The organism is Elusimicrobiota bacterium, assembly GCA_016218575.1.
Classification (GTDB): domain Bacteria; phylum Elusimicrobiota; class Elusimicrobia; order UBA1565; family UBA9628; genus JACRDN01.
Map to the genome: position 1 here is coordinate 287,358 of JACRDN010000016.1, position 40,520 is coordinate 327,877.

38 protein-coding genes, 1 rRNA gene and 1 pseudogene (1 of these 40 only partly in view) are annotated in these 40,520 nt (G+C 61.1%); 32 read left to right on the forward strand and 8 right to left on the reverse strand.

The genetic code is table 11. The features are described from left to right. Both HY921_06350 and HY921_06355 read left to right on the forward strand, forming a co-directional pair. A protein-coding gene (locus tag HY921_06350) for an SGNH/GDSL hydrolase family protein (protein MBI5630488.1) crosses the window boundary here: on the forward strand, window positions 1–1,031 show its 3' portion. 124 nt of this gene lie to the left of the window's left edge; 1,031 of the gene's 1,155 nt are visible here — the last part of the coding sequence; its start codon lies beyond the left edge, outside the window; it ends in the stop codon at window positions 1,029–1,031. Further along, window positions 1,021–2,637 (forward strand): glycosyltransferase family 39 protein, encoded by a 1,617-nt coding sequence (locus tag HY921_06355; protein ID MBI5630489.1) that lies wholly within the window; start codon window positions 1,021–1,023, stop codon window positions 2,635–2,637. Before HY921_06350 ends, HY921_06355 begins: the two co-directional genes overlap by 11 nt. Here HY921_06355 and HY921_06360 read toward each other — a convergent pair. Next, window positions 2,624–4,993 (reverse strand): ATP-grasp domain-containing protein, encoded by a 2,370-nt coding sequence (locus HY921_06360; GenBank protein MBI5630490.1) that lies wholly within the window; start codon window positions 4,991–4,993, stop codon window positions 2,624–2,626. The genes HY921_06355 and HY921_06360 overlap by 14 nt on opposite strands. Before the next feature lie 130 nt (window positions 4,994–5,123). Here HY921_06360 and HY921_06365 point away from each other — a divergent pair, with 130 nt between their 5' ends. The 8 genes from HY921_06365 to HY921_06400 all read left to right on the forward strand — a co-directional run bounded on the left by HY921_06365 (window position 5,124) and on the right by HY921_06400 (window position 15,367). Next, the gene (locus HY921_06365) at window positions 5,124–6,215 is read left to right on the forward strand and encodes a hypothetical protein (protein MBI5630491.1); all 1,092 of its coding nucleotides are present in this window, start codon (window positions 5,124–5,126) and stop codon (window positions 6,213–6,215) included. Between the two features lie 138 nt (window positions 6,216–6,353). Continuing rightward, window positions 6,354–8,834: an ATP-dependent Clp protease ATP-binding subunit gene (locus tag HY921_06370; GenBank protein ID MBI5630492.1), complete on the forward strand. Its 2,481-nt coding sequence runs from the start codon at window positions 6,354–6,356 to the stop codon at window positions 8,832–8,834. A gap of 94 nt (window positions 8,835–8,928) precedes the next feature. Further along, a complete protein-coding gene (locus tag HY921_06375; GenBank protein ID MBI5630493.1) occupies window positions 8,929–10,020 on the forward strand; it encodes a serine hydrolase in 1,092 nt (363 codons plus the stop codon). Between the two features lie 233 nt (window positions 10,021–10,253). After that, complete coding sequence (locus HY921_06380) at window positions 10,254–10,496, forward strand: hypothetical protein (protein ID MBI5630494.1); 243 nt, start codon at window positions 10,254–10,256, stop codon at window positions 10,494–10,496. A gap of 60 nt (window positions 10,497–10,556) precedes the next feature. Beyond that, on the forward strand, window positions 10,557–11,621 hold the full coding sequence (gene recA / locus HY921_06385) for a recombinase RecA (protein ID MBI5630495.1): 1,065 nt from the start codon (window positions 10,557–10,559) through the stop codon (window positions 11,619–11,621). After that, window positions 11,622–12,515: a tyrosine recombinase XerD gene (locus HY921_06390; GenBank protein MBI5630496.1), complete on the forward strand. Its 894-nt coding sequence runs from the start codon at window positions 11,622–11,624 to the stop codon at window positions 12,513–12,515. A gap of 1 nt (window position 12,516) precedes the next feature. After that, window positions 12,517–13,116: a hypothetical protein gene (locus tag HY921_06395; GenBank protein ID MBI5630497.1), complete on the forward strand. Its 600-nt coding sequence runs from the start codon at window positions 12,517–12,519 to the stop codon at window positions 13,114–13,116. Window positions 13,117–13,201: 85 nt separating this feature from the next. Further along, a complete protein-coding gene (locus HY921_06400; protein MBI5630498.1) occupies window positions 13,202–15,367 on the forward strand; it encodes a hypothetical protein in 2,166 nt (721 codons plus the stop codon). 77 nt (window positions 15,368–15,444) lie between these two features. Here HY921_06400 and HY921_06405 read toward each other — a convergent pair whose 3' ends face one another. Beyond that, window positions 15,445–16,785, reverse strand: a complete 1,341-nt coding sequence (locus HY921_06405) for a thiolase family protein (protein MBI5630499.1) — start codon at window positions 16,783–16,785, stop codon at window positions 15,445–15,447. 103 nt (window positions 16,786–16,888) lie between these two features. On the opposite strand from HY921_06405, the gene HY921_06410 reads away from it, so the two are divergent. The 5 genes and pseudogenes from HY921_06410 to HY921_06430 all read left to right on the forward strand — a co-directional run bounded on the left by HY921_06410 (window position 16,889) and on the right by HY921_06430 (window position 22,163). Then, window positions 16,889–18,202 carry a glycosyltransferase family 4 protein gene (locus HY921_06410; protein ID MBI5630500.1) on the forward strand — a complete coding sequence of 438 codons (1,314 nt, stop codon included), beginning with the start codon at window positions 16,889–16,891 and terminating at the stop codon, window positions 18,200–18,202. Beyond that, window positions 18,186–18,578 (forward strand): thioesterase, encoded by a 393-nt coding sequence (locus tag HY921_06415; protein MBI5630501.1) that lies wholly within the window; start codon window positions 18,186–18,188, stop codon window positions 18,576–18,578. Before HY921_06410 ends, HY921_06415 begins: the two co-directional genes overlap by 17 nt. A gap of 1 nt (window position 18,579) precedes the next feature. Then, window positions 18,580–19,785, forward strand: a complete 1,206-nt coding sequence (locus HY921_06420) for an acetyl-CoA C-acyltransferase (protein MBI5630502.1) — start codon at window positions 18,580–18,582, stop codon at window positions 19,783–19,785. A 651-nt stretch (window positions 19,786–20,436) separates the two neighbouring features. After that, entirely contained in the window at window positions 20,437–21,486 is a 1,050-nt protein-coding gene (locus HY921_06425; GenBank protein MBI5630503.1) for a beta-lactamase family protein, read from the forward strand. Window positions 21,487–22,037: 551 nt separating this feature from the next. Beyond that, window positions 22,038–22,163 (forward strand): annotated as a pseudogene (locus HY921_06430) (hypothetical protein). A 56-nt stretch (window positions 22,164–22,219) separates the two neighbouring features. Here HY921_06430 and HY921_06435 read toward each other — a convergent pair. Beyond that, window positions 22,220–23,161 carry a response regulator gene (locus HY921_06435; GenBank protein MBI5630504.1) on the reverse strand — a complete coding sequence of 314 codons (942 nt, stop codon included), beginning with the start codon at window positions 23,159–23,161 and terminating at the stop codon, window positions 22,220–22,222. Window positions 23,162–23,594: 433 nt separating this feature from the next. On the opposite strand from HY921_06435, the gene HY921_06440 reads away from it, so the two are divergent. The 13 genes from HY921_06440 to HY921_06500 all read left to right on the forward strand — a co-directional run bounded on the left by HY921_06440 (window position 23,595) and on the right by HY921_06500 (window position 32,505). After that, window positions 23,595–23,831: an AtpZ/AtpI family protein gene (locus HY921_06440; protein ID MBI5630505.1), complete on the forward strand. Its 237-nt coding sequence runs from the start codon at window positions 23,595–23,597 to the stop codon at window positions 23,829–23,831. Window positions 23,832–23,838: 7 nt separating this feature from the next. Further along, entirely contained in the window at window positions 23,839–24,174 is a 336-nt protein-coding gene (locus HY921_06445) for a hypothetical protein (GenBank protein ID MBI5630506.1), read from the forward strand. Continuing rightward, complete coding sequence (atpB, locus tag HY921_06450; GenBank protein ID MBI5630507.1) at window positions 24,171–24,908, forward strand: F0F1 ATP synthase subunit A; 738 nt, start codon at window positions 24,171–24,173, stop codon at window positions 24,906–24,908. Before HY921_06445 ends, atpB begins: the two co-directional genes overlap by 4 nt. A 73-nt stretch (window positions 24,909–24,981) precedes the next feature. Further along, on the forward strand, window positions 24,982–25,272 hold the full coding sequence (gene atpE / locus HY921_06455) for an ATP synthase F0 subunit C (protein ID MBI5630508.1): 291 nt from the start codon (window positions 24,982–24,984) through the stop codon (window positions 25,270–25,272). A 96-nt stretch (window positions 25,273–25,368) separates the two neighbouring features. Further along, complete coding sequence (atpF, locus tag HY921_06460; GenBank protein MBI5630509.1) at window positions 25,369–25,875, forward strand: F0F1 ATP synthase subunit B; 507 nt, start codon at window positions 25,369–25,371, stop codon at window positions 25,873–25,875. Then, window positions 25,876–26,412, forward strand: a complete 537-nt coding sequence (gene atpH / locus HY921_06465; protein MBI5630510.1) for an ATP synthase F1 subunit delta — start codon at window positions 25,876–25,878, stop codon at window positions 26,410–26,412. Beyond that, window positions 26,402–27,925: a F0F1 ATP synthase subunit alpha gene (locus HY921_06470; GenBank protein ID MBI5630511.1), complete on the forward strand. Its 1,524-nt coding sequence runs from the start codon at window positions 26,402–26,404 to the stop codon at window positions 27,923–27,925. Before atpH ends, HY921_06470 begins: the two co-directional genes overlap by 11 nt. Beyond that, entirely contained in the window at window positions 27,925–28,383 is a 459-nt protein-coding gene (locus tag HY921_06475) for a hypothetical protein (GenBank protein MBI5630512.1), read from the forward strand. Before HY921_06470 ends, HY921_06475 begins: the two co-directional genes overlap by 1 nt. Then, window positions 28,380–29,303 carry an NAD-dependent epimerase/dehydratase family protein gene (locus HY921_06480; protein ID MBI5630513.1) on the forward strand — a complete coding sequence of 308 codons (924 nt, stop codon included), beginning with the start codon at window positions 28,380–28,382 and terminating at the stop codon, window positions 29,301–29,303. The genes HY921_06475 and HY921_06480 overlap by 4 nt, the downstream gene beginning before the upstream one ends. A gap of 1 nt (window position 29,304) precedes the next feature. After that, window positions 29,305–30,177, forward strand: coding sequence for an ATP synthase F1 subunit gamma (gene atpG / locus HY921_06485; GenBank protein ID MBI5630514.1), 873 nt, complete (start codon window positions 29,305–29,307; stop codon window positions 30,175–30,177). A gap of 62 nt (window positions 30,178–30,239) precedes the next feature. Beyond that, the gene (locus tag HY921_06490; GenBank protein MBI5630515.1) at window positions 30,240–30,608 is read left to right on the forward strand and encodes a PilZ domain-containing protein; all 369 of its coding nucleotides are present in this window, start codon (window positions 30,240–30,242) and stop codon (window positions 30,606–30,608) included. 63 nt (window positions 30,609–30,671) lie between these two features. Next, window positions 30,672–32,081 (forward strand): F0F1 ATP synthase subunit beta, encoded by a 1,410-nt coding sequence (gene atpD / locus HY921_06495; GenBank protein MBI5630516.1) that lies wholly within the window; start codon window positions 30,672–30,674, stop codon window positions 32,079–32,081. 1 nt (window position 32,082) lies between these two features. Further along, window positions 32,083–32,505 carry a F0F1 ATP synthase subunit epsilon gene (locus HY921_06500; GenBank protein ID MBI5630517.1) on the forward strand — a complete coding sequence of 141 codons (423 nt, stop codon included), beginning with the start codon at window positions 32,083–32,085 and terminating at the stop codon, window positions 32,503–32,505. Window positions 32,506–32,530: 25 nt separating this feature from the next. Here HY921_06500 and HY921_06505 read toward each other — a convergent pair whose 3' ends face one another. The 5 genes from HY921_06505 to HY921_06525 all read right to left on the reverse strand — a co-directional run bounded on the left by HY921_06505 (window position 32,531) and on the right by HY921_06525 (window position 36,404). Next, the gene (locus tag HY921_06505; protein ID MBI5630518.1) at window positions 32,531–33,682 is read right to left on the reverse strand and encodes a hypothetical protein; all 1,152 of its coding nucleotides are present in this window, start codon (window positions 33,680–33,682) and stop codon (window positions 32,531–32,533) included. A 106-nt stretch (window positions 33,683–33,788) separates the two neighbouring features. Continuing rightward, the gene (locus tag HY921_06510; protein ID MBI5630519.1) at window positions 33,789–34,079 is read right to left on the reverse strand and encodes a hypothetical protein; all 291 of its coding nucleotides are present in this window, start codon (window positions 34,077–34,079) and stop codon (window positions 33,789–33,791) included. A 13-nt stretch (window positions 34,080–34,092) separates the two neighbouring features. Further along, entirely contained in the window at window positions 34,093–34,452 is a 360-nt protein-coding gene (locus tag HY921_06515) for a hypothetical protein (GenBank protein ID MBI5630520.1), read from the reverse strand. Further along, entirely contained in the window at window positions 34,445–35,482 is a 1,038-nt protein-coding gene (locus HY921_06520; protein ID MBI5630521.1) for a hypothetical protein, read from the reverse strand. The genes HY921_06515 and HY921_06520 overlap by 8 nt, the downstream gene beginning before the upstream one ends. 325 nt (window positions 35,483–35,807) lie before the next feature. Continuing rightward, the gene (locus HY921_06525; GenBank protein ID MBI5630522.1) at window positions 35,808–36,404 is read right to left on the reverse strand and encodes a hypothetical protein; all 597 of its coding nucleotides are present in this window, start codon (window positions 36,402–36,404) and stop codon (window positions 35,808–35,810) included. Between the two features lie 154 nt (window positions 36,405–36,558). Between HY921_06525 and HY921_06530 the strand changes: the two genes are divergently transcribed. The 4 genes from HY921_06530 to HY921_06545 form a co-directional block, all read left to right on the forward strand. Next, window positions 36,559–38,445, forward strand: coding sequence for a hypothetical protein (locus tag HY921_06530; GenBank protein ID MBI5630523.1), 1,887 nt, complete (start codon window positions 36,559–36,561; stop codon window positions 38,443–38,445). A 67-nt stretch (window positions 38,446–38,512) separates the two neighbouring features. Next, window positions 38,513–38,881, forward strand: coding sequence for a sulfurtransferase (locus HY921_06535; protein MBI5630524.1), 369 nt, complete (start codon window positions 38,513–38,515; stop codon window positions 38,879–38,881). Continuing rightward, entirely contained in the window at window positions 38,878–39,432 is a 555-nt protein-coding gene (locus tag HY921_06540; GenBank protein MBI5630525.1) for a hypothetical protein, read from the forward strand. Before HY921_06535 ends, HY921_06540 begins: the two co-directional genes overlap by 4 nt. Window positions 39,433–39,785: 353 nt before the next feature. Continuing rightward, window positions 39,786–40,520, forward strand: a 16S ribosomal RNA gene (locus HY921_06545); the annotation flags it as partial.

The following is a 40,520-nucleotide window of genomic DNA, read 5'->3' on the forward strand; positions in this document are numbered from 1 at the left end:
TGCCGAGCGGCAGGGAAGTCCCTCCGTACTTCAACAATCCCGGGGTCGTGACCTCGCCCCGGGCCCTCGCCCTCCACATAGAGTATCGCATCAATAGTCTGGGCCTGCGCGGTCCGGAGATTCCCCTCAGAAAGCCGGCGGGCCGACGGCGCGTCCTGTTGTTGGGGGACTCCGTGGTCTTCGGGGCCTTGGTGCCGGAGGCGGAAACGCTCTCGGCCAGGCTTGAGGCGTTCCTGCGCCGGGGGGGGGATGCCTCTTGGGAGGTCTTGAACGGAGGCGCGCGCGGCTACGACATCTGGGACTACGAGGCCTTCCTGCGCCTCAAGGGCCTGGCCTTGGAGCCCGACATAGTGGCGGTGGGGCTGTTCATGAACGACCACGTGGGGCGCAAGGAATACCAGACCCATGCGGACAAGAAATCCTCGCCGAGGCGGCCGCTTTTCTCTTGGCTGAGGGACGTGGCCTTCAAGAGCGAGCTTGCCAGGGCCTGCAATTACTTCATCCAGCGGCATCAGAGGCCCAAGAGGCCGCTTTTCTCCGTGCCCAAGCCATTGACCCAAGCCGACCGCGCGGCGTTGGCCGCGTATTTCCCGGCAGACCCCTCCACGGCCCGCGCGGCCGAGCGCTATCTGGAGGAGTACCGCTACGACCCGGGCCTGCTCAAGGACGCCCTCCCCTGGATGCTCGACGCCCAGGCCTGGGAAAAAATACGCGCGCCGCTGTCGCGAATGAAGGCGCTTTGCGCCCGGAGAGGCATTCGTCTCCTCGTGATTGTTTTCCCGACGCAGTACGAGGTGTTCCCCGGCTACGGCTGGCCGCAGCCGCATCGCCGTATCGCCCGCATAGTGGGCGAGCTCCACTTGCCCATGCTGGATTTAAAGCCGGTGTTCGCGGACGGAGGGGGAGACGAGCTCTACGAGATGCGCTACGATTACGACCACCCCAATGGGCGAGCCTATGAGCTCGCGGCGCGCGCCCTGGAAAAGTATTTGGAGAAATTAGGTTGGATTGGCGATAAGCATGGAGCTTAGTCGGAGAAGGGGCGCGATCCTTTTGGGGCTTCTTGCTTTCCTCTATTTTTCTTCCGAGACATACTTCCATATTTATCAGTGGAATACCGAGGGCATCCACGTGGTCGGCGCCGTCGAGGTGTTGAACGGCGCCGTCCCATTTCGGGACTTCGCGGAATGGCCCACCCCCGGCTCTTTCTACTTCCTGGCCCTGGTCTTCAAGATTTTCGGCAAGTCCTTGTTCGCGGCGCGCTTCTTCATGACCTGCATGCCGAAATGGCTGATCGTGATCCTGCTCTACCGCGCCGCCAAGCGCATCGGATTAGGAGAGGCCGCGGCCTTGGCGGGATGCGCTTTGGCGACCTTAGGCCTCGGCACCGGGACCTTCGCCGGAAACGACCCGGCCGGCGTGCACTCCACGGTTCCCGCGACCTTGACCGCTCTCGCCTCCTCCTGCTGCCTGATAGAATTCCTGTTCACGAGGCGCCGAGGCTGGCTTGTCCTGGGGGGCGCCAACGTCGGTCTGACGTTTCTCATGCGTTATGACATGGGTCTGTACGCCCTGCTTGCCCAGCTGGCGAGCGCCGCGCTGTCGTCATCGCCGAAGGCGGGCGGGGATGCCTCCAAATCTTCCTTGACCGAGAAATTCGGTCTTCTAGCCGTCGGAATTATTCTTGCGATATCTCCCCTGGCCGGCTACTTGCTATGGAACGTCCCCCAGGCGGCATTAAAGCTGAGCTTCGTGGATTACCCCAGGGCTTACCTTGAGCACGTCACGACATTGAGCTTCCAGAGCTTTTTTCCACATCCCTTCCCGAGCTTCCTCCTGAATCCGGAAGCTCGGGTTCATCTGCGCCTGCGGGCCTGGCTTCTTTATGACGCCTACCGCGACGCCGTGTTCCTGGCCTTCCTGGCTTCCTGGTTCTGGTGGCTCAAACGAATGGCGGCGGATTCTCTCATGGACCGCCGCGAACAGGCGGCGTCGGCCCTGCTGTTTCTCGGGACCTGCCTCTGGGGCTATTTCATCAAGAGCGGGAATCTCTTTTCCTTCTCCGCCCCGTTCTTCATCCTGGCCGCGTTTCTGATTTCGCGGGGAATGGAAAGCCGGAAGCCGGGTCCGCGGAGGCTCTCCCGACTTGCGGCGGCGCTGGCGGGGGGGCTGGGGCTTCTCATGTTCTTGTGCAAACCCATTCTCCCCCGGCCCTATCACAGGCTCGTGAGCCTGCCCCCGGCCAAGGGCCTCCTGATCCCGCAGGAGGAGGCGGAGGCCCTTGAGGGCTTGCAGAAGTTCGTCGGCAGGCACGTGCCTGCCGATGGAAGGATATTCATCTACCATCGGCGATTCGACATGGGCAACGAAACCCCTCTCCTCCTTTACTTCCTACTTGACCGCCGTCCGGGGGCCTCGGTTTACGACTTCTTCCCGGGGATCACGACAAGGCCAGACATCCAGAGGAGGATCGCCGAAGAGCTGGAGGTCCACCGGGTCTCCTGCGTCATAGTCCCGAACTGGCCGAGGATGATACGGCCGCAGAAGGCCACGGGGACGATTTTGGAAAACTACATAAAGACACACTTCAGGGCCGAAGCGAGCTTCGGCCCTTATCTGATCCTCACAAGGTCGTGAGCGCGCTTTGAAGGTGGTAGTAGGGCGGCCGGGAGCGGTGGCGCAGGATCGCCTCCTTTAATATCTCCTCGATGAAGTCCTCGTAGCCGAGGCCGATCATCTCCGCGCAGGCCGGGACGCAGTCTCCGGCGTTTATTGATGGGTTGGGGTTGATCTCCAATATGTAGGGATTGCCGAGTTTGTCCACCCGCACCTCGATGCGCGCGTAGTCGTGGCAGTCGAAGATGTTGTAAGCGTCTAGGCATATCTCCGATATGAGCGCTGTGAGCTTCTGAGAGTAATTGGCCGGCCGTTCCACCCGGATCTTTTCGTAGACGGAGTTCGCGCTCCATTTAGCCTGGAAGGGATAGATGTGCCAGGTGCCAGGCGGAAGGTCGTCGAAGATGGGGCGCGAGAGGGGCAGGACCTTTACCCGGTCCTCGTTGCCCATGATGCTCACATCGAGCTCGTCTCCCTCTATGTACTCCTCGATGAGCACGGGCCGGTTGGATTTCTCCAGGAGATGGTGGGCCTGCTCCTTCAGGGCCTTGAGACTTGTCACCACGGATTGGTTGGAGATCCCGATGGAGTTGTCCGTGTTGGCGAGCTTGACCATGAGCGGGTAGCGCAGGTCCTCGCGGATCTTCTCGTCCTTGTGGAAGATGTAGTCGAACTTGGGCGTGGGAAGCCCATGGTACTCGAGCAGCTTCTTCACCTTGATCTTGTCTATGCACAGGGCCAGGGTCTGCGGGTTGGAGCCGGTGTAGGGCAGGCCCAGACAGTCGAGGATGGCGGCGGCGTGGGGCTCCAGGAGGCTTGAGTTGTTGATCCTCTCGCAGACGTTGAAGACCAGGTCCACGTTGGCTTCGGCGATCTTCTCGAACGGCAGGGGGGTTTCGTTCATGTCGAAGAAGGTCGCTCGGTGCCCCTTTTTCTCGAGGGCCTTTCGGATGTTGAGCCCCACGGAGGTCAGGTCCTGGTGCACCGCGGCCTCGCTTTCTCCGCCGGGCTCTGAGGCGCCCTCGTAGACGTTGCAGAGAATCCCCACGTGGAGTTCCTTGGTCGAGCGCGAGCCGAACCCTCGGATCTTCTCCATGCGCGCCGATTGAAGTATGCGGCGCCTGGCTACTTGCGCCGCATTGAAGCGGTTTTTCCTGCGGGTCTTGCCTATGGAGGAGGTCGAGTCGTAGCGCGCGATGTTGACGGAGATGGTGCGCAGGGCCTCGTCCAGGTTCTCCTCCGCCTCTGCGTAGGTGTTGCCCCGACCCACGATCCAGCCGACGGTCTCGAAGCCCTCTGGCGGAACCAGCACGGCGTCCCCCAATTCCTTTAGAAGAGTGAGATCGCGTATTTTCTGGGGGTCGAAATTATCCGGCCTGGCCAGACCGCAGATCACGCCGGAGTGCGCCGGGATCAAGTATTTGCCCACCAGATGCGCCTTGGCCTCCGGCGGGGTTCTCGGGGCGCAGGGCAGTCCCGCCGCGATGCGGGTTGCCTCCTCGATGAGGTCCACCTCCCAGACCGTCTTGATCCAGTCGTAGAGGTAGTCCCCGCCCATGCGGGCGTTGACCTCGATGAGGCGCGGCCCCGCGGCGTCCATCTTGGCCTCGAGATGAAGGGCCCCGTTCTTGAGCCCCAGGGCCGGGAGGATTTCCCGGGCCATGGAAAGGACTTTCGCCAGATCCGAGGACTCGTGGCGGGAGGGCATGGCGTCCCCGGTCTCTACGAAGAACGGCTCCTTGGTGGGGAAATTGTCCGTGAATGCGTGAAACCGTATTTCCCCGTCCTGCACCAGGAGATCGACGTCTATCTCCGCGCCGTCGAGGAAGCCCTCGGCGACGATCTCGGTGCCCTGGGAGTAGATCGGGTCGAAAATCGGGGTCATGTTGGCCTTGATGTATTCGAAGGCGTTCTTGACCTCCGAGATGTTGTCCAATCGCACCACGAACTGGCTTTGCTCGCCCCAGGCGGGCTTCAAGACGAGAGGAAATCCGATTCTTTTCGATTCTCTCTCCAAGTCCCGAACGCTCTTCACCTCCGCCCAGGCCGGGGAGTAGCGCGAGAGTCCGGCCGCCTCCAAGGCCTTGCGGGTCAGGATTTTGCTGCGGGCGTTGAGCGCCGCCTTCAGGGGATGGCCCGCCCAACCGAAACGTTCGCACAGGGCCGCGCAGAGCGGGACCGCGTTTTCCGAGAAGGTCAAAGCCCCGTCCACTTTCCCGTCTTTGAGATAGTCCTCGACCTTGGCGAAGGCCTGCTGCTGGTCGGAGGCTTCCAGCTCGATTGTCAGCACGCCGAGGGTCTTGAGCTTCTGGAGGATGAATTTCTTGGCGGAAGGCGGCGGACCGACCAAAATGAGCGTTTTGGACTGTAGTGACATGCGTCAATAGTATCCCAAGCCCCGTTAGAAGTCAAATTTCGTGATCATCGGCGCGGCCAGCGGCGCCGGCGAATGTTCTGCTAGCTCCTCAGGCAGCGGAACTGCTATAAAAGTAATGCTTATGGTTCGAATGATGTTCCTCGCAGGGGCATTGGTCCTCTCTTTTCGCTCCGCCCGGGCCAATGATGGCTTTTTCTGGGGGGCCGGCGACACTTTAAGGCCAGTCAACAATAGGCATTTAAGAGTGGAGAGGGAAGAGTTGGTCCTCGGCCCCGTAAAGAAGGCCGTCTGCTATGAAGTCCTTTTCCGCGGCAAGCCGCAGCTGCCTCCGGATGAGTATGATTATGCCACAGGCGAACACGAGTTCGCCACCATTGGGAAGGTTCGGGAGTGTTCTTCCTTGGCGAAGGCTTGGGCGAGATTTTCCCCCTCGTGGACGGCGGACGCGGTCTATCGGATTGAAACCTTTGATGACGCGGCGGATGTCCAGTTCGGCTTCCCGGTGCACGATTGGATGGCTGATTTTATCGACAGCGAGGGCCTGGATGGCGTCCAAGCTCCGGGAGTGTCCTCGTTTAAAACCTTTATTGATGGCGAAGAGATTCTTCCCCTGGCGCTTAAATGGCTCGACGGCTTTGGAGTCTCAACCAGGACGATAACCTTGGGTTATGTTTGGAAAGCTTCGTTTAGGAAGGGCCGCAAGCATGTTTTGCGTACTTCTTACGAGTTCGGGGTTTATGACAGCGGGAGCTTCTACGTCGGCCGAGAGTATCCGGTAGGTGAGAAGCCGTGGTTCGTGGACAAGACGTGGTTTCAAAAGGGAGGGACGCCATGGGCCGCGAAACGTTTGATTTATTACTTAACGCCGCTCAATCAATGGGCCCTTCCTCCTCCATCTGAGATCGCGATCAAGGTGGAGCTGCCCGCGGGTCTATCGCCCCTGTTTGTCGTGCCTTTAGAAACAAAGCCTTCATGCGTGGACGAGCGCGGCTTGTTTTTCCATTTCAAGGACAAGTTCCCGGACCGCGAGCTTGAGATCTCATACCCCGCTGGCCGCTCTTTCAACAAGCCGCTTGAAAGCTCCGGTGATTTGGAAGCCTGGTTCAAAACCGTGGGGCCGCGCGCGGACTTGTCGTGCGCTCTGCTGTCTCGACTTAAGAAGGAATCTTCGCCGGCCGTGCAAGAGCTCCTCAAATTCCGGGCCTGCCGCAAGAAGTGCTGAACCCCTGTCGCGGATACTTCTCGACGACACCCCGCTTTAAAATTTGTAAAATAATTCGCGGCGATTCGAAGCCTTGCATTTTTAACAAAATCGAAACATACTAGTAGTAGGATTGAATCGCGGTTCCTAGGAGATAACATGTCCAACCGATTCACGGAAAGGGCGCAGAGAGTGATTCTCATCGCGCAGGAAGAAGCCAAGCGCCTCAACCACGATTACGTCGGGACCGAGCACATCCTGCTGGGGCTCATCGCTCTCGGGGAGGGCGTGGCGGCTCAGGTCTTGGCCAATCTAGGGGTGGACTTGAGGCGCGTGCGCTCGGAGATCGAGAAAATCGTGGGGACGGGCGACAACGTGATGCTTTTGGGCGAGATTCCCTTCACCCCCCGCGCCAAGAAAGTCCTCGAGTACGCGGTCGAGGAGGCCCAGCACATGGGGCACTCCTACGTCGGCACCGAGCACCTCCTCCTGGGGCTCATCCGCGAGGAGGAGGGCGTGGCCGCGAGGGTGCTCGAGAACCTAGGCCTGCGCCTGGACGTGGTCCGCGAGGAGGTTTTGAACCTCCTGGGCGAGGGCCAGGCCCAGCACGGGCAGGGCGGAAGCTCCCAGACCCCGGCCACCCCCACCCGGACCAAGTCCAAGACCCCCACCTTGGACGAGTTCGGCCGCGATCTCACCGCCATGGCGCGAGAGGGCAAGCTGGACCCGGTGATCGGGCGCGCCGACGAGATCGAGCGCATGATCCAGATTCTGGCCCGGCGCACCAAGAACAATCCCGTCCTTATTGGCGACCCCGGCGTGGGCAAGACCGCCATCGTCGAGGGCCTGGCCCAGAAGATTTCCTCGGGAGACATCCCCGAGATCCTGGCCTCCAAGAGGGTCCTCACCTTGGACCTGGCCCTGGTCGTGGCCGGCACCAAGTACCGCGGGGAATTCGAGCAGAGGCTCAAGAATATCATCGAGGAGATCCGGCGCTCGAAGAACGCCGTCATCCTTTTCATCGACGAGCTCCATACCGTGATCGGGGCCGGAGCCGCCGAGGGGGCGATAGACGCCTCCAATATGATAAAACCAGCGCTGTCCCGCGGCGAGCTCCAATGCATCGGAGCCACGACCCTGGACGAGTACCGCAAGTACATCGAGCATGACGCGGCCTTGGAGCGCCGCTTCCAGCCCATCGTGGTCGATCCCCCGAGCGTTGAGGAGACGATCGAGATATTGAAGGGCTTGAAGGACAAGTATGAGGCCCACCACAAGGTGAAGTACGACGACGCCGCCTTGAGGGCGGCCGCCGAGCTCGCGGACCGCTACATCAGCGAGCGCTTCCTGCCGGACAAGGCCATTGACCTCATCGACGAGGCCGGCTCCCGGGCGCGCCTGCAGACCTCTCAGACCCCTCCCCAATTCAAGGAGAAGGAGGTGGAGATAGAGAAGGTGGTCAAGGACAAATCCTCCTCCATCGCCAACCAGGAGTACGAGAAGGCGGCGCGCCTGCGCGACAAGGAGAAGGAATTGCGCAAGGCTCTGGAGGAAGCCAAGAAGAAGTGGCGCGAGAAGCGGGACCAGGCCACTCCGACGATCGTCTCAGAGGACATCGCGGTCGTGGTTTCCAAGTGGACCGGAGTTCCGGCCACGAGCCTCACCGAGTCCGAGACGGAGAAGCTCATGCACATGGAGGATAATCTCCATAAGCGGGTGATCGGGCAGGAGGAGGCGATCAAGATCATTTCCCAGGCCATTCGCCGCTCCCGGGCGGGACTCAAGGACGCCAAGAAGCCCATCGGCTCCTTCCTGTTTCTCGGCCCCACGGGCGTGGGCAAGACCGAGCTCGCCCGGGCCGTGGCGGAGTTCCTTTTCGGCAATGAGGAGGCCATGGTCCGCATCGACATGTCCGAGTACATGGAAAAGTTCGCGGTGAGCCGCCTCATCGGGGCGCCCCCTGGCTACGTCGGCTACGAGGAGGGCGGCCAGCTTACCGAGGCGGTGCGCCGCAAGCCTTACTCGGTGGTTCTGCTCGACGAGATCGAGAAGGCCCATCCTGACATATTCAACATCCTCCTGCAGGTCATGGACGACGGCATCTTGAACGACAATCTGGGGCACAAGGTGAGCTTCAAGAACACCGTCTTCATCATGACCTCCAACGTAGGCGCGCGGCTTATCTCTCGGGGGAAGTCCCTGGGGTTCGTGGCCGCCGACGACACGGCGGAGCGCGACTACAAGAAAATGAAAGATACGGTCATGGAGGAGGTGCGGCGGGTCTTCAACCCGGAGTTCATCAACCGCATCAACGAGATCCTCGTCTTCAGGCCCTTGAGCGAGGAGGAGATGGCCCAGATACTTAAGCTCATGCTGGGCCGCGTCCGGGCCAAGATAGAGACCCAGGGCTTCAAGATCGAGTTCTCGGAGGAGACGGAGAAGTTCCTCATTAAGAACGGCTTCGACCCCAATTACGGGGCCCGCCCCTTGGCTCGGACCATCCAGAGGGCGATCGAGGATCCCCTGGCCGAGGAGATTCTCATGAAGAAATTCGAGGCGGGGGCCACCATCTACGTGGACCTGGACGGCTCCGGGGAAAAGCTCACTTTCGGGTCAAGCCCGGCGGCTAAGGTTAAGTAAGCAGGCGCCGCGCTACGAGCGCCTGCTGCTTTTGCGGCGTCCGACTCTAGGCGAGAGCCTTGCGTATTCCGGTTTTTACTGTTATCCTTACACCATGATTTCTCCCTCGGGAAACCCGGGAAAAAGGCTCGACCGCGTGGATTTGCTGTTGATCGGCGCCTTGGCTCTGGCCGGCGCCTCGTACGCCGCGGCTAATTGGCGCCAGGGCCCGGAGGGAGGTCCGGCGCAGGGAGTGCCCCGCGTCTTCTCCGCCGTGGCCAGCAAGCTGAATTTCTCCGGAGAGGCCGCTGTCCCGACCCCGGCCGCGCCGCCCTCCATTCTAAAGGAGCAGGAATGGGGGGAGATGACCGGGGAGCTTGCCCGCCTGTCCACGAGGTACTCCGGACGCGTGGCCATTTACTTGCGAGACCTTCGCAGCGGCAAGACCTGGTCCTACCATGAGAGCGATCTCTTCCCCTCGGCCAGCCTCATCAAGGTGCCCATCATGGTCTGCGTCTTTTACAGGATACAAGAGGGCAAGATGTCCTTGAGCGACAAGCTGGCCTTGCGTCGGCCCTTGCGCCGGGGGGGCTCCGGCTCGCTTAAATGGCAGCCGGACGGCTCGCGCTTTACGGTCTGGGAGCTGGTCGGGCGAATGATCAACGAGTCGGACAACACGGCCACGGCCATGCTTCTCGACTCCATGGGCCTGGGCTACGTCCAACAGCAGTTCCCGCGCATGGGCCTGGTGTACACCGGAATTTACGAAGAGGGCATGAGCATCCGGGGCGGGAAGGTGGCCCACGAGAATTACACCACGGCCCAGGAGATGACCATGCTCCTTGAGAAAATATACCGGGGCGAGCTGGTGGACAGGAATTCGAGCCAGCTCATGCTGGATTTTCTGAGGCGCAAGAAGGCCATCGCCTCGCGCCTCGCCAAGGGGCTGCCCTTGGGCTGGAGCATAGCCCACAAGACCGGGCTCCTGCGCCAGGCCTGCCATGACTCCGCGATTTTCCTGACCCCCAACGGGGACTACGCCCTCACGGTCCTGACCGGCCAGAACGCCAGCTACAAGATCGCCAAGGATTTCATCACGCGCCTGGGGCGCATCACCTTCAAGCATTACAACGGCGAAAAGCGCTACTACGCCAAGGCCGTGCGGCGCGCCTGGCCGTATGGTAAGGGGCCAGGTGCTGCAAGGTAGCAGTCTCCAGCGTCATGGGGCGAGCGCTGTTTCTGTTCCTCAGCCTTTTTAATTCCCCGGCCATTGCGCTCTCCCATGAAGCTGTCATATCTAGGACATGGGACCACCTTTCTCTCGGGGACGGCCTCGAGCAAATCCAAATAATCTACCGCCCCAGCCGTGATTGGCCCTCCTACATGGAACCAAAATGGGGGGTCAGTCGTATAAGATTGGAGAGGAGCTCGGTCAAGGCCATGCCCCGACCCATAGAAGTCCTGTGGCTGGGGATGAAAAAAGGCAGACTCGTTCGCCTAGAGGTGATGTATGAAGAGGGGGCGGTGCCTTTGGGCAAGTTGGTGGACAGGCTGTCCTCGGACTACGGGCCTCCTCGGCGGGAAGAGGGCGATTATTGGTGGAGCGACGGGCAAACCGCCTTGCGAGTGTTCGCCGTCAAGGGCAGGACGAGCGCGGAGCTCATGAATGTTGAGCAAATGTGATAAAATCACGGAACTCGGCTCGGGCGGCTCGTAAGCCCGCGGCGAGAGGGGGTAAGGGGCATGGATAGCGCGAAAGGCAAGGCCTTGGAGCTGGCTTTGACGCAGATCGAGAAGGCTTACGGCCGCGAGGCCATCATGAAGCTGGGGGAGCGCGCCGCCAAGATCAAGGTGGATACGATTCCCACGGGAGTCCTGTCCTTGGATTTGGCCCTGGGAGTCGGCGGATTCCCCCGCGGGCGCATCATCGAGATTTACGGCCCGGAGTCCTCCGGCAAGACCACCTTGGCTTTGCAGGCCGTGGCCATGGCCCAGAAGGCCGGGGGCTCGGCCGCCTACATAGACGCCGAGCACGCCATGGATCCGGCCTACGCCAAGCAATTGGGCGTGGAAATCGAGAACCTCCTCATCGCCCAGCCTGACTCGGGGGAGGAGGCCCTTGAGATCACCGAGAAGCTGGTGCGCTCTAGCGCCTTGGACATCATCGTGGTGGACTCGGTCGCGGCCTTGGTCCCCAAGGCCGAGATAGAGGGAGAGATGGGCGACAGCCACATGGGCCTGCAGGCCCGCCTCATGAGCCAGGCCTTAAGAAAGCTTACGGCCTCCATCGCCCGCAGCAAGACCTGCCTCATCTTCATCAACCAGATCCGCCATAAGATCGGGGTCATGTTCGGCAATCCCGAGACCACGACCGGGGGCCTGGCCCTTAAGTTCTACGCCACGCTGCGCTTGGACATCCGGCGCATCGAGAACATCAAGGAGGGCGACGTTGTCGTAGGCGCCCGCGCGCGGGTCAAGATCGTCAAGAACAAGGTGGCCCCTCCCTACCGCACGGCCGAGTTCGAGATGATCCACGGCTACGGGGTTTCCCGCGAGGGGTGTCTCCTAGACATGGGCACGGAGTCCCAGATCATCGAGAAGTCCGGTTCGTGGTTTCTCTACGGCGGCGACAGGCTGGGCCAAGGGCGCGAGAACGCCAAGGCCTACCTCAAGCAGAACGCGGAGGTCGCGGCCCGCATCGAGAAGGCCCTGCGCGACAAATTCCTGGTGAGCGCCTCCAACCAGGAGCCCCAGGCCGCGAAGCCCGGAAAGGCTCCTATCGCCAAGGCGGCGACAGGGGTCCGTTGATTGGCTGAGAGCCCCCTTCTCGAGGAGTATCGGCGCTATCTCACCCTCGAGAGGGGGCTCTCGCCCAATACCTGCCGTTCCTACGGCTCCGACCTGGGCCAGTTCTTCCGGTATTTGGGGAGCCGCAAGATCGAGCCCTTGGCCGCGTCTTACGATGATTTGTCCGACTTTCTCTGGGAGCTCAAATCCGATAAAGGGCTCGAGGCGTCTTCTTTGTTCAGGAAGATCGAGGCCTTGAAGTCCTTCTACGCCTTTCAGGTCTCGGAGCGCCGGATTTCGGAAAGCCCGGCGGAGCCCTTTCGTTCGCCAAGGCTGGCCGAGCGCCTCCCGAAGTTCCTGACCATCGAGGAAATGGAGAGGCTTCTGCGCTCTTCAGGCGGCGCCGCCTTCGAGCCGGCCCGGGCCCGGACCATGCTCGAGCTTCTCTACGCCACGGGCATGAGGGTCTCGGAGCTTCTTGACCTCAAGCCCGACTCCCTAAATCTGGAGGACGGCTGGGTGCGTGTTTTCGGCAAGGGCGCCAAGGAACGGCTCATCCCGGTCCATGCCCGGGCCGTTTCGCTTCTGCGCCAGTACCTGGTCCTGCGCGAGAGAAAGTTCAAAAACCGGACTCCCGCCCCGGAGCTGTTCTTGAGCCGGAAAGGCGGCCGCCTTTCCCGGGTCCAGTTTTGGCGAGACCTCAAGGCCCTGGGAAAGAAGGCCGGGATTTCCAAGCCCCTGCACCCCCATATTCTGCGCCATACCTTCGCGACCCATCTTTTGCAGGGAGGAGCCGACCTGCGCGCAGTCCAGGAGATGCTGGGCCATTCCAGCCTCGCCACGACCCAAATCTATACGCACTTGGAGAAGTCCGGACTCAAGGCCGCCCATCGCAGGCATCACCCGAGAGGCTGAAGTGAATTTTTTCTGGATATTTTTATTGAACGCGAGCCTCGTCATGGGCGTGCAGCCCCCATCAACGTCGAAAGCCGCTCCCGAGACCGTGGAACTGGTCGAGCTCATCTTGAAGTCTTCCCTGGAGAGCTTGAGCGAGCTCTCCTCCGAAAAAATCGAGGAATTCCTGGCCGTGGACGCCGAGAGCCTCCCCAAGAAGCTGCGCCAGCGCTTCAAGGCCAAGAGTCTCGAGCTGCGCAATTGGATGCAGATGCGCAAGGGCAAGGAGAAAGGCATCATCCGCATGCCGGAGAAGAACTGCTCCCCCGTCTCGGGCTCCAAGGGCGACGAGGTTCAGGTCCTCATCATGGCGGGTTTCACCGAGATCACCAAGCAGGAGAAAGAATACCTCGAGCGCAAGACCAAGTGCACGGAAGAGGACATGATGTGCGAGTTCACCTTGCAGATCGTGGTCGAGAAGAAGACGAAGGGGTTCAAGCAAAGGCGGTTTTTCCTGCACCCCCGCGATCCCCTCATGGCTTTCGTGGGCGAATTCCGCGCCGGGGCCAAGGGCGGCAACACCAATTTCTTCGGCATCGGCGGGCCCAGCTGTTCGCATTGAACCAGCGGGTCCTTCGGCCTACCACAGATATTCCCTAACGGCCCATGCCTAAATCCGGCCGTGAGCCTATAATATCATGGCGTCTGTGACCAGGGTACTGCGGGCTTTTCTAGCTTCTCTCCTGTTTTTATCCGCCGGCTTCAACCCGGCTTGGGCCAGCCTCCGTCCCACCCTCAAGCCCATCAAGCTCCAAACAACCCTGGCCCTGCCGCGGTTCCAGGGCTTTGCCCTGCGCCTGCGCGCCGGGATGTCGTCATGGCGCTCCCCTATGTCCGCAAACAGGGCGCCGGCGGCCGAGGCCTTGACGCGGGAGGGCCGGCTTTTCGACCAGCAGGTTCCGCGGCTGGCCCTGGCCGGCGCCGTCCTGGCCGGGGCCTGGGCCTTGGGTCATTTCGGGGTTGTTCCCGACATGGGCCATGGGGCATCGCTTGCCGCGGTTTTTGCCATTCCGGTATTTTTTAACGAAGGGGGGCATGATTCCACTGCCGGGCGAAGAATTCGCGATATCCTGCGAAAAGATTATGGCCCTGGAGTTTTGATTCCCATTGAAGGGAAAATCAGCGGTGACATACAGAAGACGACCGCTATGGATTCCTACGCTTACAAACGCGGCCTGGTGTGGCTGCGGATCAACAATCATTTGGCGCTGCTTTCAAATGGGAACGCGCTTTTCGTGGATTTTGAGAGCAAAGAGACGGAACTTCCTTCCGAGCTCAGGGACATCAATGTCCAGGTTCGTAGAGCTATTTCTAATTTAAACAGCGGAGAATTTCAAAGGCAGGCCCACGCCTTGGACGAGCTTAAGGAATGCCGGCGCCGCTACGCTCGGCTGAAGTATTCCGGAGTGGAGGGCTTGGAATCGCGCCTGGCCCAGGTCCGGGCCCTCGAGATCAACGGGGCCTTTGAGCTCTTGCGGCGCCAAGCCAATGAGGGCACTGATAAGGATGCGCTGGCTTATCTGACCGAAGCTTATGCGGACGCGTCCTCCCAGGCGTGGCCAAAAGCCGGGAGCATGGTCCAGGCATGGCTTAGGACCTTGGCCGCCAGCACCGAGCTGGCTCCCCTCAAGAACTTCACGGCCAACCTGGACAGCAAGTTGGACTATCCGGATGTCCTGGATTACGATCCCGAGGTCGCGGAGCGCGTCGAGGGTTGGCGAAGCAAGTTCTCCGGCTCCGGAATATCGGACAAGCTGGAGGGGATTCTCCGGCAGGCCGAAACAGGCCTTCGCTTCCTGGAGGGGAAGAGCTTCCCCGAGCACACGCAGGCCTTCGCCCATTTGGAGCGGGCCGTCATTCAGGGCCGGGAATGGGTGAGCCACAACAACTACTTCTCCGGTTGGGATGATGTCCAAACCCTTTATCACAGGTGCCTCCTGATACTAATGCGCGATTTGGCCAAGGCCTCTCGGGCCGACCCCGAGCTCCTGGAGGAACTGGAGGACCGGCACGCCGATGTCGGAAGCGATTGGGGCAAGGTCGTTTTCAGCCCGCGCTTGGCGGATTTCTTGAACAAAATCCTCAACGCGCCGGATCAGCATTGGGAATATTCCCTGAATTGGAGTTTCTCCCTGACCCCCGATGAGGGGCGGGAGGCCGTCAATGCGATTCACGTGCTGAAGAGGCTGCTTCCTAGCACGGACGAATCGACAGCGCGCTACCCGCAAATCATGGAGAAGCACATTCCCAGCGGCGCCATCACTGAGCAGGACCTTCTTTGGACGCCGCCCAGCCGCGAGAAAGCAGGCTTGCCGGAGTTGGGGGAGGAGGCTCCCGCGCCTCCGTCCGGGGATTGGGGGATCACTTTGTCCCTCATAGGCGAAGAGATCCAGCGGAGCCCAGGCATTTCCGGGGGCCTCAAAAGACAGTTCCAACGTCTGGATTCGGACGACGCCAAGATGTGGGCCGTGGCGTATCGAATACTGAATCCTGTCTTGCGGGAATTGGAAAGCCGGGGGTGGTCCGCCAAGAAAAGTTTGGGCAAAAATAAAAGGAGAGAACTTTTGAGAGCCGTCCTCTCCGCCATCGCGGCGGCCAAGGAGGCGGCCCTGCGCGACGCGGAGAAGGTGCAGGATGCCTTGGATCGCGGCGGAGTCTGGGCCAAGACGCGCAGCCCCATGACGTTCCGGCAAGCCTTGGAGTTGGCCGAGGACCTCCTTTTCGTCCGGCACTATTACCTGGGCCGGAAAACGGCTCTTGATGTTGACAAACACCGCAAGGAATTGAGGTCGCGGCTCGGCATCAGGGATTAGAACATGAGGCGCAAACGTCTAGGATTCCTGCCGAGAAATTGAAGCTGGTGCTTCTTCAGAAGAATGAATGTTTAACGCTAAAGCCTTTCGACCACCATCGCCCCGCCCATCCCGCCTCCGGCGCAGGCCGCAAGCATTCCATAGCGCCCCGTGGGGTTGGCCTTCAGGGCGTAGAGCAGGTTCAGCATGAGCCGGGCGCCGGTAGCGCCCAAGGGATGCCCCAAGGCGATAGAGCCTCCGTGGGGGTTTAGAGCTCCCGAGGAGAATTTTTCCTGCCAATCGTGGCCGAAGCGCTCCCGGCCCAGCTTGAAGATGGAGAGAACGGTCGCGGCGAAGGGCTCGTGCAATTCAACATGGTCGAGCTCTGCGAACTTCACGCCGGCCTTTTCGAGGGCCACGGGAGCGGCCAAAGCGGGAGCCACGCCCATGTGGGCTGGGTTGTTGCCGTGGAAGCCCCAGCCCTTGAGCTCGGCCAGGATCTCGAGGCCGAGGGCCTTGGCCTTCTCCTCGGTCGCGACAATAAGGGCCGCGGCCCCGTCCGAGCGCCCGCAGGAGTTGAAGAGGGTGACGGAGCCCGTAGCTCCTTCCTGGAATTCTTTTCCAATGTAATGCCCGAAGTCGCGGTAGAAGTCCCTCAAGGAATAGCTGGAATTGTCGAAAAGGGCCGGGGCCTTGGCGAACATTTGGGGTTTGGCCACCAAATCCTTGCGCAGGAAGGGGTATTCGTCCTTCTCGAGGCCGGCTCCATCGGCCTTGGCCGGGACCACGTGAGAGGCGTAGAAGCCCTTGTTCCAGCCCTCGATGGCCCGTCTGAAGCTTTCGTGGGCGTATTGGTCCTGGGCTTGGCGGGTGATCCCGTAGATTTGGGCGCAGACCTCGGCCGTGCCGGCCATGTTGATTTTTTTGACCGGATCGGTCAGCCCCTCCTCCATGGAGTCGATCACGGCCACCTGGGGGCTGGAAGGGAGGCTCGCCCATTTTTCCTTGACCGTTGCCAGGCTTCTCAGTTCTTTGAGGCTGCGGTTGCCTTCAATAGTATAGGGCATGCGGGACATGCACTCGGTCCCGCATGCGATGTAGAGTTCCCCCTCGCCGGCCAGGATGAAGCGCGCGGCCGCGGAAATAGCCTCGATCGAGGAAACGCAATTGTTCTGGACCGTGACGGCCTGGGCTTTTTCAGGCAGGCCGCAGCGCAGGAGAGCCACACGGGCGATGTTTGGCGCGGAAAAGCTCTGCCCCACCCAGCCCGCGATGAGCCCGTCCACGGCTTCCTTGGGCAGCTTAGATTTTTGGAGTAGGCCCTCCACCGCGATCTGTAGGAGCGCCTCGGGGCTCAGATTCGCCAAGGAGCGGGAGATGTGCCCGATCGGCGTCCTGGCTCCGACGCCTAGAATGATTTTTTTGGATTCGGCCCGCATTCGGTTATAGTATACTAATTGAATTCGGTGACAGTTAACGGAATTCCTCACCCAATTCCCCATGCGTAAACTAGTATTTATTGGCAGCCATTTGGGCTATCCCATGGACAAGACCCCACTGGGCGGGGGGGCCATGGTGGGGGTCAAGCTCGTCCAGCATTGGCCCCAGGACGGCTTTGAGCTGGCGGTCCTGGGCTCTGGAGCCCTTCCTCCCCGGCCTGGCCTCGAATACGCCCAAATCCAGACTCCTACCGCGGCCAAGCACCGGGGGCTCGTGCGCCTTTCGGAATGGGATTACGGCTCCTTCTGCCGCGAGTTCGAAGAGGGCAGCACGCGCTGGCTCCTGGAGCGGCGGGAGCGCTTCCCGCCGCGGGAGACCTGCGTGCTCGTTAACGACGTCTCCGAGGGCCCAGACCTGGCGGCTCTCTCCGAGGCCGGCTACCGTATCGTGTCCCTCTGGCACGTGGATGTGGTGGATTATTTCAACAAGATATACCTCAAAAGCTGGCTCTCTGCTCGAACCGCGGCTGCCGGCTACGAGAGGCTGAGGGCCATGGGCGCAAGCCGAATTCTGCCTGACCTTCTGCGCCTGGTCTTCGAGAAGCAGAGAGAGACAGTCAGGCTCTCCCGGCGACTGATCGTGCCTTCCCGGGCCATGAGCGAGACCTTGCTCGACTGCTACGGCTGCGCGGTCATGACGCGCGGGGAGCTCGCGCGCCGGATTTCCGTGCTTCCCTGGGGCATGTGGCGCGACCCGGTGAGCGAGGATGAGTCCCAAGCCCGCGCTCGAGTCCTCAAGGACCGCTATCGGATCGGGACCCACACCACCACCGTGATGACTTTGAGCCGGATCTCCCCGGAGAAAGGGATACATCTTCTCATCGAGGCTTTGCGCCTCCTCGAGAAAAAAAGCTTTTTCCAAGACCGCGACTGCTGCCTCTTATTGTGCGGCGAGGCGGCTTTCATGCAGGGGTCGCGCTACCTAGAGCAGGTCAAGGAGACCGCGGCCCGGCTGTCCCGGGTGCGGGTGTTCTTCCCCGGCTATCTCTCGCCCCTGGAGAAGCAGGCGCATTTGAGCCTGGCCGACCTTTTCGCTTCTCCTTCCATCCACGATAGCTACGGCCTCAGCATCGTCGAGGCCATGCAGGCGGGCCGCGCGGTCCTGGCCAGCGATCATTATGGGGTGCGTGACCTCTTGCGGCCGAGTTTCGGCCGCAAGGTGGCCTACCCCAGCTTGGGCGAGGCCCCGGCGGCCCTGTCCGCGGCCTTGGAGGATATTCTTTCGCAGAGGCGCAGGCTCAAGGCCATGGGCCAGGCCGCGCGCCTGGCCGCCGAGGGCATGCCTTTCGAGAAGGCGGCGGCCGAGGTCCTGCGCCTGTCACTCGAGGAAGAGGCCTTCCATGAAGCCCGGCTTTAAGGTTGGTCTCAAGGTGGACATGCCAGCCGTGGTCAAGCCATCCATGAAGCCCTATCTGGAGGGCTTGGTCAGCCATCGGCTCTACGCCACTTGGGCCATGGTCTACCACATGGAAACGGCCTCGCGCATGCTGCTGGCCCCATATCTAGAGCCCAGCGAGGAGGCGGTGGGGGCGGGGGTCCTGGTCAAACATCTGCGTCCCGCGCGCCTGGGTTCGCCCCTGCACGTGGTGGGCACCTTGGTCCGGGTGAGGGGCTCGCGGGTCTATTCGCGCATCGAGGTGTTTACCCGACACCGGAAGGTGGGCGAAGGTTCCACCATGCAGGTGGTGATGTCGCGGGCGCGGTTCGCTCGGCTTCTGAAGGAGGCGCGCTAACATGGCAGTCCGTGAAGCGGTGGCGGTGGCGGCGGTGCGGTCTCCCGTGGGCAGGCTCGGGGGGGCCTTGGCCGGGGTGCGCCCGGACGATTTGGCCGCGGCCGTGATAGCGGCCCTCTTGAAGAAGGCCCCCCGCCTCGACCCGGCCGAAATATCGGACGTGTACCTTGGCTGTGCCAACCAGGCGGGCGAGGACAACCGCAACGTCGCGAGAATGGCCGCGCTTTTGTCTGGTCTCCCCCAGTCGGTGCCCGGCTGCACTGTCAACCGCCTCGGCGCTTCCGGCTTGGAGGCCGTCAATGCCGCGGCCCGCGCCATCCTGGCCGGGGAGGGCGACGTCTATGTTGCGGGAGGAGTGGAGAGCATGAGCCGGGCGCCGTGGGTCCTGCCCAAGGCCGAGGCTCCCTATCCCTACGGCAACCTCACGGCCTACGACACCGCCCTCGGCTGGCGCTTTCCCAATCCCCGCCTCGAGAAGATGTTCCCCCTCTACAGCATGGGGGAAACGGCTGAGAACGTGGCCGAGCGCCATAACATATCGCGCAAGGATCAGGACGCCTTCGCCCTGCGCAGCCACCAAAGGGCTGTCGCGGCGCAGACCGGCGTTTTCAGTGAGGAGATCGTCCCCATCCAAGTCATCGGCCGCAAGGGTGAAAACCGCGAGGTTGCCGTCGACGAAACTCCGCGGCCGGACTCGAGCCTGGAGAAGCTCTCCGCCCTGAAGCCCGCCTTCCGCGCCGGAGGCAGCGTCACCGCAGGCAACAGCTCGACCCTCAATGACGGAGCCTCGGCCCTGCTTCTGATGGAAAGGTCCAGGGCCGCGGCTCTTGGCCTTGCGCCCCTTGCGCGTTGGGCCGGCTCGGCCTCGGCCGGAGTGGATCCCTCCTACATGGGCCTGGGCCCCGTGCCTGCGACCCGAAAGCTCATAGGCCGGCTGGGGATTAAGATCTCGGAGATAGACTTGATCGAGCTAAACGAGGCCTTCGCGGCCCAAAGCTTGGCCTGCATCCGAGAGCTTGGAATAGACGAGGAGCGCTTGAACGTGAACGGCGGCGCCATCGCGCTCGGCCACCCCCTGGGCTCGAGCGGAGCGCGCCTCTGCGTGGCCTTGCTTCACGAGATGCGCCGGCGCAAGGCCCGGCGCGGCTTGGCGACCCTTTGCGTAGGAGTCGGGCAGGGCCTGGCGACCCTTTGGGAAGCGGTATAACACTAGTGTAGTGTCCCGGAAATAACTGGACAATGGAAGGCCCAGAATTGAGAACAGTTCTAGGAGCCTGTCCGAGTAATCGTCCGGACGCATGACAGGTCCCTTCCGCATTCTTGGAATGGCGGTCCGGGTCCTGCCGGGGGTGGGGCCCATCGCCCTCTGCGCGACTTGCTGTGCTCGTCTCGCACCCGGGCGATCCGACCCACCCCCGTCACCCGACCCGTTCAAGGATGCGGATCGGACCTGGCCCAAAAACGGGCCGCCGACACACTCGATCGCCTTATTATGGTATATTTGTCCTACCATCGCCCGGTCGACGGCGTGGACGCCTCCGCCTATCGTTTGAGTGAGACTACTACAATGTTCCCCAGACTGTTGAGATGCTTATTTATCGCGGCGCTCTTGGCTGCGGGGCCAAGCGGGCAAGTCAGTGCCGGTCCTCTTCCACTCTCAGAGTCTGAATTTTTCCGCAGGCTTCAAGCAATCAGGCAGGCAGTCTTACAGACTCAAGCTCAGGCCCCTCCGGCCGTCAGGGCCGCGCAAAGCAATCCGCCCGATTTCCCAATCGGCAACCCGGTCCAGGAGGGGCTCGACTCCGCTGCGCTTAAGAGGCTCCTAGATCGTGCGGCCGCAGAGCGCTCGGATGTCATTTTGATCCTGAGGCGCGGCAAGCTCGTCGCCTCGCAGGGCGCCTGGGATCGGAAGATCTACGCGATGTCCGCGACCAAGTCCGTGGCGAGCCTTGCTGTCGGATTACTCATCGATGACGGCCTGATTCAATCGCTCGATCAGCCTGTGTCGGATTTCGTTTCCCAGTGGAAGGAAGGAGAAAAGAGTAAGATCACAATCCGCATGCTGTTGAATCACACCTCCGGCCTGGACACCCACGGGCGGGGAGTGCCCTACGCTTTGAATGCCCCGCTGGTTTACCCGCCGGGAACCGCTTTCGTCTACAATAATCCCGCCGTTGATCTTCTTGGTGTGGTCATCGAAAAGGCCTCGGGCGTGCGCGCCGATCTCTATATCGCCCGGCGGCTTTTCGAGCCGCTCGGCATCGCCGATTGGGATTGGGCCAAGGACAGCGCGGGAAACCCCTTGATCGCCGGGGAGCTCCAAATCCGGCCGGCGGATCTAGCGAAGATCGGGCAAATGGTTCTTGACGGAGGCGTGTGGAACGGACGGCATGTGCTCAGCAAGAGCTGGCTTGAGCGGTCGGTCGAAGCGTCGCAGCCTTTCGATCCCACATGCGGCCTGCTCTGGTGGCGGGACGCGCAGGCGCGTTCCATCGGGTTTACGCCCAGACTGTTGGAAGCCTGGGGCCGGGCGGGGGTTCGCGCCGAGGTCCTCGATCCGATGCGCCCTTTGGTCGGGCGGCCGATGAAAGACATGGGCGAGCTCATCGCCGCGATGCGAGCCGCCTATCAGGGCCATCCTTCGTACCTGAAGGAGCTCAACGCGGTATTGATGCGCAACCGACTCCAGTGGTACGAGGTCATTGAACTAGGCCCGGTCGAGGGCTTCTCCGCGCAGGGTTGGCTTGGGCAATTCCTGGTGGTGGACCTCAAGCGAGGCTTGGTCGGCGTCCGCATGCGCGATTCCCGCCCAAGCGATTATCCGACGCTTGAGAATCCACATCCGCCCTATGTGGACACGTTCGATGACTTCCCGAAGTATGTTCACGAACTCGCGCCAGCCCTCTAGGAGCCCGTCCGAGTAAATCCCGTCGGTAAGAAGTAAAATTCTCTCCGCGCCCAAGGAGAGAATGAGCAAAACCTACCGCCCCTACGAGCCGGACCAGATGCTGTTGCTGCCGTCGTCGATCAAGGACTGGCTGCCGAAGGGCCACCTGGCGCACTTCGTCAGCGACATGGTCGATGAACTGGACCTGAGCGCGATTACGACGGTCTACGAGCGGGAAGGCCGCGGCTACCCGCCGTACCACCCGACGATGATGGCGAAGATGCTGCTCTACGCGTACTGCGTCGGTCTGCCGTCGAGCCGCAAGATCGAGCGCGGGCTTGTGGAGGACGTGGCGCTGCGCTACCTTGGAGCCAACAACACGCCGGATTTTTGGACGATTTCTGATTTCCGAAAACGGCACCTTGAGGCGTTGAGCTATGGGTGGATGAGGTCGACGAGGCGGAGGACGCGGAGTACGGGCGCGACAAGCGAGGCGATGAACTGCCGGAGGAGTTGCAGCACCGGGAAGGGCGGCTCAAGAAGATTCGATAAGCCAAGGCAGCGCTGGAGCAGGAGGCGCCATCGCGCTCGGCCACCCCCTGGGCTCGAGCGGGGCGCGCCTCTGCGTGACCTTGCTTCACGAGATGCGCCGGCGCAAGGCCCGGCGCGGCTTGGCGACCCTTTGGGAAGCGGTATAGAACGGCTGGTATAACACGGTAGCAGGTGCCAGGCACCCTCCGGGAGCCAGGCACCGCTAGCGTCGGCGATCGACCACGTAAGCCGAGCCGGGCTGCTGCTTGGCGAATTTTTTGAGCTCGGCGCCGTAATGCGAGATTTGCGCGTAGGAGGTAAGGCTGCGCAGCCCGTTATGGCAGATCCCTATGGCGATGGAGAGCAGGGGAAACTCGACCACTCGCCCCTGCCTGTCGGTTGAGACGATTTTTTTATTCTTGCGATCCTTCGCGTTGTAGAAGATGGGCGCCATGCCATCAAAATCCGTGATGATATCCCGAGAGAGGGCCTCCATGCGCTTGGGATGCGTCAGGACGATGAAGTCGTCCCCCCCAATATGCCCCACGAAATCCTCCACCACGCCCTTGCCGCCGCGCGTTAGCTTGACGAGAATGTCGGCAGTGGCCTTGATGACCTTGTCGCCGGCCTCGAAGCCGTAGGCGTCGTTGTAGGCCTTAAATTGGTTAAGGTCGAGGTAAAGGACGGCCAAGGGCTTGCCCGACTCGATGGCCTCCTTGATCCTCCTTTGGATCGAGACGTTCCCTGGCAGGCGGGTGAGGGGATTGGCGTCGAGGCCCTGCTGGGTGCGCTTCAAGATCATGTGGATGCGCGCCAGGAGCTCCTGGAGATCCACGGGTTTGGTGATGAAGTCGTCGGCGCCGAGGTTGAGCCCCTTGATTTTGGTGTCTCGGGTTCCCGCCGCCGAGAGCAGGATCAGCGGCAGGTGCTCGTAGAGAGAGTCCTTGCGCAGCTCCCGGCAGACCTCGAAGCCGTCCATGCCGGGCATGCGCAGGTCCAGGATCGCGATGTCCGGCGCGCGGGCGCGTATGGAGTCGAGGGCTTGCCTCCCGTTGTCCACCGTCTCCACATGAAAGCCGGCCATCTCCAGGCTTTGCTTGATGACGATTAGGAGGTCCGGCTCGTCATCGGCCAGCAGGATGCGATGCTTATTGTCGGAGCTCACGAGCCTAGTTTGGTCGTAATTTGTGACCATGTCAAGAGTCTCCGCCTAGTGCTCCGACCGAGCCATAATGCGCGTTGTGGGGGCCCGGATTTGAGCTGGATGCTAGGAGCGAGGAGGGAGCATAGCGGTAGCTATGTGACCGACAAGCGACGCCGCAGGCCGCCAAAGCCGGACCCCCGCTCTATGGAGGAACTGTCTACGATCAAGATGTCAGCGATTTCCTTAAGAAGAGCGGCCGGACGCTTTTGGCCTACGCCTTCGTTGCGCTCGCCTCACAGGCCTTTCAGGCATGCTCGGCTCGCGCGCCTCGGCTCGCTCCAAAAGCGGCCGGCCACAACGCGCATTATGGCTCGGTCGGAGCACTAGTCCCGTCGGGCCGAGAAATTGACAGTAATTCTCAAAAATTGATAAAATGACTTTGTAAGTTTCTTGCATGTCCGTCGATCCCGAGGAGTCTGACAAGAAGCAAAACGGGGCCGCCGCGTGGGCCTTCGCGCTGGGCGCGGGAACGCAGCTCGTGACCAGCGTTCTCCTGGGCTTTCTCGCGGGGCAATGGCTCGACGGCAAGCTCGGGACCGGGCCGTGGTTGATGTTGTTGGGCGCTTTCTTGGGAATCAGCGTTGGACTCTACCAACTTATCAAGGCGCAGGCGCGTCGCGACGGCCGTTAAAAGCTCTTTGGAAGCAGCCTTGGCGGTGGCGGCGGCTCTGACTCTGGCGGGCATGTTCGGGCGGCCCGCGGAGCAGTGCCGGGGCGCGGCTGTCGGGCTGAGCGCGGCGTGGCTGGCCTCAAGCCTGAGCACATTCGCGTTGATCTGGACCAAGGCCGTTTCCGCGGAGGCCTTTTGGTGGGCCTTCGGCGGGGGAATGGCCCTGCGCGCGGCGGCGCTTGGCTGCCTCATGGCTTGGAGCGCGCGGGCCAAGGGCGTTGCGCCGGCGGCCATGCTCGTCTCCTACGCCCTGGGGGTCTTGGTTTGCTTGATGGTGGAGTATAGGCACATAAAATTAAAATGAATTTCGAACGCATCCTCGAGCATCACCTGATGGATCACGCCCTGGCCTTCAACCTCACCAAGCATCTGGTGACGCTGTGGTCCGTCAGCGCCGCCTGCGTCGCTCTGCTGTCCTGGGCCGCGCGCAGCCGCTCGCGCGCCGGGCTGCTCTTGCGCGGCGCGGTCGAGGCCGTGGCCCTTTACCTGCGCGATGCGGTGCTCGAGCCCATATTCGGCCATTCCACCGCCACCTATTTGCCCTATTTCCTAACATTGTTCTTCTTCATCCTGGCGTGTAATCTGGTCGGCCTCCTGCCCGGCGCAGCCGCCATCACCGGCAACATTTCCATCACTTTCGCCCTGGCGAGCTGCACCTTCGGCTTGATCCATCTGGCCGGGGTCAAGGAGCAGGGTCTTTTTTCCTATATCGCCCACATCGTTCCGGGCGGCCTACCGAAGGTCCTGGTTCCTCTCATTTTCCTCATCGAGATCGTAGGGCTCCTGGCCAAGTGCATCGCCCTCTGTATCCGGCTCTTCGCCAACATCATCGCGGGGCATATCGTCTCTCTGGCATTCCTGTCCCTGATCTTCATTTTCGCGCAAATGAGTCCCTACATCGGGCTCGGTGTCGCTCCAGCGGCCGTGGGTTTGGCTCTTTTTGTCTACGCACTGGACGTCCTGGTCGCGTTCCTGCAGGCGTACATCTTCACCTTTCTCACCGCCTTGTTCGTCGGCGGCGCCGTACACCCGCATTAGCGGAGGTCGCAAACGGCGGCTCATGAAGCGCGCCGACCAAGGGGCCAAGGCCCCGAAGCAGGAGGTCGTTAGAATGCTGTATCTAGGACTAAGCTACATCGGAGTGGGAGTAGGGGCGGGGATCTGCCTCGTCGGCGCGGCCATGGGCATCGCGAAGCTCGCCCGGGCGGCGCTAGAGGGCGCGGCCCGCCAGCCGGAGGCCGCCGGCTCCCTGCAGACCATGATGATCATTCCGGCCGCCATGATCGAGGGCTTGGGGCTGTTGGCCCTGGTCATCGCGTTCTTGGCCGTGGGCGCTCTCAACAAGGGCATCGAGGCCGCGGGACGTGGTTCCGCGCCGGCCGCGGCGGTAGAGCATCATTGAAATAATCCGGGACCCCGGGAAACGGGTCCCGGATCGATTTGGACGGGACGAATGGAACGGCTGGTGCCAGGCACCTAGAGGAGAGAAAGGACTGATATGGACAAACTGCTAAACCCTGATACAGGCCTGGTGGTGTGGACGATCGTGACCTTCCTCTGCCTGGTGTTCATCTTGAAGAAGTTCGCCTGGGGGCCTCTTTTGGCCTCTGTCGAGGATCGCGAGAAGAGGATGAAGTCCGATTTGGAGGGGGCCCAGGCCGCCCGCGCCGAGGCGGAGAGAATCAAGAACGAGCTCGATGGACAGATGGCGAACCTCCAGGCCAAGAGCCGGGAGTTCCTGGCCCAGGCATTGAAGGAGGGGGAGGGTCTCAAGGCTCAGCTCAAGGCCGCGGCGGAGGCAGAGTCGCAGAAGATCAAGGACAAGACCATGGCCGATCTCGCCGATGAGAAGCAGCGCCTGGTCCGCGAGCTTCGCCATGAGGTGTCCCAGCTTTCCGTGTTGGCGGCAGAGAGGCTGCTGCGCCAATCCGTGGACGACCGCGTGCAGAAGACCGTGCTAGAGTCCTTCTTCCATGATTTGGAGAAGGCGGATAAGGCCCATTGAATGAAAGCCACTGACCGGGTTCTGGCCTGGCGCTACGCCAAAGCCCTGTTTCTGGCGGCTTGCGCCAAAGGGGTTGAGGGCCGCGTTCAATCGGACCTGCAAGGCTCCCATGGCGCCCTTCTCGATATCCTGCCGGCCCTGCGCCATCCCCTGACTCCCGCCCTCGAAAAGAAAAGGAGGATCCGCCAGGCCCTGGAGCGCAAGGTGGGGGATATGGCATTGAGCTTCCTGGAGCTTTTGGTGGACAAGAAGCGCTTCGAGCTTCTGCCCCTGATCGCCTCGGACCTCGGCAAGCTCATCGCGGAGAAGAACAACGAGGCCAAGGCCCATGTCCGCGCCGCGCGAGCGCTCTCCGCGCAGGACCAGGAGCGCCTCAAGAGCGCCCTGCGGAAATTTACGGGAAAGAACATCGAATTGGAGATCAAGGAGGACCCCGAGATCATCGGGGGCGTGGTCGTGCGGCTGGGGGATTGGGTTCTCGACTCGAGCTTCCGCGGCCAACTGCGCAGCCTGAGGGAGGCATTGTATGTCCATTAGACCGGAAGAGATCACGGCCGTGATCAAGAAACAGCTCGAGGGATTCCAGGGCTCGACCGAGCTCAAGGAGGAGGGCTTCGTCCTCCAGGTGGGCGACGGGATCGCGCGCATTTACGGCCTCGAGAACGCCATGGCCGGGGAACTCTTGGAGCTTCCCAACGGCGTCATGGGCATGGTCTTGAATCTGGAGAAGGAGAACGTGGGCTGCGTGCTCATGGGCTCCGACAGGCTGATCAAGGAAGGCGACCCGGTCAAACGCACCGGGCTCATCATGTCCGTTCCCGTGGGAGAGGCCATGGTCGGCCGCGTGGTCAATCCCCTGGGGCGTCCCATAGACGGCAAGGGCCCTATCAACACCACCAAGACCCGGCCCATCGAGGTCGTGGCTCCCGGCGTCATCGAGCGCTCTCCCGTCAACGAGCCGCTTCAAACCGGCCTCAAGGCCATCGATTCCATGATCCCGATCGGCCGCGGCCAGCGCGAGCTTATCATCGGCGACCGCCAGACCGGAAAGACAGCCATCGCCATAGACACCATCATCAACCAGAAGAATGCCCCCAACCGGCCGATCTGCATCTACGTGGCCATCGGCCAGAAACAGTCCACCGTGGCCCAGGTTACCCAGATCCTCCAGGACAGCGGGGCCATGGAGTACACCATAGTGGTCTCGGCCGCGGCCGCCGATCCGGCGCCTCTTCTCTACATCGCGCCGTACTCGGGCTGCGCCATCGGCGAGGAGTTCCTGTGGAAGGGCAAGGCCGTCCTCATCATCTACGATGATCTCTCCAAGCACGCCCAGGCCTACCGCCAGCTTTCCCTTCTTTTGCGCCGCCCGCCGGGCCGAGAGGCTTACCCGGGCGACGTTTTCTACCTCCACTCCAGGCTCCTCGAGAGGGCCTGCAAGCTCTCCGAGAAAAACGGAGGGGGTTCTCTCACCGCCCTTCCCATCATCGAAACCCAGGCCGGCGACGTCTCAGCCTACATTCCCACGAACGTGATCTCCATCACGGACGGGCAAATCTACCTCGAAACCGGGCTTTTCTACTCCGGGGTGCGCCCCGCCGTTAACGTCGGGCTTTCCGTTTCGCGCGTGGGAGGGGCCGCGCAGACCAAGGCCATGAAGCAGGTGGCTGGCCGCTTAAGGCTGGATCTCGCTCAATACAACGAGCTCGCGGCCTTCGCCCAGTTCGGCTCTGACCTCGATAAGGCCTCCCAGCAGCAGTTGGCGCGCGGCGAGCGCCTGGTCGAGCTCTTGAAGCAAAACCAATACCAGCCCATGCCCTTCGAGAGCCAGGTGGTCTCCATCTTCGCCGGAGTCAACGGCTACCTCGACGACATCCCGAGCGCCTCTGCGCGGGACTTCGAGGCGGGGCTCTTGGGGCACCTCTCGGCCAAGCATCCAGCGATCTCCAAGGAAATCGCGGAGAAAAAAACCGTGGACGACGCCTTGAAGGCGCGGCTGGCGGCGGCTGTCCAGGAATTCAAGGCCCAGTTCAAGGCGGAGGCTAAGTAATGGCGTCCACGCTTCGATCAAGTGGAAGAGGGCTTCTTGCGGCCGCGGCTTTCGCGGCCATTGGCGCGGCCAGCGCGGGCGAGGCCATGCCCGCGCTGCAGATGATAAATCTCAGCTGCCTCGAGGCTTTGACCTCCATAGACCAGGCCGGGCTTGCCGGGGTATTTTCATTCATCGCCGAGGAAAAGACCCCCGAGGCTTTCGCCGACCTCCTGGTCCACGACCAGAAGGCCTTGAAGAAATTCGTTAAAAAGGTGGAAAAGGATTTTAAGGAAGCCTCGGCCATTTCGACGTGGGACCAGCAGGCCCTGCAGTTCGCGCTCACGGTCTACGGCTCTCCCCTGGCGGAGGCCTTGGGCAAACCCGCGGCAAGCGTTCTCGCCAAGCTCTCGGATCTGTCTCGGGCCCCGGCCGTGAGCCTGGGGGAGATGACGGAGCGGCGGAGAAAAGGCGCATGAAGGCCCTGGTCACGGGAGCCGCGGGATTTATTGGCTCGAACTTATGCTTGGAGCTTGCGGAAAGCGGCTGTTCCGTGGTCGGGATCGACAGTTTCCTCACCGGCCATTTCGAGAATCTCGGGAATTTCCCGGGAGACCTCGTGGCCGCGGACCTTTGCGAGCCCGCTTCCTGGAAGGATAAGGTGGAAGGCGTGGACGTGGTCTTCCACCAGGCCGCCATCACGGATACGACCGAGATGGACCAAAACAAGATGATGAGGGCTAATGTGGAGGCTTTCAGGAGCCTGCTCTCCTGGGCCGCCGAGCAGGGAGTCAGGAAAGTGGTTTACGCCACGTCGGCCGGGGTTTACGGGGATAACCCCGTGCCCATGAAAGAGGCGGATTCTCCCAAGCCCCTGAATATTTATGCCTTCTCAAAGATGGTTATGGAGTCTCTGGCCAAGGAGTTCGCCGCGGCTCGCCCAAAAATGTCCATCGTGGGACTTCGCTACTTCAACGTTTTCGGGCCGCGCGAGCGGTTCAAGGGCAAGGCCGCGAGCATGATTTGGCAGTTGGCCCAGCAGATGCGGGCCGGCCGGCGTCCCAGGATTTTCGAGCACGGAGAGCAATACCGGGACTTCATCTACGTGCGCGACGTGGTCCGGGCCAACCTCCTGGCCCAAAAGGCCCCGAGCGGGGTTTACAACGTCTGCACCGGGACCCGGACCACTTTTAATCAAGTCATCGAGATTCTCAATGGAGTCTTGGGAACCCGCCTAGCCCCGGACTACTTCAAGAATCCCTATTCCTTCTATCAGAACGAGACTTTGGGCAATCCCAAGGCCGCGGAGAAGGCTCTCAAGTTCAAGGCCGAGTATTCCGTGGAGGAGGCGATTCTGGAATATTTCGGGCAAGGCCGCGGGGCCCCGGTGGGAGTATAAAATGGCTTCCCTCAGAGAGATACGCCGCAAGATCAAGGCCGTGGGCGCTCAGCAGAGGATTTTTAAGGCCATGAAAATGATCGCGGCCGCGCGCATGCGCCGATCGCAGGCCCAGATTCTTTCGGCTCGTCCGTTCGCGACCAGAATGGAGAACCTGGTCCAAGAGCTCGCCGCGGGGCCCGCGGCGGATAGGCATCCCTTCTTTCAGCCGAGGATGCAGGGGCCGGAGGTCCTTATCCTGGTCACGGCCGATAAGGGGCTGTGCGGCGCCTTCAACGCCGGCCTCGCGCGCGCGGCCGTGGAATGGCTCAAGGCCCGCTCCGGACGCAAGTCCTACCTGGCCTTGGTCGGCCGCAAGGGCCGGGATTTCGCCCATCGCCTGCGGGGCTTTGACTGCGAGATATTGAGCGAGACCGTCGGCATATTCCCCAAGGTTAATTTTTCCCATGCCGAACTGTTGGGCAAGGCAGTGATCGACGCATACAACGACAAGAAGCTCATGCGCGTGACCTCCATTTACAACGAGTTCAAGTCCGTGGCCGTCCAGCGCCTGGTGAGCGCCCAGCTTCTGCCCATCGCGGCGCCGCCGGCTGCCGAGGAGGGCGGGGCCTTGGCCGATTATGGCTTCGAACCCGGCCGCGAGGAGCTTCTCGAGGCTCTTCTTCCCCGCTACCTGAAAGCCCAGCTTTTCCGGATACTGCTCGAGTCGCAGGCCGCGGAGCTCGCGGCGCGCATGAACGCTATGGACGCGGCCTCTAAGAATGCCAAGGAGCTGCGCGAGGATTTGAATTTAAGAATGAACCGCCAGAGACAGGCCATCATCACCAAGGAAATCGCCGAGTTGGTGGGTGGGGCCGAGGCTTTGGCCTCATAGAGATATCCCCGCGGCGCCGCGGGGATTTTCAGGGGTTTAGGGTCCGTGTAATAGGAGATAACATGGCATTAATAGGCGAATTGTTGAACGAGAAGCGCCGGCATCCCCGGTTCCCGGTGGGGATCGCCCTGGACGTGCATTCCCATGGCCAGCCAGTGAACAAGCATCGCGGGACCATCGCGGACCTTTCGATCAGCGGCATGTCCTTCGAGACGGATGCCGTGCTCGAGCAGGGCATGAGCCTCTACCTCAAGCTCGCCAAGCTCGACCAGCCCCTGGAGATCCGGGGCGAAATCCGCCACATGAAGGGATCATCCGGCCAGGGCCTGCACCGCTACGGCGTGCATTTCCACAAGATCGGCTACATGGACCGCCAGGGTCTGCGGCCAGACCGTTTTATCACGGCCAAGTTCCGAAAAGGAAAATTATAGAGGAGGCCCCCGCAGCGTTGCGGGGGTTTTCGGGGGTTTCGGATTCGTATATAGGAGAGACAGATGAACATCGGTAAAATCGTGCAGGTGATCGGTCCGGTCCTGGACGTGGAGTTTCCCCCTGGCAAGCTTCCTGCCATCTACAACGCCTTGAAGGTGAAGGTTCCCGGAGCGGTCCTGGTTTCCGAGGTCGCCTCGCACCTCGGCGACAATATGGTGCGGGCCATCGCGATGGCCGCGACGGACGGCCTAACCCGGGGCATGACGGTCGAGGATTCTGGAGCCCCGATCACCGTTCCCGTGGGCAAGCCCTGCCTGGGAAGGCTCGTGGACGTCTTGGGCCAGCCCAAGGATTATAGGGGAGACATCGTCGCCGCCGAGCACCTGCCTATACACCGGGATCCCCCCGCCATGGTGGACCAGGAGACCACTCCTCAGATTTTCGAGACCGGCATTAAGGTCGTGGATCTCCTCGAACCCTACATGAAGGGAGGCAAGGTCGGTCTCTTCGGGGGTGCCGGCGTGGGCAAGACCGTCATCATCATGGAACTCATCAACAACGTGGCCAAGGAGCATGGCGGCGTTTCCGTGTTCGGCGGCGTGGGCGAGAGAAGCCGCGAGGGCAACGACCTCTGGCGCGAGATGCAGGAGGCCAAGCTCTCCGACGGCTCTCCAGTGCTTTCCAAGACCGTCCTCGTCTACGGGCAGATGAACGAGCCTCCCGGCGCCCGCGCCCGCGTGGGTCTCACCGCGCTCACCCAGGCCGAGTATTTCCGCGACAAGGAAGGCCAGGACGTGCTTCTCTTCGTGGACAACGTTTTCCGCTACGTTCTCGCCAACGCCGAGGTCTCGGCCCTTCTTGGGCGCATGCCCTCTGCCGTGGGCTACCAGCCCACCCTCACCACCGAGGTCGGGGCTCTCCAGGAGCGCATCACCTCCACAAAAAAGGGTTCGATCACCTCAATCCAGGCCGTCTACGTGCCCGCCGACGACCTGACCGACCCCGGGGTAGCCACCACCTTCACGCACTTGGACGCCACGACCGTTCTCTCGCGACAGATCGCGGAGCTCGGCATCTATCCGGCGGTGGACCCCTTGGAGTCCACCTCGCGCATACTCGACCCCAAGATCGTGGGTTCGGAGCACTACCAGGTCGCGCGCTCGGTGCAGAAAATCCTCCAGCGCTACCGCGACCTTCAGGACATCATCGCCATCCTCGGGATTGACGAGCTCTCCGACGAGGATAAGATCATGGTGGCCCGCGCCCGCAAGATACAGAAATTCCTGTCCCAGCCCTTCTTCGTGGCCCAGCAGTTCACGGGCATGGAGGGCAAATATGTGAAGCTCAAGGACACCATCCGCGGTTTCAAGGAGCTGGTCGAGGGCAAATACGACGCGCTCCCGGAGCAGGCCTTCTACATGGTGGGCGGCATCGACGAAGCCGTCGCCAAGGCGGAGTCTCTGAAGCAATAACATGGCCAAGACCATCGCCTTAGAGCTGGTCACCCCGGAGAAGGTCGCCCTCCAGGCCGAGGTGGACTTCGTGGTTCTTCCTGCCATGGAGGGGGAAATGGGGGTTCTCCCCGACCATGCCCCTTTCCTAGTTCAATTAAAGGAAGGCGAGGTGCGGGTGACTCGAGGCGGAGAGGCCGCCCATTACGCGGTGTCCGGAGGGTTCGCCGAGATCAAGGACAACAAGGTCTCGCTTTTCGCCGAGACCGCCGAGATGGCCGAGGCCATAGACGCGGAGCGGGCCCGCCAGGCTTTGGAAAAGGCCAAGGCGGAGAAAGTCCGCAAGGACCTCGATCCCCTCACCTTGGCCGCGGCCGAGGCCGCCATCCGCCGCGCCCAGATCCGCCTCATGGTCTCGGAGCGCCGCAAGCCCCGCCCGAAGTAAGCCGCGGCCAGCGCCTGCGGTGGAATTAATCCTTAACGACGCGGAGCGTTTTTTCGTGAAGCTTTCCGGAATCGAGAGGGTCCTCGAGGGTTATCTCCAGTCGCAGCGTCCTGGTTCGCCCCATCTTGGGAGCTTTTTCCGTGAGTTCCACTACGTAGGCTACCTGGCCCGAGGAGGGCTCCCCCTCGGCCGCGAGGACCTTCAAGCTGAAATAGGGGAAGCTCAAAAGGACCTCTCCGCCATGCCCGGTCGCGTGCTCAAATAACGCCCTTCCCCGCTCGTCCTGAAGAGCCTCGAAAAGAGGCCAGCGCAGCTCCGGCGCGATGGCCCCGAGGTCCACGCCGCGCGAAAGCCACTGCAAAAGGCCCCGGCGGCGTCCTGTCGTGCGGCCAAGGCCCTCGAGGAAAGATTGAGCCTCTGCGAGAGCATCGTTCCGTGGCTCATGAGCAGCGTTTCTGGCAGTCAAGGAGATAATTTTGGCGAGTTCCAGAGCCGCCTTGGGCGTCACGGGGCCTAGCGCGGTGGGAGAGCCGATATCGGCGGCCCCGGCAAAGAAATAGTCGTACTCCACGCCGCCAAATCCCAAAGCGATATCAATAGCCAATTCTCCCGAGTCTTTGGAGAGAATGATGATCTTTATTCCACCGCGCCTGCGCTCGGCCTTTTGGACCGTTAAATGACCCGTTTTAAACCACGGCGGGATGATCGAGGCGTTGGGGGATTTAGGCGCCCCGACGTAGATAATATCGGGCCTTTCCTCCTTGGAATTGGCGTCGAAGAGGGTTTTTAAGGTTTTATGGGCTCCGTTGATGTCCCCGGCGACAAGGGAGGCTTCTAGGGTCCTGGCGGTGTCAATCGGCAGGGGGGTGAGGCTGGAATTCTGCAGCTCTCTCAACGGCACGAGAGCCGCGGCGGCCGCCGGTTGGGCTTCCGGGAACAGCACCACGTTCGAGCCGTGTCGAATGCCGAGGAGGGGGCCAAGGGTGCGCATCTCTCTGGTGATCTTGGCGGCGTGACGCCACCCACTCAGCCTGCTTGGGGCAGGCACGGCCAGGTGTTCTGAAAGCGGAATCATGTCTTCCGCGGTGTTAATTCTCACGACCTTCCCCTGCGATCCAAAACCTGCCTGGGCGGAATGGAGGAAAACAGAGGCGCACAAAGCGAGTGTATGTATCATGAAGAGATGATAACACGGGACAAAACGGAAATATTGGGACGAAAGGCCTAATGATGGCTGGTCTTAAGACCTATGCGGCGCGCCTCGACTTGGCTTGCGGCCGTTGTCATCTCCGGTCGCGAACGACGATTTGGACTGAACGGTCCTGAAGCGAATTTTCGAGCTTTTCCAAGACGGCATCGGCCTCCATGGCCATTTCTTCCAGGGATGGGCCGTAGAAAGTCAGGGCATCCAGGGCTTCTACCGCTTTCTTGACCTTGGCGATTCTGTTTTTCAGGCGTTTCGGATCGCTTCCAGGATCGTTGTCCCGCCGGATGGAGCGCTTGAGAACCCTTTCGGCCATTTTCCTCGCGTCGGGTCCCGCGAAAACGCGGGCCGCATCTAGAAGCGAGGCCATTCGCCCAAGCTCGTCATCCGACAATTTGACTCTCGCGGCGTCGCGTTCGGGGGGGATGGCAATTCCCTAAAGTAGGAGCGTTGATCATGGCCGTGCGCATCCATTGCGCGGCTTCATCGTCCAACCTGTCCAATTGGCGGTACAGCGGATCAAAAACGGCGGGGCCCATGAATTCTTGAAAGTAGAGTTTCCCCCAATAATCCTGGGTATCCGGGGGCAGCATTTGGCCTGCCTGCGCGGTGCCCTGCCACGTGGCGATATTGACAAGGGCCGGAGCCCATCTGGCTCGGCTGTCGGCGATGGAATGCCGCGCGGCCAAGGATTGGCCCGGCATCAGCAGGAGCGCCAGAGCGAAGAAAGGGAACTTATTCATGGGGCTCAAATTCGACATTTCTCAAGAATAGCTCGGCGGCCAAATAGCCCGCGTACAGGTCTTCGTTGGGCCAGCGCGTGACGCGGTCTTTGGAATTGGCGCGGAAAAGGTAGACGCGCTCTTTCTTCCTCTGAAGATTGAGAGACAGCACGCGCAATTCTCCTTGCTTGAGTGACTCAAGGCAAACCGCGTAAAAGATGTGTCCAACCCGGTAGGTAAGCCAAAGGGAGTCGGGATTCCTGGCGGCCCTAAGCAGGCGCGTCGAATGCTTCATCGCGCCGGGCGCCCAGTAGGTCTCGTCGGCAAGTTCAAAGGCTCGAGCATCCAGCTCACGAGAATTGAGCACGCGGGCTTGCAAAGATTGGACTTCGGGGTCGGACGGCTCTTCTTGCGCGAGGCGGGCCAGCTCCCGCCAATGCTTGATCGGGTTAAGGCGGGCCAGGTACTCCCGCAAAAGGCGTCGGTGCTCGTAGTTGAAATCGCGGCGGATTTGGCGGATGGCGCCGGCGTTGGCGCCTTTTTCATGGATTTGATCGAGAAGAAGGGCCACGGTTTCAATTCCCAGCATACTTGACCCCGAGTTGAGGTCAAGCCACCCGATGCGATGATAAGCCTCCTGGAGGGGGTCGTCGAAGGGCTTCAGGGGTATGGCGGCCAAATCGGGCATGGGCAACGGTGGTTTTGTCTCGCCTTGAGCCGCGGCCTCAAGATCGGCGGGGATGGGGTCGCCTAAAATCTTGAGCAGTTCTATCCGCCCCCGGGCGAATCTCACGGGGTCGTGCTTTGCCTGCGCGGAGAACCAATCGTCTAGGGCCTTGTGACGCGGGCGGTCCTCTTCCTGAGTGATGGTGTTGTACTCAAGCGCTGACCGCGATTCGCGGTGTTTGTTCTCAGAATATACGCTCAAGGTATGGGGTTGTTGCGGCAAGAACCCATTCGCGGCAATCCTCTTATCCCAAAGGACCTTGACGATCCCAGAGGGGCCGCGTATGAACACAGCGGGGCCGTCATGGTGGAGGCGGTTCTGCACGTCAAGCGTGGAGTCATACCATAGAACAGCTTCATATCGGGCATCCGGCGCTTGCTGTGCGCTTTGAAGGAGAGGTCCGAGGCGTTCTTGAAACCGGCCCAGTTGAGCCAGAAGAGAAAGCGCTCTTTTGCGCATATGTTGGTTTAGGAAACTAGAAATAGTTTGGTCGTAGCTCGCGGTTCCGCCCGGGAATGGCTCAGGCACGGGAGTCCTGATGAACTCTCGATTGGCGCGCGAAATTCGCGGATCAAGGCGCGGCCCGGGCAGGGGGCCGGCGGCTGCGCGCGAGGGGAAGGCGAAGGCTAGCGTGCAAATTGCGAGAAAGCTAATTGAGCGCACAATCCAGGGAAGCGTAGCGATGAAATTGCGCTTGCCGGACGCGCGCGAATTCCTCATCTTTCTTCGACGTACCGCGCGGGACGGATGGGACATTGTAGGCGTCCCCCCTTCCGGAGGGCTTGTGGATCCAAAGGAAGGACTCTTTCGCGGCGTTCTTGATCTCGGCTCCGAAAGTCAGGCCCAGCTCGTCTAGATAAACATGGGCCTCGTCCTTCGACTCTTGAAGGCGGGCGTTCTCGTGCCAGGCGGATCTGGGCCGCGGCATGTCCAAGCCCGAAAAATCCGTGATTTTCTCTTCCACGCGGGCCTGATGCACGCGGACCTCGATCCCGTTGTTCTTCTCTACGACGTACTTCGACCAATCGAAATAGATGTCCAGCTCCACCTTGTAGCTCGTCTGCCTCGGCTGATATTTGAAGCCGCGGCGGGGACTCCTCATGGGGTCGTATCTGTAGATGTCTCCCTTACAGATGATCGCCGGGGCGGACTCCTCCACCGCTTTTGAGGAGACCGAGGGAATTTGAGCGGCCGCGGGCGCTGCGAAGGTCGCGGCGAGTAAAAGTCCAAGGCGTGTCTTGTTCATGCCCCCAATGTACAAATTAGACTCGGGGCCGCCGTGGGACTTCGGGGAATAATAAGGAAAGACTTTGGGCCTAATCGCCCATGGGCCTAAAAGCCTGTTTTTTTAGCCCTAAAGACCTACAGCCGCTCAAGCGATCCTTTCATATCATGCTTTCATGAAAATGAAAATTATTTCCGTTCTGGCATTTTTTTGCGGCGCTTCCGGGGCTTTCGCCGCGAGTCCTCGAATTTCTCCCCAGGTCCAGGCGGCTCCTGCTCCGGTCGCTCACGGCGCGGAGGCCGTACGTTTGATTCGCAGCCGCGGGGTCGGGAAGATCTCTCCCGCGCGCCAGGGCCTGAGGAACGCTCAATCCTTTACGGCGGCACAGGCGTTCGACGGCCAAGGACCTCAAGCGGCCCGGGCCGCGGCGGTTGAGCTGCCGGTGGAGCCGCAGTCCTCGGCCTTGCCATGGACTAGGGGGCAAATCTTAGGCTTCGTGGGCGAGCACGGCAGCGCCTTGCGTAGGGTCAAGGGCGTGAGCAAGCTTTACGTCAGCCGGAGCGTCCCGGGGCAAAGCCTGTCCGCCTTGGTCATCGTAGGCGAGCCGAGGCGGTCCCTCGCGGCTCTCGAGAAAAGAGTTCGATCCCAGGTGCCCGAGATTTCCGAGTTGACCGGCATGATGGGGGCGCCTAATCAGGTCGTGTTCCGTCATCCCGGACCGAAGTTCTCGGCTTTCGTGCCCATGAGCGTGAAGGAACAGGTTAAGAATAAGCGAACCGTATCGTATGTGGTCGAGGGTCGCTTCGGCTTCTCAAGCCGGGCCCGCCTGCGCTTGGACTTGAACCCCAGAAGCCCCAACCACGGACGGCTCATGATCAGCTTCGCTTCTTGGAGAGAAGATTCTCCCTACTCCCAGGAGAGGCTGGCCAGCGCTGGGGAGCTGAAGCGCTTGGCCTCGGCCTTGGGCCAATTCGCTGAGGCGCATCCTGCGCATCCGGACGAGAACACCTATAAAATCATACAGCAGCACCTCTCTAACGACGCGCTGGTCGAGCGCCTCGAGGGCTTCGCTCGGGAGAACGCGCAGGCCATGCAAATCGTGGTCGGGGTCAAGGGGGTTTCCGTGATTCCCGAATTGGGAAGTTATTACGGCTCTTCTCGGCTTCTGGTCTTGTTGGACAAAAGTGCCGTGCCGGCGGTTTCCATCCAAGCTTTGAGGAAGAGTTTCCCCGGGCTTAACAAATTCCCCGTTGCTTATGAGATCGCCTCCGAGGGGGTTCGTGAGGAAACATCGGCCGATAAGGTGGAAGCCTTCCTGGCCGACAACGGCGACACGATACGCGCCGTTCCGGGAGTCGTGGAGGCGACGGCGCGAGGAGGTGCCGTGGTCGTGCACTTAGCCGTTTATGAGGCTCCGGAAAACGTCATGGCGGCCTTGAACCAAGCGCTTCCCGGGCTCTTCGACTTTAAAGTTATATTCAGGGTTGCCTTTCCGTTGATCGCGGGCTCGCGTCCGACTCCCGTGGATGAAGCGTTGCTCGATCCTGCGCCGATCGCAGAGTTGGGCAAAGAGAATCCCCTGCGCATCCGGGTCGAACAAGTTGATTCTCGTTGGCAGGACGACAACATCATGAACGGTTCGGTCGGAGCGCTGTCCGGCCGATTGTTGAATCCTCAGGCGGCCTATTTGTCTATCCGCGCCACCGTCCGGAAGATGCTCGGGGACGAATACGAGGGGCGCAGCGGCATACCCTTGGCCAACAACGTCGCGACTAGAAAGATTTCTTCCATTGAGGAAGGAGTCGCCGAGGCCGCGTTGAATCTCGCCAAGGGATTCTCCTACTCGACCGAGTACGCCTCCGGCCGGGCCAACCTGGTCCGGAGGGTCGAGAGGCTCGTGGCGCATCTGGAAAATCTCGATAACGTCGTCGCGGTCTCGGCCTACACGGCCACGGTCATGGACGGCATGGGCGAGGAGGCTCTTGACGTCGGCCTGATCCTCTTCCTAAATAGGGAGACCGGAGAGTATGTCGCTATTTACGCGCGGGAAGGAAATGGCTAGCACCCGGAGGGTGCAGCACTGAATGGCATAAGGAACGGTGTGGCCATTCATGTGCTAGAATCCAGATGTGGAGCACGCCCAGGGTTTTTTAAAGCTGGTCAACGAGGCCAAGAGCCGGATACACGAAACGAGCATCGGAGAGGTTAGGGCGAGGCTCGCCCGTGGCGAGAAATTCTTGCTGATTGACGTGCGCGAGGACCGGGAATGGGAGAAGGGCCATATTCTCGGGGCCGTTCACATGGGACGCGGGGTCCTCGAGCGCGACATTGAAGGTGCGATTCCGGACAAGAACGCCGAGATCGTGCTCTACTGCGGCGGGGGATTCCGCTCCGCGCTCTCGGCCGACAACCTGCAGAAAATGGGGTACAAGAACGTCGTCTCCATGGACGGAGGGTTTCGAGGCTGGGTCGAGGCCAAGGGGGCCGTCGAGAGGTGATCCGCCGCGGTGCCGCGATGGCGGCGGCGTTCGTCCTTTGCGCCGCGCTCTGCGCCGATCTGCGCGCGCAAATTCAGTGGCTCAAAGTCTACTCCCTGTCGCCCTACGCTGAATTTTGGAATTTGACGGCGGAGGTGGCGAGCCTTGAGGATGGCCTGCCCGCGCTCCTGAAGATTTTCTCCGACGCGGGCGGCTCGCTCACCCAACCCCTCGGGAACTTTCCGTCGAGTCCCAGCGACGGCGTCCAGCAGTTGAGCTTCAGAATGACGGCGAAATCCGCCTCCAAGGCTCTCCAGAAACTAAAGAAGGTCGCTTCCTATCCCCCGCCCTCAAGACAGCCCAATCCGGAGCTCGCGCCGCTGTCCGAGGTGAAGGAGAAGATACGCAGGCTCTCGGCCGAGAAGAAGGCGTTCGAGAGGGAAGCGGCGGAGATGCCCGCGAGCTCCGCTCTCGCTGATGAGCTCTTGTCCCATCTCATGACCGTGGAGGCAGTGCGCGAGAAGGCTCAGGACCAGATACTTGTCAACGTCACGCTGCGGGAGACGCGCTGATGGAATTTTTTTTGCGTGATTTCTCGACGAGAAAAATTATTTTAAAAAATAGCTTGACAACAATTGGTGCGTTTGATATTATCCCTATGTCAGGCGGTTAAGACAGCTTGACGGCAAAGTAAGTTTGCCCCCCTTGCTTCTTGAGAAGCAGGCAAGAAGCGAAGGGACAAATTTTTGCTCTTTGAAAATAGAATGGCAAGCGAATGGGCGCTCTGTTCCCCTGCCCGGGGAAGAGGGCGCTAAGGTAAGAAGTCGGTGTGAGTAAAAAAAGAGCTTATTGTCGATTCTCGCATTTTAGGAGCGAACGGGATAATCCGATTCCTTAGATCGGAGAAACCGTCCAACACTATAAATGGAGAGTTTGATCCTGGCTCAGAATTAACGCTGGCAGAGTGCATAACACATGCAAGTCGAGCGGGACTATTTGAGATTACATCAAGGGTGGTCTAGCGGCAGACGAGTGAGTAACACGTAAGCAACCTGCCCCTGAATGGCGAACAACCAGCCGAAAGGTTGGCTAATACGCCGTATAATCTCCCGAGGGCATCTTCGGGGGATGAGAGGCCCGCAAGGGTCGTTCAGGGAGGGGCTTGCGGCCCATCAGCTAGTTGGTAGGGTAACGGCCTACCAAGGCAATGACGGGTACCCGGCCTGAAAGGGCGGACGGGCACGATGGCACTGAGACACGGGCCATACTCCTACGGGAGGCAGCAGTGGGGAATTTTGGACAATGGGGGAAACCCTGATCCAGCAACTCTGCGTGAGGGACGAAGTCTTTCGGGATGTAAACCTCTTTTGTTGGGGACGAATGCCCGCAAGGGTTTGACGGTACCCGACGAATAAGCCACGGCTAACTATGTGCCAGCAGCCGCGGTAAGACATAGGTGGCGAGCGTTATTCGGAATCACTAGGCGTAAAGCGAGTGTAGGCGGGTGCTTAAGTCCGTTGTGAAATCTCCCGGCTCAACTGGGAGGGGTCAACGGATACTGGGCGCCTAGAGTGAGGTAGGGGGCACTGGAATTCCCGGTGTAGCGGTGAAATGCGTAGATATCGGGAGGAACACCTATGGCGAAAGCAGGTGCCTGGGC

What these genes read in the sequence shown, in the direction of transcription:
- HY921_06355 (MBI5630489.1), top strand. Translation starts at nt 1,021, where the DNA reads ATGGAGCTTAGTCGGAGAAGGGGCGCGATCCTTTTGGGGCTTCTTGCT.
- HY921_06360 (MBI5630490.1), bottom strand. Translation starts at nt 4,993, where the DNA reads ATGTCACTACAGTCCAAAACGCTCATTTTGGTCGGTCCGCCGCCTTCC.
- HY921_06365 (MBI5630491.1), top strand. Translation starts at nt 5,124, where the DNA reads ATGATGTTCCTCGCAGGGGCATTGGTCCTCTCTTTTCGCTCCGCCCGG.
- HY921_06370 (MBI5630492.1), top strand. Translation starts at nt 6,354, where the DNA reads ATGTCCAACCGATTCACGGAAAGGGCGCAGAGAGTGATTCTCATCGCG.
- HY921_06375 (MBI5630493.1), top strand. Translation starts at nt 8,929, where the DNA reads ATGATTTCTCCCTCGGGAAACCCGGGAAAAAGGCTCGACCGCGTGGAT.
- HY921_06380 (MBI5630494.1), top strand. Translation starts at nt 10,254, where the DNA reads ATGCCCCGACCCATAGAAGTCCTGTGGCTGGGGATGAAAAAAGGCAGA.
- recA (MBI5630495.1), top strand. Translation starts at nt 10,557, where the DNA reads ATGGATAGCGCGAAAGGCAAGGCCTTGGAGCTGGCTTTGACGCAGATC.
- HY921_06405 (MBI5630499.1), bottom strand. Translation starts at nt 16,785, where the DNA reads ATGCGGGCCGAATCCAAAAAAATCATTCTAGGCGTCGGAGCCAGGACG.
- HY921_06410 (MBI5630500.1), top strand. Translation starts at nt 16,889, where the DNA reads ATGGACAAGACCCCACTGGGCGGGGGGGCCATGGTGGGGGTCAAGCTC.
- HY921_06415 (MBI5630501.1), top strand. Translation starts at nt 18,186, where the DNA reads ATGAAGCCCGGCTTTAAGGTTGGTCTCAAGGTGGACATGCCAGCCGTG.
- HY921_06420 (MBI5630502.1), top strand. Translation starts at nt 18,580, where the DNA reads ATGGCAGTCCGTGAAGCGGTGGCGGTGGCGGCGGTGCGGTCTCCCGTG.
- HY921_06440 (MBI5630505.1), top strand. Translation starts at nt 23,595, where the DNA reads ATGTCCGTCGATCCCGAGGAGTCTGACAAGAAGCAAAACGGGGCCGCC.
- atpB (MBI5630507.1), top strand. Translation starts at nt 24,171, where the DNA reads ATGAATTTCGAACGCATCCTCGAGCATCACCTGATGGATCACGCCCTG.
- atpE (MBI5630508.1), top strand. Translation starts at nt 24,982, where the DNA reads ATGCTGTATCTAGGACTAAGCTACATCGGAGTGGGAGTAGGGGCGGGG.
- atpF (MBI5630509.1), top strand. Translation starts at nt 25,369, where the DNA reads ATGGACAAACTGCTAAACCCTGATACAGGCCTGGTGGTGTGGACGATC.
- atpH (MBI5630510.1), top strand. Translation starts at nt 25,876, where the DNA reads ATGAAAGCCACTGACCGGGTTCTGGCCTGGCGCTACGCCAAAGCCCTG.
- HY921_06470 (MBI5630511.1), top strand. Translation starts at nt 26,402, where the DNA reads ATGTCCATTAGACCGGAAGAGATCACGGCCGTGATCAAGAAACAGCTC.
- HY921_06475 (MBI5630512.1), top strand. Translation starts at nt 27,925, where the DNA reads ATGGCGTCCACGCTTCGATCAAGTGGAAGAGGGCTTCTTGCGGCCGCG.
- HY921_06480 (MBI5630513.1), top strand. Translation starts at nt 28,380, where the DNA reads ATGAAGGCCCTGGTCACGGGAGCCGCGGGATTTATTGGCTCGAACTTA.
- atpG (MBI5630514.1), top strand. Translation starts at nt 29,305, where the DNA reads ATGGCTTCCCTCAGAGAGATACGCCGCAAGATCAAGGCCGTGGGCGCT.
- HY921_06490 (MBI5630515.1), top strand. Translation starts at nt 30,240, where the DNA reads ATGGCATTAATAGGCGAATTGTTGAACGAGAAGCGCCGGCATCCCCGG.
- atpD (MBI5630516.1), top strand. Translation starts at nt 30,672, where the DNA reads ATGAACATCGGTAAAATCGTGCAGGTGATCGGTCCGGTCCTGGACGTG.
- HY921_06500 (MBI5630517.1), top strand. Translation starts at nt 32,083, where the DNA reads ATGGCCAAGACCATCGCCTTAGAGCTGGTCACCCCGGAGAAGGTCGCC.
- HY921_06505 (MBI5630518.1), bottom strand. Translation starts at nt 33,682, where the DNA reads ATGATACATACACTCGCTTTGTGCGCCTCTGTTTTCCTCCATTCCGCC.
- HY921_06510 (MBI5630519.1), bottom strand. Translation starts at nt 34,079, where the DNA reads ATGGCCTCGCTTCTAGATGCGGCCCGCGTTTTCGCGGGACCCGACGCG.
- HY921_06515 (MBI5630520.1), bottom strand. Translation starts at nt 34,452, where the DNA reads ATGAATAAGTTCCCTTTCTTCGCTCTGGCGCTCCTGCTGATGCCGGGC.
- HY921_06525 (MBI5630522.1), bottom strand. Translation starts at nt 36,404, where the DNA reads ATGAACAAGACACGCCTTGGACTTTTACTCGCCGCGACCTTCGCAGCG.
- HY921_06530 (MBI5630523.1), top strand. Translation starts at nt 36,559, where the DNA reads ATGAAAATGAAAATTATTTCCGTTCTGGCATTTTTTTGCGGCGCTTCC.